Origin of the sequence: Burkholderia sp. AU44665 (assembly GCF_030504405.1) — a bacterium.
Taxonomy (GTDB): domain Bacteria; phylum Pseudomonadota; class Gammaproteobacteria; order Burkholderiales; family Burkholderiaceae; genus Burkholderia; species Burkholderia semiarida.
Window position 1 is genome coordinate 398408 of record NZ_JAUJRI010000001.1, and the last position, 57671, is coordinate 456078.

The 57671-nt window shown below is 67.8% G+C and carries 48 protein-coding genes (2 of these 48 running past the window's edge); 31 read left to right on the forward strand and 17 right to left on the reverse strand.

What is annotated here, in order from left to right:
* Window positions 1–1299 carry the 5' portion of a glycoside hydrolase family 3 C-terminal domain-containing protein gene (locus tag QZM15_RS01790; RefSeq protein WP_302105660.1) on the reverse strand. The gene continues 903 nt to the left of window position 1, outside the view, so the window shows 1299 of its 2202 coding nt (coding positions 1–1299); the start codon lies at window positions 1297–1299; its stop codon lies beyond the left edge, outside the window.
* A gap of 502 nt (window positions 1300–1801) precedes the next feature.
* Window positions 1802–3061 (reverse strand): oligosaccharide flippase family protein, encoded by a 1260-nt coding sequence (locus tag QZM15_RS01795; protein ID WP_059574652.1) that lies wholly within the window; start codon window positions 3059–3061, stop codon window positions 1802–1804.
* A 557-nt stretch (window positions 3062–3618) separates the two neighbouring features.
* Between QZM15_RS01795 and QZM15_RS01800 the strand changes: the two genes are divergently transcribed.
* Window positions 3619–5472, forward strand: coding sequence for an alpha/beta hydrolase (locus QZM15_RS01800; RefSeq protein WP_302105661.1), 1854 nt, complete (start codon window positions 3619–3621; stop codon window positions 5470–5472).
* A 160-nt stretch (window positions 5473–5632) separates the two neighbouring features.
* Here the strand turns inward: QZM15_RS01800 and QZM15_RS01805 are convergent, their stop codons facing one another.
* Window positions 5633–6052, reverse strand: a complete 420-nt coding sequence (locus tag QZM15_RS01805) for a hypothetical protein (protein WP_302105662.1) — start codon at window positions 6050–6052, stop codon at window positions 5633–5635.
* A 128-nt stretch (window positions 6053–6180) separates the two neighbouring features.
* On the opposite strand from QZM15_RS01805, the gene QZM15_RS01810 reads away from it, so the two are divergent.
* The 8 genes from QZM15_RS01810 (at window position 6181) to QZM15_RS01845 (ending at window position 17533) form a co-directional block, all read left to right on the forward strand.
* Window positions 6181–7407 (forward strand): polysaccharide biosynthesis/export family protein, encoded by a 1227-nt coding sequence (locus QZM15_RS01810; protein ID WP_059574648.1) that lies wholly within the window; start codon window positions 6181–6183, stop codon window positions 7405–7407.
* Between the two features lie 59 nt (window positions 7408–7466).
* Window positions 7467–9740 (forward strand): polysaccharide biosynthesis tyrosine autokinase, encoded by a 2274-nt coding sequence (locus QZM15_RS01815; protein WP_302105663.1) that lies wholly within the window; start codon window positions 7467–7469, stop codon window positions 9738–9740.
* The gene (locus tag QZM15_RS01820; RefSeq protein ID WP_302105664.1) at window positions 9737–11182 is read left to right on the forward strand and encodes an oligosaccharide repeat unit polymerase; all 1446 of its coding nucleotides are present in this window, start codon (window positions 9737–9739) and stop codon (window positions 11180–11182) included. The genes QZM15_RS01815 and QZM15_RS01820 overlap by 4 nt, the downstream gene beginning before the upstream one ends.
* Before the next feature lie 77 nt (window positions 11183–11259).
* Entirely contained in the window at window positions 11260–12306 is a 1047-nt protein-coding gene (locus QZM15_RS01825; protein ID WP_302105978.1) for a glycosyltransferase family 2 protein, read from the forward strand.
* 316 nt (window positions 12307–12622) lie between these two features.
* Complete coding sequence (locus QZM15_RS01830; protein ID WP_302105665.1) at window positions 12623–13771, forward strand: glycosyltransferase; 1149 nt, start codon at window positions 12623–12625, stop codon at window positions 13769–13771.
* 21 nt (window positions 13772–13792) lie between these two features.
* Window positions 13793–14875 (forward strand): glycosyltransferase family 1 protein, encoded by a 1083-nt coding sequence (locus QZM15_RS01835; RefSeq protein ID WP_060311063.1) that lies wholly within the window; start codon window positions 13793–13795, stop codon window positions 14873–14875.
* A 130-nt stretch (window positions 14876–15005) separates the two neighbouring features.
* Window positions 15006–16058, forward strand: a complete 1053-nt coding sequence (locus QZM15_RS01840) for an acyltransferase family protein (protein ID WP_302105666.1) — start codon at window positions 15006–15008, stop codon at window positions 16056–16058.
* 188 nt (window positions 16059–16246) lie between these two features.
* On the forward strand, window positions 16247–17533 hold the full coding sequence (locus tag QZM15_RS01845; protein WP_302105667.1) for a nitrous oxide reductase family maturation protein NosD: 1287 nt from the start codon (window positions 16247–16249) through the stop codon (window positions 17531–17533).
* A gap of 95 nt (window positions 17534–17628) precedes the next feature.
* On the opposite strand, the gene QZM15_RS01850 is transcribed toward QZM15_RS01845, so the two are convergent.
* Together QZM15_RS01850 and QZM15_RS01855 are read right to left on the reverse strand one after the other, a co-directional pair.
* Entirely contained in the window at window positions 17629–19206 is a 1578-nt protein-coding gene (locus QZM15_RS01850) for a mannose-1-phosphate guanylyltransferase/mannose-6-phosphate isomerase (RefSeq protein ID WP_226289048.1), read from the reverse strand.
* Entirely contained in the window at window positions 19203–19781 is a 579-nt protein-coding gene (locus tag QZM15_RS01855; protein WP_060311721.1) for a hypothetical protein, read from the reverse strand. The genes QZM15_RS01850 and QZM15_RS01855 overlap by 4 nt, the downstream gene beginning before the upstream one ends.
* A 1328-nt stretch (window positions 19782–21109) precedes the next feature.
* Between QZM15_RS01855 and QZM15_RS01860 the strand changes: the two genes are divergently transcribed.
* Window positions 21110–22501 carry a sigma-54 dependent transcriptional regulator gene (locus QZM15_RS01860; protein WP_059574633.1) on the forward strand — a complete coding sequence of 464 codons (1392 nt, stop codon included), beginning with the start codon at window positions 21110–21112 and terminating at the stop codon, window positions 22499–22501.
* A 40-nt stretch (window positions 22502–22541) separates the two neighbouring features.
* Here the strand turns inward: QZM15_RS01860 and QZM15_RS01865 are convergent, their stop codons facing one another.
* The 6 genes from QZM15_RS01865 to QZM15_RS01890 all read right to left on the reverse strand — a co-directional run bounded on the left by QZM15_RS01865 (window position 22542) and on the right by QZM15_RS01890 (window position 29455).
* Window positions 22542–24995, reverse strand: coding sequence for a glycoside hydrolase family 2 protein (locus QZM15_RS01865; RefSeq protein WP_302105668.1), 2454 nt, complete (start codon window positions 24993–24995; stop codon window positions 22542–22544).
* A 29-nt stretch (window positions 24996–25024) separates the two neighbouring features.
* A complete protein-coding gene (locus QZM15_RS01870) occupies window positions 25025–26080 on the reverse strand; it encodes a DUF1839 family protein (RefSeq protein WP_302105669.1) in 1056 nt (351 codons plus the stop codon).
* A complete protein-coding gene (locus QZM15_RS01875; protein ID WP_059574628.1) occupies window positions 26077–27051 on the reverse strand; it encodes an amino acid--[acyl-carrier-protein] ligase in 975 nt (324 codons plus the stop codon). Before QZM15_RS01875 ends, QZM15_RS01870 begins: the two co-directional genes overlap by 4 nt.
* Entirely contained in the window at window positions 27048–28244 is a 1197-nt protein-coding gene (locus QZM15_RS01880; RefSeq protein ID WP_059639359.1) for an acyl-CoA dehydrogenase family protein, read from the reverse strand. Before QZM15_RS01880 ends, QZM15_RS01875 begins: the two co-directional genes overlap by 4 nt.
* Window positions 28241–28492 (reverse strand): acyl carrier protein, encoded by a 252-nt coding sequence (locus tag QZM15_RS01885; protein ID WP_006490451.1) that lies wholly within the window; start codon window positions 28490–28492, stop codon window positions 28241–28243. Before QZM15_RS01885 ends, QZM15_RS01880 begins: the two co-directional genes overlap by 4 nt.
* Before the next feature lie 180 nt (window positions 28493–28672).
* A complete protein-coding gene (locus tag QZM15_RS01890; protein WP_179231773.1) occupies window positions 28673–29455 on the reverse strand; it encodes a Crp/Fnr family transcriptional regulator in 783 nt (260 codons plus the stop codon).
* A gap of 917 nt (window positions 29456–30372) precedes the next feature.
* Between QZM15_RS01890 and QZM15_RS01895 the strand changes: the two genes are divergently transcribed.
* From QZM15_RS01895 to polX, 4 genes are all read left to right on the forward strand, one after another.
* Complete coding sequence (locus tag QZM15_RS01895) at window positions 30373–31155, forward strand: Crp/Fnr family transcriptional regulator (RefSeq protein WP_302105670.1); 783 nt, start codon at window positions 30373–30375, stop codon at window positions 31153–31155.
* A gap of 11 nt (window positions 31156–31166) precedes the next feature.
* Window positions 31167–32573 carry an undecaprenyl-phosphate glucose phosphotransferase gene (locus tag QZM15_RS01900; protein ID WP_060968526.1) on the forward strand — a complete coding sequence of 469 codons (1407 nt, stop codon included), beginning with the start codon at window positions 31167–31169 and terminating at the stop codon, window positions 32571–32573.
* 383 nt (window positions 32574–32956) lie between these two features.
* Complete coding sequence (locus QZM15_RS01905) at window positions 32957–33349, forward strand: TraR/DksA family transcriptional regulator (RefSeq protein ID WP_059574623.1); 393 nt, start codon at window positions 32957–32959, stop codon at window positions 33347–33349.
* 148 nt (window positions 33350–33497) lie between these two features.
* Window positions 33498–35255: a DNA polymerase/3'-5' exonuclease PolX gene (gene polX, locus QZM15_RS01910; RefSeq protein WP_302105671.1), complete on the forward strand. Its 1758-nt coding sequence runs from the start codon at window positions 33498–33500 to the stop codon at window positions 35253–35255.
* A gap of 45 nt (window positions 35256–35300) precedes the next feature.
* Here polX and ald read toward each other — a convergent pair whose 3' ends face one another.
* The gene (gene ald / locus QZM15_RS01915; RefSeq protein WP_059639362.1) at window positions 35301–36416 is read right to left on the reverse strand and encodes an alanine dehydrogenase; all 1116 of its coding nucleotides are present in this window, start codon (window positions 36414–36416) and stop codon (window positions 35301–35303) included.
* Between the two features lie 286 nt (window positions 36417–36702).
* Here ald and QZM15_RS01920 point away from each other — a divergent pair, with 286 nt between their 5' ends.
* Complete coding sequence (locus QZM15_RS01920) at window positions 36703–37119, forward strand: DUF3995 domain-containing protein (RefSeq protein ID WP_059574619.1); 417 nt, start codon at window positions 36703–36705, stop codon at window positions 37117–37119.
* Window positions 37120–37138: 19 nt separating this feature from the next.
* Here the strand turns inward: QZM15_RS01920 and QZM15_RS01925 are convergent, their stop codons facing one another.
* On the reverse strand, window positions 37139–37321 hold the full coding sequence (locus QZM15_RS01925) for an RNA 2'-phosphotransferase (RefSeq protein ID WP_302105672.1): 183 nt from the start codon (window positions 37319–37321) through the stop codon (window positions 37139–37141).
* Between the two features lie 461 nt (window positions 37322–37782).
* Here QZM15_RS01925 and QZM15_RS01930 point away from each other — a divergent pair, with 461 nt between their 5' ends.
* The 4 genes from QZM15_RS01930 to QZM15_RS01945 all read left to right on the forward strand — a co-directional run bounded on the left by QZM15_RS01930 (window position 37783) and on the right by QZM15_RS01945 (window position 43637).
* A complete protein-coding gene (locus QZM15_RS01930; RefSeq protein WP_059574615.1) occupies window positions 37783–38523 on the forward strand; it encodes a gluconate 2-dehydrogenase subunit 3 family protein in 741 nt (246 codons plus the stop codon).
* Window positions 38523–40301: a GMC family oxidoreductase gene (locus QZM15_RS01935; RefSeq protein ID WP_059574613.1), complete on the forward strand. Its 1779-nt coding sequence runs from the start codon at window positions 38523–38525 to the stop codon at window positions 40299–40301. Before QZM15_RS01930 ends, QZM15_RS01935 begins: the two co-directional genes overlap by 1 nt.
* Window positions 40298–41710: a cytochrome c gene (locus QZM15_RS01940; protein ID WP_302105673.1), complete on the forward strand. Its 1413-nt coding sequence runs from the start codon at window positions 40298–40300 to the stop codon at window positions 41708–41710. The genes QZM15_RS01935 and QZM15_RS01940 overlap by 4 nt, the downstream gene beginning before the upstream one ends.
* Before the next feature lie 211 nt (window positions 41711–41921).
* Window positions 41922–43637 carry a cation:proton antiporter gene (locus QZM15_RS01945; protein WP_104012800.1) on the forward strand — a complete coding sequence of 572 codons (1716 nt, stop codon included), beginning with the start codon at window positions 41922–41924 and terminating at the stop codon, window positions 43635–43637.
* Between the two features lie 27 nt (window positions 43638–43664).
* Here the strand turns inward: QZM15_RS01945 and QZM15_RS01950 are convergent, their stop codons facing one another.
* Entirely contained in the window at window positions 43665–45527 is a 1863-nt protein-coding gene (locus tag QZM15_RS01950; protein ID WP_059574607.1) for a penicillin-binding protein 2, read from the reverse strand.
* Between the two features lie 416 nt (window positions 45528–45943).
* A complete protein-coding gene (locus QZM15_RS01955) occupies window positions 45944–46291 on the reverse strand; it encodes a DUF3564 family protein (RefSeq protein ID WP_059639369.1) in 348 nt (115 codons plus the stop codon).
* 648 nt (window positions 46292–46939) lie between these two features.
* Between QZM15_RS01955 and QZM15_RS01960 the strand changes: the two genes are divergently transcribed.
* Window positions 46940–48151, forward strand: a complete 1212-nt coding sequence (locus QZM15_RS01960; protein ID WP_059574603.1) for an SDR family oxidoreductase — start codon at window positions 46940–46942, stop codon at window positions 48149–48151.
* A 55-nt stretch (window positions 48152–48206) separates the two neighbouring features.
* Here the strand turns inward: QZM15_RS01960 and hpaR are convergent, their stop codons facing one another.
* Entirely contained in the window at window positions 48207–48647 is a 441-nt protein-coding gene (gene hpaR, locus QZM15_RS01965; protein WP_059574601.1) for a homoprotocatechuate degradation operon regulator HpaR, read from the reverse strand.
* Between the two features lie 152 nt (window positions 48648–48799).
* Here hpaR and QZM15_RS01970 point away from each other — a divergent pair, with 152 nt between their 5' ends.
* From QZM15_RS01970 to hpaI, 7 genes are all read left to right on the forward strand, one after another.
* Complete coding sequence (locus QZM15_RS01970) at window positions 48800–49489, forward strand: fumarylacetoacetate hydrolase family protein (RefSeq protein WP_302105674.1); 690 nt, start codon at window positions 48800–48802, stop codon at window positions 49487–49489.
* A complete protein-coding gene (locus QZM15_RS01975; RefSeq protein WP_059574597.1) occupies window positions 49486–50250 on the forward strand; it encodes a fumarylacetoacetate hydrolase family protein in 765 nt (254 codons plus the stop codon). The genes QZM15_RS01970 and QZM15_RS01975 overlap by 4 nt, the downstream gene beginning before the upstream one ends.
* Window positions 50251–50276: 26 nt before the next feature.
* The gene (hpaE, locus tag QZM15_RS01980; RefSeq protein WP_302105675.1) at window positions 50277–51740 is read left to right on the forward strand and encodes a 5-carboxymethyl-2-hydroxymuconate semialdehyde dehydrogenase; all 1464 of its coding nucleotides are present in this window, start codon (window positions 50277–50279) and stop codon (window positions 51738–51740) included.
* Between the two features lie 116 nt (window positions 51741–51856).
* Window positions 51857–52705, forward strand: coding sequence for a 3,4-dihydroxyphenylacetate 2,3-dioxygenase (gene hpaD / locus QZM15_RS01985; protein ID WP_059574594.1), 849 nt, complete (start codon window positions 51857–51859; stop codon window positions 52703–52705).
* A gap of 44 nt (window positions 52706–52749) precedes the next feature.
* Complete coding sequence (locus QZM15_RS01990; protein WP_059574592.1) at window positions 52750–53142, forward strand: 5-carboxymethyl-2-hydroxymuconate Delta-isomerase; 393 nt, start codon at window positions 52750–52752, stop codon at window positions 53140–53142.
* Window positions 53143–53162: 20 nt separating this feature from the next.
* The gene (hpaH, locus tag QZM15_RS01995; RefSeq protein ID WP_059639374.1) at window positions 53163–53966 is read left to right on the forward strand and encodes a 2-oxo-hept-4-ene-1,7-dioate hydratase; all 804 of its coding nucleotides are present in this window, start codon (window positions 53163–53165) and stop codon (window positions 53964–53966) included.
* A gap of 12 nt (window positions 53967–53978) precedes the next feature.
* Window positions 53979–54785 carry a 4-hydroxy-2-oxoheptanedioate aldolase gene (gene hpaI, locus QZM15_RS02000; RefSeq protein WP_059639375.1) on the forward strand — a complete coding sequence of 269 codons (807 nt, stop codon included), beginning with the start codon at window positions 53979–53981 and terminating at the stop codon, window positions 54783–54785.
* Window positions 54786–54860: 75 nt separating this feature from the next.
* On the opposite strand, the gene QZM15_RS02005 is transcribed toward hpaI, so the two are convergent.
* A complete protein-coding gene (locus QZM15_RS02005; RefSeq protein WP_302105980.1) occupies window positions 54861–55652 on the reverse strand; it encodes a helix-turn-helix domain-containing protein in 792 nt (263 codons plus the stop codon).
* 95 nt (window positions 55653–55747) lie between these two features.
* Between QZM15_RS02005 and QZM15_RS02010 the strand changes: the two genes are divergently transcribed.
* The 4 genes from QZM15_RS02010 to QZM15_RS02025 all read left to right on the forward strand — a co-directional run.
* Window positions 55748–55999 (forward strand): hypothetical protein, encoded by a 252-nt coding sequence (locus QZM15_RS02010; protein ID WP_059574583.1) that lies wholly within the window; start codon window positions 55748–55750, stop codon window positions 55997–55999.
* A 30-nt stretch (window positions 56000–56029) separates the two neighbouring features.
* Complete coding sequence (locus tag QZM15_RS02015) at window positions 56030–56992, forward strand: zinc-binding alcohol dehydrogenase family protein (RefSeq protein ID WP_302105676.1); 963 nt, start codon at window positions 56030–56032, stop codon at window positions 56990–56992.
* Between the two features lie 184 nt (window positions 56993–57176).
* Window positions 57177–57644 (forward strand): helix-turn-helix domain-containing protein, encoded by a 468-nt coding sequence (locus QZM15_RS02020; protein ID WP_060967570.1) that lies wholly within the window; start codon window positions 57177–57179, stop codon window positions 57642–57644.
* On the forward strand, window positions 57641–57671 hold the beginning of the coding sequence (locus QZM15_RS02025; protein WP_059574577.1) for a PIN domain-containing protein. 545 nt of this gene lie beyond the right edge of the window; the window shows 31 of its 576 coding nt (coding positions 1–31); the start codon lies at window positions 57641–57643; the stop codon falls past the right edge of the window. The genes QZM15_RS02020 and QZM15_RS02025 overlap by 4 nt, the downstream gene beginning before the upstream one ends.

A 57671-nucleotide genomic window follows, 5' to 3' on the forward strand; every position in this document is an offset into this window, starting at 1 on the left:
CACGTCGACCTTGAGCCACGGATTGCGCCACCAGCTGCACCCGGTCGACGACCCGAACGTCAGGCCGCCGCAACCGGCGAACGAACCCGATACCGGATCGCGCGTATTGCCCGAGCCGCCGCCGGACAGCACGGCCGCATCCGCATGGCCGCCGATCACGGCGATACGCGACAGCGCCGACGCGACGAGCGGCAACTGGTTGCCGTCGTTCTTCAGCAGAACGATCGATTGCTCGGCCGCCGCCTGCGCGAACCGGTTCCCGGCCGCGAAATCGATCGTGCCGCCGCCCTGGGCCGGATCGTCCATCACGCCGACGCGGATCATCACGGCGAGCTTGCGGCGCACCATGTCGTCGAGGCGCGCGGTCGACACCGAGCCGTTCGCGATCGCCTGCTTGACGGCCGCTGGCGTCAGGTACACGCTCGGCCCGACGTCTTCTTCCTCGTCCAGCCCGGCATTGATCGCGGCGGCGGTGCTGTGCGTGGCGCCCCAGTCGGACTGCACCTGGCCCTGGAAGCCCCATTCGTTCTTCAGCACGTCGTTCAGCAGGTGCGGGTTCTCGCACGCATAGGTGCCGTTCAGGCGGTTGTAGCTGCACATCACGCTGCCGGGCCGGCCGCGCTTCGCGGCGATCTCGAACGGCAGCAGGTACAGCTCGCGCAGCGTGCGTTCGTCGATCTGCGTATTGCCGCCCATCCGGCCGTGCTCCTGCTCGTTGCCCGCGTAGTGCTTGATCGTGGCGATGACTTTCTGCCGCTGCGTGGCAAGCGTGCGTTCGGCGAGCAGGTCGCCGGCGAGCAGCGGATCCTCGCCGAGATACTCGAACAGGCGGCCGCCGCGCGGCTCGCGCGCGAGATTGGTGCCGCCGGCGAGGCCCATGCCGAATCCTTGCGCACGCAACTGGATCGCGACCTGCTTGCCGTAGTCGTACGACAGCCGTCGATCCCAGCTCGCGGCGACCGCGATCGTGGCCGGGAACGTCGTGCTGGCCTGCGACGTACTGCCGGAGCCGGTCGCCGAATCGACCATGTTGAGATCGGGAATGCCGAGCCGCGGCACGCCCTGGATGTAGCCGGCGCCACCGCCCGGCACCTTTGACATTTCGTATTGCGAATGAATGAACTGGAGTTTCTCGTCGAGCGTCATCTTGCGCACGAGCAGGTCGGCGCGCCGTTGCGCGGCGACTGACGCGAACGTGTCGGTCGCGTCAGCCTGCGCATTGAAATCGGCGTCGCCGGCGTAGGCGGTGGTGCAGAGGGTCGCTGCCAGCACGACGGCCGGCCAGAGGGTGTCCCGCATGTTGTTCTCCATGATCGTATTGCCGGTTGTTCGGATGATGTCTGGAGCTGCGTACGTCCGGTGGATTCGCACCGGACGCATTCGGCTGGCGAAGCAGGGTGGATGCGCGTCGGCATGCCAGGCCGGGCGGGGAATCGTTACGGCCGGTTGGGCCCCGATCGAACCAGACGGACGGCGACGCGGACCGCCCGGCACTGTCGAATCGGATGTAGCGGTTCTCTGCTGCGGCTAATGGTATGAATGTAGTTTGACTACAGCATCGGTGTTTCTACCGATACGTGTGATCTTTATTTCGTAGGGGCGCGCGGCGGGGTGGAAAGTCGGTCATCGTTCCCGGTCGGCCGCCCGCGGCGGGGTAAGAAGTACCTGCGTGCGAGCATTCCGACGGGCGGGAGGTCGGGAAGCGTGTGCCCGCGCGATACGGTTGGTTGCGCAAGCATCGAATGGAACGTCGGCGGATGCCGGCCGCGTCGGGGCGGAGCCGGGCAGCACCGACGGCGTGCTAGCCGCGTCGCGCGACCGGACTGCCGGGCATCGGAATTCCGGCGCGATAGACGACGGTCGCGAGTGCCGCGGCCACCGCGGCCTCGGCCGTCAGCACGGCGACGGCGGCGCCCAGCTCGGCGAAGTACTTTGCGAGCACGGGTACCAGCACGATGTTCAGAATACCCGATGACATCAGGATTCGCGTGAATGCCGACTTCATCCCGAGCGGCAGCATCGTCTGCACGCCGAACAGGTCCGTCATGCCGGCCATGAACGGAATGAAGGCCATCCAGCGCAGCACCTGGACCGTCGGTTCGTACGAGGGCCCATAGAGGATGCGCACGGCGAGCGGCGCACCGAAGAAGATCGCGAGCGAGATGCCGAGCACCATCGCGACCTGCACGACGAACAGCTTGCGCAGGAACGAGAACGCGTCGTTGCGCGCGTGCCGCATCAGGTAGCTGATGCGCGGATAGGTGGCGGCCTTCAGCGGCTGCAGCATGCTGAGCGCCGCGCGGATCAGCTTGTCGCCGGCGGCGAAGTAGCCGGCCGCGACGTTGCCCGAGACGAAGCCGAGCAGCACGGTGTTGGTCGACGCGTAGAAGGCGATCGACGTCGACGCGAGAAACACCTGCCAGCCGCCTTTCAGCGATTCGGCGATGTCGGCCGCGCCGACGCGCACGAAATCGATTTCGCGGTTGAAATACAGATAGGCCGCCAGCGCGATCGCGGACAGCGTCGGCACCGCCGCGTTGACGATCATCGCACGGTCGATGTCCGCCGGGCTGTGCACGAGCGCGAACATGGCCGGCAGGCTCAGGATGCGCCCGATGAACAGGATCACGCTGAGCGCGCGCAGCTTTTCCATTCCCTGGAAATACCAGCCCGGCGTGAACGCCACGCCGGCGACCATCCCGAAGCCGATCAGCAACAGATCGCGGTCTTCGCCGAAGCGGCCGACCAGCATGATCAGCCCGACCAGCACGATGAAACAGATCACCGCGATGCCGATCTGCGCGTACAGCGTCGCCCAGAAGATGCGCGAGCGTTCGGCGCGGTTGTCGCGCGCGAGCGCGATGCGTGGCGTGGCGGTCAGGTCGAAGCTGTAGCTCGTGCAGTTGGTGAGATACGCAATGACGGCGAGCGAGAACGCGAGCTGCCCGTAGCCTTCGGGCCCGAGTGCGTGCGTCAGCAGCGGTGCGATCAGGAGCGGCACCGCGTACATCGAAATCTGCAACGTCAGCAGCAGCAGGAAATTCTTCTTGAGGTTTGACATTCGCTCGGTCGGCGCCGTGGGTGTCGCAGGGCGGCGGCATGGGGCCGCGGTGCGCGCGTGCATCCGGTCGGCGCTGACCCGGTTGCATGGGTGGGTGGCGCGTCCGGCGTCGCCCGGTATGGCCACATCGTATGGCGGCCATGATACGGGCCGCACGGGACGACTCTGTTCGCGAGCCTACCGTTCGCGGATTCCGTTCGTACGCGCGGCATGCATCCCGACACCGCGCGCCGTCGCCCGTCGTCGTACCGCGATAGCGATGAAGCTATTTGTAAGCTGGCGCACCGAAGGACGCTCGAACCGGGTGCTTTAATCGAGCGCACTGTTTTGGTTCACGGTGCGAGCCGTCCGATGACGCCTCGGGCACGCAACGTCACCTCCCGCGGGCATGGGGAGCAGGACAACACATGGAACCGGACGGGGACCGCGCAGGGGCGCGGCCGGGCCGCTGCCGCGCATTCGTCGAGCAGTCGCACGATCGTGGAATCGCTCGTTCCGGCGGAGCCGCCGGAACGCGTGTCCGCGTCCGATAAAAATACCGATCCGAGGAGTACCGATTGAAGCCCATTACGTTCGGCAGTTGCGTGGGGTGGCTGCACGAAGGACAGACGACACAAGGGGTGATCCTGTGCGAATCGTTGGGACACGAGGCATCGTGGACGCACAAGCTCATGCGGGCGATCGCCGAGCGCCTTGCCCGCGACGGCGTCACGGTGTTGCGATTCAACTATCCGTGCACCGGCGATTCCGCGGGCGACGATCGTGACGCCGATCGGCACGCCGCCACCCTCGGCAGCATTCACGATGCGATCGATCTGCTGCGCGACCAGGTCGGTGTCGCGTCGCTGACGCTCGTCGGCATCCGCGCGGGTGTGCTGTTCGCGATGCTGGCCGCCGCAGGCGACGGGCAGCACCCGTCGCCGCGCGTCGACGCTTTGGTGGCGCTCGCGCCGGTCGTGCGCGGGCGTGCTTATCTTCGCGAGCTGTCGTTCGTGCATCGCCAGTGGCTCGACATCACGTCCCCTGCGATTCGCGCCGCACATCGCGACGAGCCGTGCATGAACGTGCTCGGGCACCGCTTTCCCGACGATTTCGTCGCTGCATTGAAGGCGGTCGATCTGTGCGACGTCGTGCGCGACGCACCGACGCTGCCTCGCGCGATGCTGCTGATTCAGCCCGATCAGGACGAGCCCGCGTTGCGCGATGCGCTGCTCGCGCGGGGCGTGAACGTGGCGACCGAACCGTTCCGCGAATGGCCCACGACGATGCTGGACGGTACACGCTCGCGTCTGCCGCTCGCGGCCATCGACACGCTCGCGAACTGGATCGTCGAACGCGCGCCGCACACGGCCGCCGGCGTCGACCCGACGTGGCGGCCGGATCCGCCATGGAACGGCGAATCGGCCGCGGCGCTCGACATGATCGACATGACCGAGCAGGTCGTCGCGGTCGGGCCGGACCGGTTGGTCGGCGTGCTGTGCCGTCCCGCCGATACGGGGCCGGCGCATCCCGTCGCGCCGGCGCTCGTGATCGCGAACACGTCGACGAATCCGCGAAGCGGCGAAGGGCGCTTCAGCGTGCGCCTCGCGCGGACGCTCGCGCGCGCCGGCGTCACGACGTTGCGGCTCGACGTGAACGGCGTCGGCGACAGCGGGGCCGCCGCGCCCGACGACCAGTCTCCCGTCGTGTATTCGGCGCGGTCGAGTGACGACGTGGCGGCCGCCGCCGACTGGCTGCGTGCGCTCGGTCATCCGGACGTGGTCGCGGCCGGCATCTGTTCCGGCGCCTATGCGGCATTGCATGCGGCCGTGAAGACGCCGTCGCTCGGCGGCGTGATCGCGATCAACCTGGCGCGCTTCGTGTGGCCGGCCGGCCTCTCGCTGGACGCGGTGCAGAAGCAGCGGAACAACTCGGTGCGCGGCTACTGGCTGTCGGTACGCGACTGGCAGAAGTGGAAACGCCTCGTGCGCGAACGGCGCGATTTGCGGCCGATCGTGCGGGCCGTCGCCGCCAATGCGATCGCGCGGGTCAGCGTACCGGTGAAGGAGGCGGCCGCGCGCGTCGGCTGGAAGCCACGCGTGGGCACACCACGCGGCGTGATGCACGTGCTTGCGCAGCGCGATGTCCGGACGACCCTCGTATATGGCGCGCTCGATCCCGGCATCGACGATGTCCGGCGCCATTTCGGCGCGATCGAGCATGCGTTCAGGTGCTCGCGCCACGTACGGCTGCACCTCGAGCCGCAGGTCGATCACGCGGTATACGGCGCGGTCGGCACGGATATCGTGATCGAGCGGTGCTTGCAGGCGCTCGGACGCGACTTGACGAGGCCGGTCGTGCATGCCGTCGACCCTGTCGGGCTCGAAGCGGCTGGGGGATCGTACGCAAACGTGTCGGTCGGCAGGCCGTGATGCACGTCATGCCGCATGCGTCGGCGCCGCGGGGTGCGATCCCGGCTTCGTATGAAGATCGACGTTCGGTGGGGTCGCTCACAGACGCGCGGCTCGCCGTAGTGTCCAATCCCTTATCGATGCATGCACGGTTGTGCTGCGGCCCGACCGGCCGGGTATGTCAGTCCCGATCGCCCGGCTCCGCATAGGGTGATTTCGCGTAGGGCGATGCGTACAACGTGTCGCTGCGCCATACGTCGTCGGTGGGCGCATTGGCCACCTGCGGGCGATGCGGTCTCGCCGGCACGAGCGGCCGGCGCAACGTGATGCGGGCCCGCGTGTCGGGCTGGGCGGCGGTGCTCGCGGCCGAACGAGCGAGCGCGGGCGCCACGGCCGCGGATGCGGTCGCGGCTGGCTCGGCGGTCGCGGCCGCGCCGACGGCTTGCGCCGAGCGTTGTGGCGGCACGGGCGCAACGAGCGTCGACGATGCGAGGCGCGGTGTGTCGGCCGGTGTGCCGGACAGCGTTTGCGCACCGGCGGCACAGACGAAGCCGGCCGACGCGATGTAGAGGAACGGCGCAAGCGACGAAGAGAAGTTCATGACGAATCGCAGGGAGTGACGTGCGGTGAAGAGGGTGGTGCGGCACTGCAATGCAAGCCGCGCTGGGCAAGCGTAATGCCGGAATTCGCCGCGTTCGGCGGGTTACCGCACAGTTTTGGAAGGACACCATGTCAATCACCACGCAACCGGAATCGACGCGCGGCACGCGGCGGCCATGCTGGGCCGGCGCCGGCCGTGCGCCGTGGCTGTCGCGCATGGCGATCGTGGCGGCCGCATGCGCGCTGAGCGCATGTGCGCTGTCGCCCGGCATGACTTACCGCGCGCCGGCGGAGCGCGACGCGAATGCGCGCGTGAGCGCCGACGCATCGGGCTCGGGCGGCCTCGACGGCGTGCAGAACGTGTCGAGCGAGGATCTGATCGAGATCACGCCGGCATTCGTCGCACAGCACCATGCGGGGCGGCCGGCCAACGTCGACGCGGAGATCCGTCAGTTGTTCGGCAAGCCGACGCCATACACGATCGGCCCCGGCGACGTGCTGAGCATCATCGTCTGGGACCACCCCGAATTGAACCTGCCGACGACGCAGACGGTCGGCGGCGGCGACGGCGTCGGCGCCAGCTCGGTCGCGACGGGCTACACGGTCGACGCGGCCGGCAACGTCCAGTTCGCGTATGCGGGCCTCGTGCACGTGGCAGGACTGACCGAGGCACAGGCGCGCGCGCTGCTGATGAAGCGGCTCGGCGAATACGTGCGCAAGCCGCAGCTCGCGCTGCGCGTGCAGAGCTACCGCAGCAAGCGCGTCTATCTCGACGGCGAAGTGCGCACGCCGGGTTTGCAGATCGTCAACGACATGCCGATGACGCTGCCCGAGGCGATCGACCGCGCGGGTGGCTTCACGCCGACGGCGGATCGCTCGCAGGTGTCGGTGACGCGCGGCGACACGACCGTGAACGTGAGCCTGCCCGCACTGATCGCCGCGGGCGTGAATCCGTCGAACATCCTGCTGCGCGACGGCGATCTCGTACGCGTGCGCGCGGCGAGCGACGCGAAGGTATTCGTGCTCGGCGAAGTATCGCGGCCCGCGACGCTGACGTTGACCGACGGCCGGATGAGCCTCGGCGAAGCGCTCGGCGACACGGGCGGCGTGAGCCAGTACACGTCGGACGCGCGCCAGGTGTTCGTCGTGCGCCGCGGCCCCGACAATCGTCCGCGCGTGTACCACCTCGACGGCAGCTCGCCCGCGTCGTTCGCGCTCGCCGACCAGTTTCCGCTCGAGCGGCGCGACGTCGTGTTCGTCGATGCGTCGTCGCTGGTGCGCTGGAGCCGCGTCGTGAACCTGCTGATTCCGTCGTCCGCGCAAGGTGCGCTGACGGCGAAAGCCATTTCGCCGTGATGCCCGAGGCGGATTTCGTGACCGCGACCGTGCGTCGCGCCATACGGGACTGATGCTGCATGAACACTTCGACCTTGCCTGAGCCGCCCAGCGGGCGCATTCCGCGGCCGTCCTATCCGGTGCGCCGCTACTGGAGCATGCTGTATGGCGGCCGGCGCCTGATCGCGTGCACGGCGCTCGCCGGCGCGCTCGCGGGCGGCCTGTATGCGCTGTTCGCGGCCCCCGTCTACCGCTCCGACATCCTGTTCCAGGTCGAGCAAAGCCAGACCGATTCGAAGCAGACGTCGCCGCCCGGCGATCCGTCGTCGGTGTTCGATCTGAAGACCGATGCATCGACCGAGATCGAGGTGCTCAAATCCCGCGCGGTGCTCGATCGCGCGATCGAGAGCACGAACCTCGCCCTCGACGCACGGCCGCATTACCTGCCGCTGATCGGCTGGCGGCTCGTGAACGCGGCCGACGGGCTGTCGTCGCCGTTGCCGGGCGGCTACGTGTATGGCACCGAGCGCATCGACGTGCCGACCTTCGACGTGCCGAAGCGGCTGCTCGGCAAGCGCTTCGCGCTGACCGTCGGCGACGACGGCGCCTACACGCTGCAGCGCACGGGCTTCTTCGGTCGGAAAGGGCCGGTATGGCGGGGCCGCATCGGCCAGCCGCTGCACATCGAGACGCCGCAGGGGCCGATCGACGTGTTCGTGCGCGACGTGGCCGGCCAGCCCGGCGCACGCTTCGATCTGACGCGCTACAGCGACGAGGAGGCGACGACGTGGCTGCAGAAGAACGCGCTGATCTCGGAGCGCGGCAAGCAGTCGAACATGATCGGCGTGACGCTCGACGGCATCGATCCCGTGCACGACAGCCGTGTGCTGAACGCGATCGGAGAGGCGTACCTCGCGCAGAACACGCAACGCAAATCCGAGGCGGCCGACAAGCTGATCCGTTACATGGACGGCCAGTTGCCGCAACTGAAGGCGCAACTGGAAGCGGCGGAGAACCGCTTCAACGCATTCCGTGCATCGCACGGGACGGTCAATACGAGCGACGAGGCACTGGCGTTGCGTCAACAGTCGGTCGACATCGAGACGCGCGTGCAGACGCTGCAGCAGCGTCGCGAGGAGCTGCTCACGCGCTTCATGCCGAAGCATCCGGCCATCGTGGCCGTCGATGCGCAGCTCGCCGATGCGCAGCGCTCGCTCGACACGGCCCGCAAGCAGATCCAGCAACTGCCGACCGTCGAGCAGGGCGTGCTGCAACTGCAGCGCGACGTGGCCGTCGACACCGCGCTGTACACGAACCTGCTCAATACACGCCAGCAGATGGTCCTCGCGCGCGCCAGCAAGACGGGCACGGTGCGGATCGTCGATACGGCGAAGGTCGCCGAGCAGCCGATCGGGCCGCATCGCGGGGTCGCGGTGGTCGGCTTGCTGATGGTCGGCCTGCTGGCGGGCGCGGCGATCGTGATCGCCCGGCAGCGCGTCGTCGGCACGATCGGCGACGCGGAGGAAATCGAATGGGCGACCGGGCTGCCCGTGTTCGCGACGGTCCCGCACAGCGCTGTCGCGGCGGCCGCGGAACCGAGGTCGAAGCGCGGCCGGCTCGGCCCTCGAATGTCGACGGTGCCGGTCGACGTGCAGGACGCCGCGCTCGAAAGCCTGCGCAGTTTCCGCGCGTCGCTGCAATTGTCGATGCCGGCCGCATCGAATCCGGTCGTGCTGATCTCCGGGCCGACGACGGGCGTCGGCAAGTCGTTCGTCGCCGCGAACATCGCATCGCTCGTCGGCGCCGCGAAACGGCGCGTCCTGTTGATCGATGCCGATCTGCGCAAGGGTTCGCTGCACGACCGGTTCCGCTATAGCCGCGCACCGGGGCTGGCGGACGTGGTGGCGGGCACTCACACGCTCGACGAGGCAATCAGGCGCGGCGTCGCACCGGGCCTCGATTTCATCGCGATGGGCCATGTCGTTCCCGATCCGGGCGAGCTGCTGCTGCAACCCGCGCTCGCCGAACTGATCGGGCAGGCCGCGTCCCGCTACGACATGGTCGTGCTCGACGGCCCGCCGTTGCTGCCGGTGGCCGATGCGCTGGTGCTCGGCCGCCTCGCGGGCACCGTGTTCCTCGTCGCGCGTAGCGGCGTGACGACGTTGACGGAGCTCGACGAAAGCGCGCGGCGGCTCGAGCACGCGCATATCGATGTGCGCGGCGTGATCCTGAACGACTACAAGGGCGCGCCGGGACGGTACGACTACGGCTATACGGGCGCGAACACGCATCAGGCCGAGGCAGGGTTGACGGGGATGATCGCACCGCGGCAGCGGGCGGAACGCGCGTCATGAATCGGAGAGCCGACGGTGCCGGGCCTCGACCGGGCGCGGCGACGGCGCGCGGGATGGCGCGCGTGCGCGGTGTCGCGGGCGGTTATGCGGGCTACTGGTGGGAGGATCCGGCACGGCTCGTGCCGATGTTCATCCTGCCGTTGTATGGATTGCTGTCGCTCAGCCTGCTGGGCGACCAGAAGTCGATCGCACGAATCTATTTCGACGGTTACTACGCATTTGCCGGCGCGTTGTTCCTGATGGTGGTGGCGGCGACGGCGTGGCTCGCGACGACCGAAGCGCGGACGCGGCGCGGGCCGGCTGAAACGCCCGTCGAGGTGCCGCCGTGCGTGCTCGATTGCCTGTTCGCGCTCGCGCTGTTCGGCAATCTCGTGATGATGAGCGGGATCATCGCGCGGCCGGCGCTGCTGCTCGAATTCCTGCATGGCCAGGCTACCGCGTACGACATGCTCCAGCAGATCGGCCGCGTCACCGGGTTGAGTTCGTTCACGCAGGCGACGTCGCCGTTCGTCGCACTCTATTTCTACGTGTTCCGAACGCCGGTGAAAGGCCTGAACCGCTACAAGATCTACATGGCCGTGCTCGCGGTGCTGACGGTGCTGCGCAGCTTCCTTTTCGCGGAGCGCCTGGCGTTGATCGAGATGGTGATGCCGCTCGCGCTGATGGTCGTGCGGTTCCGGCTGCACGGCCGGTATGCGCGGCTGCTCACGCTTGGGCCGTACGCGGCGATCCCGCTGTTGTTCGCGCTGTTTATCGCGAACGAGTACAACCGGTCGTGGGAAGCCTATTACGTCAACATCTACGACAACATCTTCGACTTCGCGCTCGAACGGCTCGGCCTGTACTATTCGACGTCGCTGAACAACGGCGCCGGGATGCTTGCCGTGCTCGGCTGGGGGCAGGGCCATCCGATGTTCACGTTCGACTGGTTGATGCGCTTTCCGGTGATCGGCGAGACGTTCCGGCCGTGGATCGATTCGAGCGACAGCTTCAACCTGTTTCTGAACAGCTACGCAGACCCGGAATTCAACAATCCCTCCGGTATCTTCGTCCACTTCTACGAGTGGGGCTGGTTCGGGCTGCTCGACGCGGCCGTGCTCGGCTGGATGGTCGGCCGCAGCTATGCGGGCTGGCGCAGCGGCAACGGGTTCTGGTGCTGCGCGCACGCGGTGCTCTACGTGTCGTTGATGGAGATCATGCGTACGCCGAATCTGTTCAGCGGACGCAATTTCCTGCCGATCGTGCTGCCGATCATCGTGTTCCATTGGTTCGGGAAGCGGTTGACGAGCGTGGCACCTTCCTCCACGCATGCGGTATCCGGACGCGGGGCGCGCGCCGCCGACACCAACGAGCGGGACGGCGGCGCGACGGCATGGCCACTCGCACCCGCACCGCATCGACGACGCACTATTCCACGCGCGACGCGAAATCCGGAACGGTAGGCTCGCGAACTGTGCGCGGCCGCGCGATCCGTATCATGACCAGGATTGTCCGCGCGCTGCTCGTCCGACTTCCGCACATGACCGACCTGACCATCGCAATCTGCAACTTCAACCATGGTGCGTACCTGCGCGAAGCGATCGACTCGGCGCTCGCGCAGACCGTGCGCGACGTCCGCGTGCTGATCGTCGACGACGGGTCGACCGACGATTCGCGCGACATCATTCGCTCGTACGGCGAGCGCGTGACGGCGGTGTTCCAGGAGAATCGCGGCCAGGTAGCCGCGTACAACCGCGCGCTCGAGCATGTCGCGTCGCGCTACGTCATCCTGCTCGACGCGGACGATCTGCTCTATGCCGACGCCGCGGCACGCGTGCTCGCCGCGTTCGCATCCGGCGATTTCGTGAAGGTTCATTTCCGGCTCGACGTGATCGCGCACGATGGCGTGCGGACCGGCGCGAGCGTGCCGCAGTCCGCGGTCGATACGGATTGCGGCCGCCTGTTGCGCGCAGGCTGGCTGTACCCGTCGCCGCCTGCATCGGGCAACGCGTATCGCGTCGCCGCGCTGAAGCGCATCTTTCCGGTACCCGTCACCGCCGACAATCTGCACGGCGCCGATTTCTACGCGATCTACGGCATCGCGCTGCTCGGGGCCGTCCACATGATCGACGCGACGCTCGGCGGCTATCGCGTGCACCAGCAGTCGAATGCAAGCACAACCGACGCCCCGGCCCTTGCGCTCGCCAATTCGGAGGACGCGGCCACCGGTGCGCTGAAGGCCGAACGCCGGTGGTCGATCCTGCGCACGCTCGCCGGCGCGCGGCTGCAGGAAGCGCTACCGATCGCCCCGCTCGACTTCGCGATCGAGAAGGCGCGCTTCGCGAGCACGCTGTATCGCGCGCCGTTGGCGCGGCGCTGGCGCTGGTTCCTGTGCGAATCCGGACGCTACTGGCATACCGTGCTGCGCAATCCGTTCTGGCGTCCTGCCAAGAAGGCAGCGGTCACCGTGCTGTCGCTCGCATGTTTGCTGCCGTCGTCCGCGCTGAGCAATCGCGCGATCCGCTACCTGTCCAATCCGCTTGCGCGCGTGCGCAAGCTGCCCGCCGCACGCACCGACGTGCAATGAGCACCGCGCGCTCGCGGCTGCGCCGGCCGAATCGCCTGTTCGGTTAGCCATCGCACCCAGTGCGTCCGGCATGCGCTGCACAATGGTCCGGACCGTTGAGGAACGCGTAACGACGGATATCGGCGGCCGCGTGGCGCGGCAGCGAGGCCCGCCATGACGGACGCGAAGCAATGTCCGTGACGGCCACGTGTTCATCAATGAGGAATGCGTAATACATCGGGATTCCGATGTGTATGGATCGCTCGCGACTTGACGATGCGCCGCCTCATCGGCGCGCTGGGCAACGAACAGTGCGATCGAATCGACCAATCCAGAGATGACCAAAGAAAAGATCGTTCATATTGCCGAGGCGTTTGGCGGCGGCGTGCTGTCGATGCTGACCTATCTCGCCAACCATGCCGCGGCAGCGGGCGTCGACGTGACGGTACTTCACTCGATCCGGCCGGAAACCCCGCGCGATTTCGCTACGCTGTTCCGGCCCGACGTGAAGCTCGTTTACGTCGACATGGTGCGCGAGGTCGACGTCCGGCGTGATCTGCGGAGCTTGCGCGCGCTGATCCGGAACCTGCGTGACTGCGGGCCGACCGCGGTTCATCTGCACTCGTCGAAGGCAGGCGTGCTGGGACGCATCGCCGCCCGGATCGCCGCGCCGACCGCGACGGTGCTTTACTCGCCGCACGGTCTGTCGTTCCTGCGCTGCGACGTGTCTCGCATGAAGCAGTTCGCGTATCTGAGCTTCGAGCGCATCGCGGCGCGTATCGGCGGCACCATTGTCGCGTGCTCGGGCAGCGAGCTCGGCGAGATCAACCGCAAAGTTCGCGCGAAATCCGCGGTCATGGTGGAAAACGGGGTGAACGTCGCCGAGATTCCGCCTCGCCGAACACGCGACGATCGCAAGGTCGTCATCGGGATGAGCGGTCGCGCGTCGTTCCAGAAGAATCACGAAGCATTCGTACGACTTGCCGACGAGCTGCGCGGCGCTGACGTCGAATTTCTCTGGATCGGCGGCAACGTGGCGGAGATTCCCGATTCGTCGCGGCGCCAGGCCGTCGCCTGCAGCGGCTGGGTGACCCGCGAGCGTGCGCTGACGCTCACGTCGGAACTGGACATCTATGTCCAGACCTCCCGCTGGGAGGGGATGCCGGTCGCGCTGATCGAAGCGCAGGTTGCCGGGATCCCGGCCGTGGTGACGAACGTCGTCGGCAATCGCGACGTGGTGATCCACGGCGTGACCGGCTACGTCGCGTCGACCCCCGCCGAGATGGTTGGCTATCTGAGCACGCTCCGCGACGACCGTCGGCTTCGCGAGCAGATGGGCGAAGCCGCGCGAAAGCGCGCGATTCAGCGGTTTTCGATGAGCGCGATCTTCCGGCAATGGCATGCGCTTTACGGACTGGGTCCCGACGAACCGCGCGTTGCCACGCGCGACTTCGAGCCGGTTGCCGTGGATCACGTCAAAGCCTGATTTCGATATCCCCTTATTGACATGAGCGCTTTCAAGAAACCGAGGCAACTCGTATACAACGGCCGATTCACCACGCAGAAGACAACCGGCGTGCAACGCGTCGCACGCGAGCTGATCGCCGCGTTGATCAAGTTTCAGCCGCAGGATCCGGTAACCGTGCTGGTGCCTCCGCAGCCCGGTATCGAGGTGAGTGGAGCGAGGACGGTCAAGGTCGGCTTTTACAAGGGCGTGGTCTGGGAGCAACTGGTGCTCCCGTTGTTCGCACGCCGCGGCCGCGTCGTCAATCTCAGCAATTCGGCATCCATTTTCATCGGCAACCAGATCATCTACATGCACGACGCGGCGGTATTCGACACGCCCGCGCATTTCTCGCGCCCGTTTCGCGTGTGGTACCGGATCATGTTCTGGATCCTGGCGCGAACTTCCGTCCGCGTGCTGACCAACTCGTATTTCTCGCGGGATCGCCTCGCGCATCACTGCGGGGTTGCCGCGGAGAAGATCAGCGTCGTGCCGCTCGGCGCGGATCATCTCGACACGCTGGAACCGGACACGAGCGTGCTCGACAAGCATGCGCTGACACCGAACCGGTTCGTGCTCGCGGTCAGCAGCATGAATCCCACCAAGAACTTCGGCAGGCTGATCGCGGCGTTCAGGCAGATCGACGATCCGTCGGTCGATCTCGTCATCGTCGGGATGCAGAACGCCACCGTGTTCGGCAAGCAGGACCCGATGGCGGCGGCCGCGGAGCCGAACATCAAGTACGTCGGCTATATCAGCGACGAACAGTTGAAGGCGCTGTATCAGAACGCGGCGTGCTTTCTTTACCCGTCGATCTACGAAGGCTTCGGCATACCGCCTCTCGAGGCGATGCGCTACGGATGCCCGGCCGTGGTCGGCAAATCGGCAGCCCTGCCGGAAGTCTGTGCGGACGCGGCGCTGTACTGCGATCCGTATTCGCAGGACGACATCGCGCGGAAATTGCGGAGCCTGCTCGATTCCGACGAACTCAGGGCCGAGCTCAAACGCAAGGGGCGCCTGCACGCGGACAAGTATCGCTGGAGCAGAAGCGCCGAGATGATGAAGGAGATATTCGAGGGGCTGTAGGACATCCGCCGGGCGGCACGACGACCCACTGTTCCCCACCGCACTGTCCCGCGCGTCGGCCATCCATACAGTGAACGACTATCCGATATCTCGGCCGGTGCGGAACCTGACGGCCGGCCACCGCTTCATCATGACTGCACGCGAAACCCACCTCGATGTCGCCCGCGGCGCGGGAATCATTCTCGTCGTATACGGGCATGTGCTGCGCGGCGCCGTTTCCGCCGACCTCGTGCCGGCAGGCGCGGCCGACACGGCATTCGCGTGGAACGACTACGTGATCTACACGTTCCACATGCCGTTGTTCTTCTTCCTGTCCGGCCTGCACGTCTGCAGCTCGCTGCGCCGCACGCCGCATGGCTTCCTGTGGTCGAAGATCCGGACGATCGTGTATCCGTACCTGCTGTGGTCGATCGCGCAGGGCGCCGTGCAGATTGCAATGGCGTCGCACGGCACCAATCATCCGTTTACGCTGAACGACCTGCTGGCGATCGGCTGGCGACCGTTCGCCCAGTTCTGGTTCCTGTACGCGCTGATGCTCTGCATGCTGGGCATCCGGGCGTTCGCGGCGGCCGTGCCGGATGTCGCGCGTGCACCCATGCCATCGCGGGCGCGCGGCTGGCTCGCCGGATGCGCGGTGCTCGGGCTGGCGCTCGGCGCGGCGACGCAGTGGGGCATCCTGTCGATCACGCTGATGAACGCACCGTTCTTCGTGGCGGGTGTGCTTGCGTCGCAGGCATTGCCCCGGTGGCTCGCGCGCCATGGCGGGCCGACCGCATGCGCCGCCACGGCAACGGCGTTCGTCGCCGCGGTCGTGTTCGCTCACGGCGTCGGTAGCGCGACGAGCATCTGGGCGCTTCCCGCCGCGTTCTCGGGCATCGCACTGGCGCTGCAACTCGCGCATCGGTATGCGTCGCAGCCCGCACGCGCGGGATGGCTGGCGGCGATCGGTTGCGCATCGATGCCGATCTACCTGACCCACATCTTCGCGATGGCGGCCGTACGGATCGTGCTGATGCGCGCCGGCATCACCGGTCTGGCAGTCCACCTCGTGCTCGGCACGCTGGCCGGTGTCGCGATCCCGATCGCCGTCTATCTGGTCGCATTGCGGACGGGGTTCGCGCATATTGCCGGCTTCCCGTCATGGCCGGGACGCGATACGGCGGTACGAACGCGTACCGCTTGAGCTTCGGCATCATCGTCGGGCCCGGACGTTGCGCGCTTGGTCTGATGACGCACCGAAGCCGATCGGCGCCCCTGATCTAATCAACGGCGAAGCGTCGCCGCTTTCGTCGGCCTCGCGGACGGGCCATGCAGTCGGCCGTCGACATGTGCGGTTCAACGCGCGAAAAGCTGCCAGGGAAACGATACGCCATGCATGAATTGCAACGTCTGTCGCGCGGCGTGATCGCCGCGATGTGCATCGCGGGCGGGCTGTCGTGGTCGGAACCCGCGGTATCCGCAACCGCCGCGGGCGAACCGGCCGCGATTCATGCGGCCGTACCGGACGCATACGTGCGTCCGGATCCCGCCGCGGCCGATCAGGGCGACGCGTTGCAGCGCGCGCTCGATGCGTTGCGCCCGGGGCAGCGGCTCGTATTCGCACCGGGGCGCTATGTCGTCGGCCGCTCGCTCGTCGTACGGCAGGCGCGTGTGGTCCTGTCGGGATTCGGCGCGACGCTGATCGCCACCGCGCCGAACGACCAGACGATCGAGCTGCGCGGCGACGGTACGACGCTCGTCGGGTTCCGGCTCACGGGAACCGGCACGACGCGCCTCACGACGCCGGAGTCGACGAAGGTCGAGGTAACGGGGCGAGACGTGCAGGTGCTCGACAACATCGTCGACGGCGGCGCGGGTGCCGGCATCTTCGTATTCGGCGGTGCGGATGTCGCGATCGTCGGCAACGAGGTACTGTCGACGCTGGCGGACGGCATCCACATGACGCACGGCTCGCGCAACGTGCTGGTACAGGGCAACGTCGTGCGCGGCACCGGCGACGACATGATCGCCGTGGTGAGTTACCAGGCGGAGGGCGTGCTGACCCGCAACGTGATGATTACCGGCAACTCGCTGGAAGGCAACCCGTGGGGGCGTGGCATCACCGTCGTCGGCGGTGCGGACGTGACGATTTCGAACAACATCGTGCGCAACGTGCAGGTCAGCGCCGGGATTCTCGTCGCGCAGGAGGACAGCAACCGCACAGCCGGCTCGTCCGACGTCCGGATCGAGCGCAACGTGATTGCCGATATCCAGACTGCGACAGGGCGGACCGATTCGCGCCCGCTCACGCAGCAAGCGGCGATCGAGGTCAGCACGTGGTCCGGTTCCGTGTCGCGGGTGACCGTGATCGGCAATCGCGTGTCGAATGCGAGATTCGACGGCATTCGGTTGTGGGGCAACGTGTCGGACATACGGCTGGCGGACAATCGGCTGTCCGGGATCGGCGGCTTGCCGGTGCGGGTCGGACCTGAACCGGAGTGCTCGGCCGGCGCGCCCGCGGACCCTTCCGCGAACGATCGGTCGAGGAGCGTTCCGTGTGCGCGCGCCCGCCAGTCTGCGCCGGATGCGCCCGACGCGCTCGGCGCGGATACGTCGCTGCTGCCGCGCGTGCGCGAATCCGTCAGACGGCCGCGCTGGTCGCAGCGCGGCACGGATTAGGGTGAACAGGCCCTGATCGAGCGGTGCGCGGCACGCGCGCCGACGCGATTCGCACGCACTTGTCGCACGGCGTCGCGTTCCTCAGCATTCTCCGGTCAGCCCGGTTCGCCGGCGGAGAGCGGTACGACCGGCGTCGGCTGCGCGGACGTCGTCCCCGAGCGCGGCGGAGCGGCGCCGACGATTGCCCGCCCGTACTGATCATCGAACCGCACGATATCGTCTTCGCCGAGATAGTCGCCCGATTGCACTTCGATGATTTCGAGCGGAATCCGGCCGGGATTCTCGAGTCGATGCACTTCACCGACGGCGATGTACGTCGATTCGTTCTCGCACAGCAGGAACGTCTCGGCGCCGCGCGTCACCTTCGCGGTGCCGCGCACGACGATCCAGTGCTCGGCGCGGTGATAGTGCATCTGCAGCGACAGCCGCCTGCCGGGTTCGACGACGATGCGCTTCACCTGGAAGCGCGCGCCGAAATCGATCGAATCGTAATGGCCCCACGGCCGCTGCACCTTGCGGTGCTCGCTCGCCTGCGGGCGCCGGTCGGTCTTCAGGCGGGCGACGACGTTTTTCACGCGCTGCACGTCGTGCTTGTTCGCCACGAGCACGGCATCGGCCGTCTCGATCACGACGACGTCCTTCATCCCGACGCACGCGATCAGGCGGCCTTCCGAGCGCACGAAGCTGTCCTGCGTGTCCTCGAACACGATCGGGCCGCGCGCGACGTTGCCGTGATCGTCCTTTGGCATGATTTCCCAGATCGCGTCCCACGTGCCGACGTCCGACCAGCCGGCCGCGAGCGGCACCACGATGCCTTCAATGCCGAGCTCGCGGTGCTCCGCGAGGCGCTCCATCACCGCATAGTCGATCGAATCCGACGGGCACGCGTCGAAGGCCGCCGCATCGATCCGGAAAAACGGATCGTCCGCGACACCCGCGCGCCACGCGCTTTCGCAAGCGGCGTGGATGTCCGGCGCGAGCGCGCCGATCGCCTTCAGCCAGACCGATGCCCGCGTGACGAAGATCCCGCTGTTCCACCAGTAATCGCCCGATTGCAGATAGCGTTCGGCGAGCGTCGCATCGGGTTTTTCGACGAAACGCCCGATCGCGTAGCCGCCTTCGCTGCCATGGCGGCCCGCGCGCGGCTCGCCCACCTGGATGTAGCCGTAACCCGTCTCGGCACGGCGCGGCAGCACGCCGAGCGTGACGATCGCGCCTTCCTGCGCATAGCGTGCCGCGCGGGCGATCGCGTCCTGGAATGCGCCGACATCGACGATCACGTGGTCGGCCGGCATCACGGCGAGCACGGGATCGTCCACGAGCGCGCTCGCGTCGAGCGCGGCAAGCGTCAGCGCGGGCGCGGTGTTACGCGCGACCGGCTCCAGCAGGATGCGGGCGGGCGCCGACCGGCCTTGCACCTGCTCGGCGCTCATGAAGCGATGCTGTTCGCCGCATACGAGGAGCAGCGTGTCGCCGAGCGACGCGTTCGCGATGCCGTTCAGGCGGCGTGCCGTCGCCGACAGCGGCGATTCGTCCGAAACCAGTTCGATCAGCTGCTTCGGATACTGCTCGCGCGACAACGGCCACAGCCGCGTGCCGGAGCCGCCGGCGAGAATCACCGGCAGGATGCTCGGCAGATCGGGTTCGGGAACCGGGCGAAGGGTGGGGGTCATCGGTTCGCTCCGGTATCGACGGGCAGCCGGGTGCGAGCGCGGCCGTCGGCGCGCGCGTCGTCGTTGCGCGAGACGGAAACGGCCCGCGACAGCAGGTAACGCAGCGCGCCGGCCGCACGGTCGGCCGAGCGTACCAGGCCGACGAACGGCGCACCCTGTTCGAGATACGGGCCGTAGGCCTTGCGGAATCCGAACTGTTTGTAGAACGCCTGACGCGGCGCGGGGACGTGCGTGCGCACGGCGGTGTCCGGCCATGCGGCCTGCGCGGCGGTGAGCGCGCGTCCGATCAGGCGTTCGAGCGTGTCGTCGTCCCGACAGCTTTCGCTCGTCAGCACCTTGTCGATCACGACGTCCGGATCGATGTCGTCGCCGGGCAGGATGCGGGCGTAGGCCACGACTTCCGTGGCGTCGCCGTTGCGCATGCTCGCATAGACGTGCAGCGCGCCGGCGTCCTTGCCGTCGATGTCGAGATGCGTGTGCGCGTCCTCGACCACCAGCACGGCGTTGCGCGCGCGCAGGATTGCATAGAGATCGACGGCGCTCAGATGTTCGAATTCACAACAATGCCATTCCATGATGCTGTCCTCGCGTGATGCCTTCGGCACGCCGCACCCTACGGACGCGATCGATCCGTGCGGCGCGGCGATCTTCATCATCCTGATGCGCGATGTGGCGGTCTGTTCGAAAGCGCACTCACGCTCCGGATTCGCAGGCACGGCGCGGGATACGAGGCGACGCGCGCGTCGCGGGAGCGTCGCAATGTGCGGTAGCACACACCGTCGGGGCCGGTGCTTTTTCATAATTGATTGATCGTGGCGGCCGGCAATGAAGCGCGGCCGGCCGACATCGCACGCAAACGACGCGCTGCGCGTGCGGGGCCGGGAATGGCGGCGATCGTTCGCGGCGGCGTGGTCGCATGCGGCCGGGTCGGGCCGGGCCGGGCACGGGGGCGCCGTCGATCGCGTGGTGCCGACCGGGGGATGCGCTCTCGCCGCGTCCCGTCGAAATCCCGCGCGCCCGCGCGGCGTGCACGCCTGAGCCGGTACGCTGCCGGTCGCGCGTTTGCACCGCCGTGGTGATCTTCCGGCGTGCCGGCTTCCGGTCCAGACGTGCGGGTTGGCGGGTCGCGATGGCCATCGTGCTGCACTGCACGACGCGCGTGCCGGCGTCCTGAAATCCAGGTCGCCCGGCGGGAATGCGTCGAAAAGGCCCGCGCGGCGGGATGCCGGTGATTACGGCGTGTAACGACCGGGCGGCCGGCACACCGGGGCAACGCGATGCGGTTACGCGGCGGCCGGCGCGATTATGCGGTCCGTGGAGCACGGTTCCACGTACTTTTGGGAGATTTCGGCGGAAATCGCCGGTAATCGACAGGATCAATATTGCGGAAAAGTAGTATTTGCCACTGATTGACGGCAATGGTCGTAGATAATCAAATCTCGGTGGTCAAACGCGCATGGCGCGCAACCCGGGGCAGCGTAACCGCCTGATTCAGGTTTATCTTTTGGTAACAAGGTCAACTTGAAACGGGGTGTAAATTCGGGTGCGGATGAAATGGGGCGGCCAATCCGGCGACGGTTTGGCCGCCGTCCGGTTCCGCAGCGGGCGCGACTGTCGTGTACGACGCCCCGTACATGCGGACGGAGTCCCCGTTTGCCGACGTGCCCCGCCTGACGGCGGGTCGCTTCAAAGCCGGAATGTCATGGCTCCCGAAGCCGGGCATTCCGTTCGAGTTCGATGACAACGAGGCCGGATGACATTCGGCTCGACCTCCGGGGGTGTTCGCCGTGTGCAGTTTCGATCTTCGCCAACGCTGCGCAAGCGCAGCGCGGAAAGGCGGCCATGCGCCGCCGGTCGCAGCGCACGCGAACGGTTCGCGGAGTGCGGAAAGTGACGGTTCGTTATGAATATGCCAATAACGCGCGATAAGAGCGCCGGCGTGGGGAGCGGTAACGGGCAGCGTCCGCTGATTTACTGGACGCAGTCGCCGTCCGTGATGCTGCGAAAGGAATTGTCGCGCCGCGACTGGAAAGTGACGGTGGTCGCGCATGCGAACGAACTGCGCGACACGTCGGGCGAAATTACCTGCGGCATTCTCGACCTGAGCGGCGGCCACGCCGATGCGATCGGCAGCATCGCGTCGACCTGCGCGTCGATGCGCGACGTCGTCTGGGTGGCGCTCGTGGACGTCGGCCAGACCGCGTCGCCGAACGTGCGCGCGCTGTTGCGCGACTACTGCTTCGACTATGTCACGTTGCCGGCGTCGCACCAGCGGATCGCCGATACGGTCGGCCATGCGTACGGCATGGAATGCCTGTTCGCGCGCGATCGCGAACAGCTCGAATCGGAGGAAAAGGGCATCGTCGGCACCTGCAGCGCGATGCTGCGGCTGTTCGACACGGTGCGGCGTTTCGCGCGCACCGACGCACCCGTGTTCGTGTTCGGCGAAACCGGCACCGGCAAGGAACTCACGGCCGTCGCGATCCATCGTCATTCGGAGCGGCGCAACGGCCCGTTCGTCGCGGTCAACTGCGGTGCGATTCCGCCGCATCTGCTGCAATCGGAGCTGTTCGGCTATGAGCGCGGCGCGTTTACCGGCGCGAACGCGCGCAAGATCGGCTACGTCGAAGCCGCGAACGGCGGCACGCTGCTGCTCGACGAAATCGGCGATCTGCCGCACGAGAGCCAGGCAAGCCTGCTGCGGTTTCTGCAGGAGCGTTCGATTCATCGTCTCGGCGGCAGCGATCCGGTGCCGGTCGATGTCAGGATCGTGTCGGCGACGCACGTCGATCTGCGCGATGCGATGGAGGAAGGGCGTTTTCGCGCCGACCTGTTCCACCGGCTGTGCGTGATGCGCATCGACCAGCCGCCGCTGCGCGCGCGTGGCAAGGACATCGAGCTGCTCGCGCATCACATGCTCGAGCGCTTTCGCGGCGATGCGCGCCATCGCGTGCGCGGGTTCTCGACGGATGCGATCACGGCGCTCTACAAGCACGACTGGCCGGGCAATGTCCGCGAACTGATCAACCGCGTGCGCCGTGCGGTCGTGATGACGGAGGGGCGCCTGATCACCGCGCAGGACCTCGAGCTCGAATATTGCCTCGATGCGGCATCGCCGTCGGTCGCCGACATCCGCAAGTCGATCGAGCGCGAGGCGATCGAAACCGCGTTGCTGCGGACGCGCGGGCGCGTCGCGGCTTCCGCGCGCGAGCTCGGCGTGTCGCGCGCGACGCTGTATCGCTGGATGGAGGCGTACGGGATCGAGCGACCGCGCGGGACGGGCTCGTCCGACTGATACGGGAAGCATGACGCTCGCGGCGGCCGCGAGCGTCGCATCATCCGGCCGGCGTGGCCCGCACGGCGCGCGCGGCGTTGACGGCCCGGATTTCCACCGCAGGCGGTGCGTTATCGTCGGCGGCCGCAGGCTTCCCGTCGATTCTCGACGGAATGAGCGCGATGCGCGCCGGCGTGCCGGGCGCGAGATGGAACCAGTCGTCGCTCGGCATGAAGCCGGGCGCGTCGATCTGCACGTGGCGGGCGACGTGTCGCGTGTCGATGTCGACGTGCCAGGTCTCGCCGGTGCGCGACACGCACGCCTCGATCCCGGGCTCGCGCCGCGCCAGCACGGCCGGATGCGTGCGGGACGGGAAATGGAACGCCTGCGACAGCGGCGTGCCGTCGTCGGCGCGCAGCGTGGCGACCACCGTATCGTGTTCGCACGGGCCGAAGCGGTACGCGTAGGTCCAGTCGAAGAAGCGGCCGAGCAGTTCGGCCGAGCCGAGCCGCACCGTGTCGTGCGCGGCGATCCGCACCGCGCAGCCGGCCCGGGCCACCGGCGTGCGGCCGTCGCGCAGCGCGACCAGCTCGATCGCGGCCGACAGCGGCGCCGGGCGCTCGTTGACCACATGCACGTCGAGCCCGTTCAGCCCTTCGTCGACGAGCAGCACCTGGACCGGCTGCAGCACCTGGCGCAGCGCATACCATGCCGATTTCGGCCGGTGCGCGGCGTCGATCACGCCCCATCCGGCGCCCGGCATCACGTCCTGGAATTGCCACACGAGCGCGCCGGCGCACCGCGAACCGGTGCGTCGCCACTCGGAAAACGTCTCGCGCATCACGTCCGCGATCACCGCGCGCGACAGCTCGACATAGCGCGCAGGATCCTCGCGCCGCAGCCGGTCGGGAGCAACGTCGTACAGCGTCTGCAGATAGTGGTCGCGGATATCGTCGAAATCCCACGACGTGCCGGGGTCGCGCGGCACGGCCGCCTTCCAGCGCGGTTCGTGCACGCCGGGCCAGCCGAGTTCGGCGAGCGTCGCATCGCATGGCAGGTTCGCGAATGCGAGGCATTCGCTCGCGAAGCGCACGTCCGCGCGGCGCGCGTCGTCGAGCGGGCGCAGGTACGCGCCGACGCCGTAGTAGTGCGACACGCGTTCGCGCGGCGTGAACGGCAGCACGCCGCCGTCGGGCGAATCGGGCACGTACGGGACGTCGGGGCGGCGCGCGGCCGCGTGGGCGGCCAGCCGGTCGGCCGTCAGGTCGAGAAAGCGCTGCTTCGGCCCGAGCCCCGACATCGCGGCCTGTTGCGCGATCTCGCTGCCGCCACACAGCACCGCAAGCGACGGCGAAGCGCCGTGACGCGAGAGGAACTGGCTCGCTTCGCGGTCGACGTTGGCCGCGAACGCGGGGTCATCGAGCGCGTAATCGAAGTTCGCGAAGCCGAAGTCCTGCCAGACCAGCAGCCCGAGCCGGTCGCACCATGCGTGGAAGGCGTCGGCCTCGTAGGCCATCGTGCCGCCTACCCGGATCATGTTGAAGCCGGCGTCGCGCGCGAGCCCGAGCAGGCGGCCGTAGGTCGCGTCGTCCGCGTGCAGCGCGAGCGGCGCGGCGCTGCTCCAGCATGCGCCGCGCGCGAATACGGGCACGCCGTTGACGCGCAGCCCGAAACCCTTGCCGTCCGCGCCGGAATCGACGTCGATCGTGCGGAAACCCGTCGAGCCGAGCGGCCGGCGCGCATCGCCGATATGCAGCGCGATCTCGTAGAGCGCCGGCTCGCCGTGCGTATGCGGCCACCAGCGACGCACGTTCGGTACCGGAACGCTTGCGCGCAGTTGAGCGGCGCCGGCACGTTCGAGCGTCGCGTGATGGTCGCCGCACGACAGCCGCGCCGCGAACGTGTCGGGCAGCGCCACGGCGAACGTGAGTTCCGCGTCGAGCCAGCCCGTGTCGCCCTCGACACGCGCCTGCAGTGTGCAATCGGCCAGAACGGGCCCGTCGGCCGGATCGAGCACGTCGACGGGCCGCCACGGGCCGGTGGGCACATACGGCGGGAACCAGCCCGGCATGTGTCCGAACAGCGACGTGCGGATCGTGCGCAGCGCGGCCGGCTCGGCGAGCCGCGTGCGCCAGCGCGCACGGCGCGGCGCGCGCGCGTCGCGCAGGTGCGGCGCGAGGGCGCGGAAACAGACGGTCAGCCGGTGCGTGCCGTCGAGCGACACGGGCACGTCGTGCGCGACGAACATGCTGTCCGAGCTGTGGATCGGCGTGTCGTCGAGCCACGCCTGTGCAAGCGTCGCGAGGCCGTGAAAGCGCAGGATGCGCGGCCCGCGCCCGCGCAGCGCGAGCCGGTACCAGTGGTCGCGCTCGTCGAGCGACGCGGCTTCGTCGAGCCGGCCGGCCAGCGCGAGCGCCTGCGCGACCGTGCCCGGCACCGGCGCCGCGATCCAGCCGCCTGGCTCGGCCGGGAGGTCGCGCGGGTGCCGCACGGCGCCCGCGGGCGTCGCCAGCATCGACCACGCGGGCAGGGGGCGTGCGCGCGTCACCGCATGGCCGACACGGGCTCCGTGTCGCAGCGCACCGGCGTCACGTGCCGCAGCGGCGCGCCGATCTGCCGCGCGCACCCGACGAGGTCGCCATACGCGGCCTCGATCGCGTCGAGCGTCGAATCGCCGCGCTCTTCCTTGCCGCGTGCGCACGCGCGCGCGAGCCGGAATTCGAGCACCATTGCTTCCGACGCGATGCGATCGCACGCGGCGCGGATTTCGGCGAACGGCCCGGTGCAGCCGCTTGCCTGCAGCCAGCGCGCATAGTGGCCGAACAGTTCGAAATTCGCGCCGAGCTGCCGCACCGAATTGAACGAGTACGCATGGAAGCGTTCGAGCGGCGCTTCCGCGAGAATCGGTGCGTCGGTCTGCAACTGCCGGCGAAATGCCGCGACCGGATCGACGACCGGCAGGCGCCGCAGGTGGCGCTGCAACGCGGCGAGGGAGGCATCGCAGAGCGCGCGCTCGTCGAGCGGCGCAAAGCGTCGCTTCGCGCATTCGACGTACGGTGGCAGTGCCATCGGCGAACTGCCGCCGACGAGCCCGCTGTAATCGACATCCTCGGCGACGTAATAGCCGCTGTTGTGGAAATAGCCGATCTGGTGCTTCGCGCGGTCGATCGCGTCGATGCCGATCGTCGTCTTCGTGTGCTGCGTGCGGTAACTGCTGCCGCGCGTATCGGGCAGGAACCACGCATCGACCTCGACGATCATCAGGTGTCCGCGCGCGACCTGCGTCTCGATGTGCTGGTCGAGCGGCTCGTAGATCGAATGTTCCTGCACGACGATCCCGTAGAGTCGCTCCAGCTCGTCGTGCGGAAACTTGAAGAACGTGAACTGGTCGCCCTCGAAATCGAGCGCGATCGTAAACGGCAGCGCCGCGTACGGATTGAGACCCCACCACCGGAGCACCTCGAGCCACATGTCGACGTAGCAGTTGGTCTGTTTCCAGACCATCTCCTGACTGTGCAGCGGATGCGGCCGGTAGTGGCGCGCGCGATGGCGCACGCTCTCGAACGACGTGTCTTCGCCGTCGCGGGAAACGAACCTCATCGCGTACCCCACAGCACGTCGCGCACGTCGCGCGGCCACGCGTCGATATCGAAGCCGTGGTGGCGGAACAGCGCGAGCGTGAGCCGCTCGAGGCCGAAACCGACGCAGCCCGTGTGCGCGACGTCCCCCGTCGCGGTACGGATGTCCCACAGCAGCCCGAAATGATCCATGTGGTAGTTGAAGCTCAGGCACGCGGTCTGGCGGTCGTCGTGCTCGATCGGGATCAGCAGCTCGAACTTCAGGTTCTGCTCGCGCTGGCTGTCCGCGACGATCTTGCCGCCGCGCCCGAAGAACGGGTCGTTCGCGAGATCGATCGCGTTCGGCAGGCGCAGCGCTTCGATCATCCGCGTGCCGCGTTCGATCCACGTCTCGCGGAACGAGACGATCTGCTCGGGCGTGCCGATCCGCACGTATTCGCGCATCCGGAACAACTGCATGCGGGTCGGGTCGAGCGACGGTTCGTGACGGAAGCAGTACGAGAACACGTCGACGATGCGGCCGTCCGGGTGCAGCGCGCCCGCGCGCGCGACGACGGGATACACGGGGTAGCACGCGGCCGGCGTCATCACGACGTAGGTCGGCTTCTGGTTCTCGGTCCAGTCGTCGCCGCGATCGAGGCATTGCAGCACGCGCTGGTGCTGGCGCTCGTCGCCGCAGAACGCGTGCACGCTGCCCGCCAGTTGCGGGAAGCTCTTCATGTATTCGCTGCGCTCGAACTCGGTGCGGCTCATCGCCGGCGGGAAGCGCAGCACTTCGGCCTGCTGGTCGGCGCCGATGCGCGTGACGAACGCGTCGAGCGCTTCGACGACGCGCTCGAATCGCTCGCTGCGGCCGAACAGGCCCTGGATGCCGGTCGAGACCAGCAGGCCCGCGTCGATCAGCGCGTCGCGCAGCGGGTTGACGCCCGCACGGTCGAGCGGCGCGTCGGCGGGAACGGAGGCGGCGGAGGGCACGGCGAGGCGATCGTTCACGTATGTTTCTCCAGCGTCGCGGGACGCAGCGCGAGCAACAGGCTCGCAGTGTTGGCGGCAATGCGGTCGTTGCTGATCATCAGCGGCGCCGCGTGCAGGTCGCGAATGTGGCGGCCGATGCTGAACGGCGTGCCTTGCTTGTAGCCGGCCATCCCGCAGATCATCATCGCCTGATGCGCGACTTCGAGCGCAGTCGCCGACACGTAGGTCTTCAGCGTATTGATCTCGGCGGCCCAGGCCATGCCGGCCGACCACGAGCGGGCCTGCGCGTTCGCGTGGAGGCGCAGCACGTTGTCGACGCGGGCCTGCATCGCCTGCATCAGCGCCAGCGATTCGGCGATGCGCCGCGCGGCGGGCGACGGCGCGCCGTCGGTCTGGCGCGCCTGCGCGCGGAAGAACTGGTGCGCGCGATGGAACGCGTCGCCGGCCACGCCGATCCACACCGCGGCCCACAGGATGTGCGAGACGGGCACCATCGTTTCCTCGGCGATCTTCGCGAACGGCACCGGCAGGCATTGCACGGCGGCGCCCTGCGCGTCGAGCACGAAGCCGTTGCTGCACGTGCCGCGCATGCCGAGCGTGTCCCATTCGCCGCGGCGCGTGAGCGTATAGCCGTCGCGCAGCAGCGTGACGAGCACCTGCTCGGAAGCCGGCGCATCCGCATCGCGTCGCGCGGTGGCGAGAATGCCGTCCGCGTAGTCGCCGTACGAGATCGTCGGCGCGGCCTTGTGCAGCCGGAATCCGCCGCCGTCGATTTCGAGCGCGCACTGGCTCGCGCGCAGGTTGCCGCCGACGCCGTCTTCCGACGTGGCCGACGCCAGCAGCCACTGGTGACGCACGAGCTGCTGCAGGAACAGCTTGTGCCAGCCCTGGTCGGCGGCGTGGTCGACGATGCACGCGACCTGGATCTGGTGCATCGCGAACACCATCGCCGACGACGCGCAGGCCTGGCCGAGGATCGAGCAGGCCGACGCGATGTCTTCCAGCGACGCGCCCGCGCCGCCGAGATGGGTCGGCACCATCGCGCCGAGCAGGCGGCGCGCGCGCATCGCCTCGATCGCCTCGACGGGGCAGCGCGCGTCGCGATCGACCGCATCGGCATGCTGGGCGGCGATTTGCGCGACGGCATGCGCGGCCTCGTCGAGGCGATGCGAATCGCTGTCGGGCGCGAGTTCGGGAAGCAGCGCGCTCATGCGGAGTGCTCGGTGCGTTGCAGCGTGGCGATCGTGTCCGCGAGCGCGTCGATGCTGCGGAACAGGTTGCGGTTCAGCATCTCGTCGGGAATCTCGATGTTGAACTGCTTTTCGATCGCGAGCATCAACTGGATCGTATCGAGGGAGGAGAGGCCCGCTTCGTAGAGGTCGTCCCCGTCGCCGATCGAATCGATCGCGGCTTCGAGATGGGCGACGTGCTTCAGGATGGTTCTGATTTCGTTTTTCACGTGCTGCTCCGGCGTGCGTGGTGTCGTCCGCTCGGGCGAACGCGCGATATGCGCTGACATCCCCCCGGCAGTCCGGCATCAGTAGACCACTGGCAGACACGGCGTTCTGTTCGCCACCCTACAAACAGCTGAACCGGTACGCGTGCGGCGCCGAAGCGCCGTCCCGGTCCGGCACGCCGGTCACGCGCGCGATGCTGCTGGCACGCCCGAGTCGGCCGACAGGATGCGCTTCATCTCGTCGCGCACGATCGCGCGGCAGCCGCACGACATTTTTTCTAGGCCGCCGAGGTCGGCGAGCTCGATCGAGCTGCGGTATTGCCGGATCAGGCCGAGCTTCTGGATTTCGCCGGCGGCGTCCGTGACCGTTTCGCGCCGCACGCCGAGCATTTGCGCGAGCATGCTGTGCGTCACCTGGATCTCGATACTGCGGGTGCGGTCGAACGCGAGCAGAAACCATCTGCATAACTGATGTTTGAGCACGTGATGACGACTGCAGAACGTGATCTGAGAGACCTGCGCCATCAGCAGCCGCACGCAGACGAACACGAGATGGCGGATCACCGGCGACGCATCGAACGCGGCCGCGAAGACGCGCCGGTCGAGCCGGTAGACGAAGCCGTCGCGGCACGCGAGCGCACGGCACGGCATCTGGCCGCTGCCGCCGATCACGTCGTCGCAGACCACGCTTTCGCTGCCGATCTCCGCGACTTCCAGCGTCATGCCGCCAGACGACACGTACTGCAGCGAGATCGCGGTCGTGACCGGCAGGTAGACGGCGGCGAGCATTTCGCCCGGTTCGCAGAGCACCTGCCCGGATTTCAGGTGAACGAGTTGAAGGTGGGGCGTCAGCGTGGCGAGTTCGTCGCGGTCGATGGCCGCGAGAAAACGGTTGGCATCGAAGCTGTGGGAAAGCTCGATCATGCCGTTCGCATACGCGACGGCGTCGGGAGCCTGATGAGTCACGGCGCATCCTCGCAGAATGACGGTCGCGCGTCGTCCGCGCGAACTCCGGAACGGAAATTTCGCACGACCGTGCGGACTTTTGTTGATCAAAAACCGAATGACGATACTCGCAAAAAAGGCTAGCACGCAATTGAATTCGCACAATTGCGCATTCTGCCATTTCACAAAGTTTGACGGTTGCGATTGCACGCAAACGTTATGTCGATTTAATGATTCGTTTCCCTGAAATTAATCATCCGGAAATGGAATCGTGTGCTTTCTTGTCATTCAATGCCGACAGGGAATCAATCGAACGACGTTGCGCATCGTACCGCGAAGTGCCGGAAAGTCATTGAACATTGTTTGACAAAAAAATGGGGATCGCCTGATTTTTCAATTGGATCAATGGTTTGTAAGCGATATGTGCGCTAACCGACAGAGGTCTGAATTAGTGTGCCGATTCAAATTTGAGACAGTTTGAAACGAACGTGTGCGGCGCGCCGACGTTGGGGAATGCTGCGCTGCACATCATGGAAACAATTGAAAATCGGCCGTAAGTGTTTGAACGGTAAGCATCGTGGTCCCACGCGACCATGCCGGCCCGATGCGCGGGGATTGATCGATCGAATGGCTGCTGTGTCCGTTGCGCGGGCGAGTGTCCGGAAATGAGACGTTTTTTTGCTTTTGGGGCCGGTTATTCGCGGGCTCTAAATCGAATGTGATTCATATATTAAGGATGGACGGGTATTGGCACGTAAATCGCTTATTCGGGCTGGCGTGTCGAAACGTGGCAGTGGACTCAATCCGGCGATGACAAGCCGATGGTCAGTCGGATTCGGGGTTGTGGGCCGCAACCGCATCAATGTCCGGACGCGCATCGCGATAACGAGTTCCGTGCACGCGGCTGCAGGCGGCGCGGACGATAAAGGGATACAGACATGCTTCATCTTCACTCGAGCTACTCGGCGAACGCCATCCTTGCTGCCCTCCCGGAGGACAGCATCCGCACCATCGCACCGCATCTCGAACTGGTCCGGATCAAGGCCGGGATGCTCGACCGGGTCGGCGAACCGATGCGTCATCTGCACTTTCCGACGACGGCGATGATGTCGGTGCAGCACCTGATGGAGGACGGTGCGATGGTCGAGGTGGCGGTGGTCGGCCGCGAGGGGGTGGTCGGGCTGGGGACGCTGGTGGGCGGCATCGCGGCGTCGAGCCGGGTCGAGGTGCGCATCGGCGGAACGGCCTATCGCGTGCCGAGTTGCGTGATGCGCGCCGAGTTCGAGCGGTCGCCGCAGACCTACCGCCTGCTGCTGAACACCTGCCAGGCGACGATGGCGCAAATCTCGCGCAGCGCGCTGTGCAACCGGCACCACTCGGTCAGCGAGCAACTCAGCCGCTGGCTGCTGCTCGCGCATGACCGGATCGACGGCGACGAGCTGACCGTCACGCAGCAGACGATCGCGAACATGCTCGGCGTGCGGCGCGAGGGTGTGACGGAGGCGGCCGGCAACCTGCAGGAAGCCGGGCTGATCCGGCAGCGCCGCGGCCGCATCACGGTGCTCGACCGCGACGGCCTCGAACATCACGCGTGCGAATGCTACGACCTGATTCGCGCGGACTATCGCCGGCTGCTCGGCACGCGCGGGAATACGAGGCCGGCGACGGTCCACCCGCGCATGCTGGAGAGCCGTCGCGGATTCCCGGCACACGGTGCGTGACGATGCAGCCGATGTCCGGTGGAACGAATGCGATGCGGCGTGCCGCGATCGCGGCAGCCGACGTCGTGCTCGTGCTGGCGGGGGCGCTCGCCGCACAGGCGGCGTCGGGCCTCGGCTGGCATGCGCTGTCCGACGCGCAGCGCGGCGCGATCGCGCTGCTGTGCGTGTTGACGGTGGCGCTGCTGCCGCGCTACCTGCGCACCGTGCGCGGCGGCGTGGCGGTGCAGGGCGGCGCGCACGTGCTGACGCACACGCTGGTGGCGGTGATGTGCGCGAGCGTGCTGACGGTGGCCGGCACGGTATGGATGATGAATCGCGGCGGCACGGTCACGACGCGCTGGATCGTGCAAACGGTGCTGGCTGGCGACGCGACGCTGCTGCTCGGCCGCGCGGCGCTGCTGGCGCTCGCGCTGACGCGCGGCGACCCGCGCGCACGGCAACGCCGCGTCGCCGTCGTCGGCGCAACGGCCTACGGGCGCGTGGCGATCGAGCGGATGCAGCTTGCGCCGAACGGCCCGTTCGTGGCCGCGTGCGTATTCGACGACGATGCGGCGGCCGCCGCGAGCGGCATCGGCGGCGTGCCGGTGATCGACGACTGGAACGCGTTGCGCGACCGGATTCGCGGCGGTGACATCGACGAGGTCTGGCTCACGCTGCCGATGTCGCACGAGTGGCGGATCCAGCGCATCGTGCGCGAACTGCGCGACGAGTTCGTCGAGTTGCGGCTGTTGCCCGACGTGCGGCAGATGGCGGTCGTCGATCGCTCCGCGACCGACGTGCTGGGCATGCCGGCGATCAATCTCGCGACCACGCCGCGCTCCGCGCCGGAGCTGTGGGCGAAGTTCGCGTTCGACCGGCTGTTCGCGTTCGCCGTGCTGATTCCATTGCTGCCGCTGCTGACGATGCTCGCGATCGCGGTCAAGCTGTCTTCGCCCGGGCCCGTGCTGTTCAGGCAGCGCCGCAAGGGCGTCGACGGCCGCGAGTTCGACATCCTGAAGTTCCGGACGATGCGCGTGCATCGCGCGCAGCCGGGCGTCCTGCGGCAGGCGTCGCGCAACGATGCGCGCATCACGCGCGTCGGCGCGTTCCTGCGGCGCACCTCGCTCGACGAGTTGCCGCAGTTCTTCAACGTGCTGTTCGGGCAGATGTCGGTGGTCGGCCCGCGTCCGCATGCGATCGAACACGACGACTTCTATCGCCAACTGGTCGACTGCTACATGTACCGCTACCGTGTGCGGCCCGGCATCACCGGATGGGCCCAGGTGAACGGCTATCGCGGCGAGACGCGCAAGGTCGAGGCGATGGCGGCGCGCGTGAAGTTCGATCTGTTCTACATGCAGAACTGGAGCTTCTGGTTCGACATCAAGATCATCCTGCTGACGGTGGTGCGCGGCTTCATCGGGCGCAACGCATTCTGAGGAAAACGAATGATCGAGTCGGCGCCGCGCGAGCGATCGTACCGACCGCCTGATGCCGGTTCGCGGGCACGGGAAGACGCGCGCGGCCGCGCGGAAAATTGCTGCACCGCGGTTGCGCCGACGGGCCGCGCGGCGCGCGCCGCACGTCGGGATTGCGCGTCCGTCCCCGGTTTCCTCACCGCTGACGCTGCGTGACCGGCACGCTGATTCGGGTCAACACACGCGTGTTCAATGGGTTTATCCTGCGTCGAATGCGTCCGGCGTTCTGCACGTCCGGCCGCGTATCCGGATGCGGCGGCGCAGGTCATGCCTGCGCGCCGCGTACCGGCGCGATACCGCGCGCCTCACTTTTTCGCGCGGAACCCGGAACAGGAGAGACGGCCATGTCGCTCGACCAACAACAACGGCAGACGCTGAAACAGCGGCTGAACGAGAGCGAGCAGGCGCTGCGTGCGGAGATCCGCGCGAGCGAGGACCAGCGCGCGCTGGAATCCTATGCGGACCTTGCCGGCGCGGCGCCGGACGAGGGCGACGAGGCGAACGCCGATCTGTTCGTCGACGTCGATCACGCGTTGATCGGCATGAAGCTGACCGAACTGCGCGCGATCGGCCGCGCGCAGCGGCGGATGCGCGACGGCAGCTACGGCGAATGCATCGACTGCGACGGCTCGGTCGGCTACGAGCGCCTGCTGGCGCGCCCGACCGCCGAACGCTGCACGCATTGCCAGTCGCTCTACGAGCGCCGCTACGCGACGACGCCGCGCGCGTCGCTCTGACGTCGCGGTTTCCACCGCGCTGCACGCGCCGGGCGGCCGGCGCAGGATGACCAACGGGCGCCCGGCGCCGTCGACACGCGGCGCCGGGCGGGCAGACGCCGTCGCGCCGGCGCGCGGCGCCATCCACGTGGAAGGGGGCACGCCGATCATGCCGATCCACAATGCGGAGTGCGCGGCCGTGTTCGCCGAAATCGGCGACATGCTCGAGATCCAGGGCGCCAACCCGTTTCGCGTGCGGGCATACCGCAACGCCGCCCGCACGATCGCCGACTACGGCCGCGATATCCCGACGATGATCGCGAACGGCGACGATCTCGGGAAGATTCCGTCGATCGGGGCCGATCTCGCGTCGAAGCTGCGCGAGATCGCCGCGACCGGCACCTGCGACCTGCAGCAAACCTTGCGTCATGCGTTGCCGGGCGCGATCGTCGCGCTGCTCGACGTGCCCGGGCTCGGCGCGAAACGCGTGAAGGCGCTGCACGACGCGCTGCACGTCGATTCGCTCGAGCAGTTGCGCGCCGAAGCGAAGAGCGGGCACGTGCGCGAACTGCCGGGCTTCGGTGCGAAAACCGAAGCCCATCTGATCGAGGCGATCGACGATCGCCTGCAGCGTGAGCCGCAACGCTTCCTGCTGCCCGACGCCGCGCATGCGCTGACGCCGTTGCTCGAACGCCTGCGTGCGGTGGCCGGTGTCGGCAAGGCCGTGCCGGCCGGCAGCTTCCGCCGCCGCCGCGAGACGGTCGGCGATCTCGACATCCTCGTCACCGCACGCGATGCTGCCGCGGTCGCCGACGCGTTCGTCGGCTACGGCGACGTGGCGCGCGTGCTCGCACACGGCAAGACCCGGTCGAGCGCGATGCTCGCCAACGGGTTGCAGGTCGACCTGCGCGTCGTCGATGCCGATGCGTTCGGCGCGGCGCTCGTCTACTTCACCGGATCGAAGGCGCACAACATCGCGCTGCGCAGGATCGCGCAGGCCGGCGGCCTGAAGATCAACGAATACGGCGTGTTTCGCGGCGGCGAGCGGATTGCCGGCGCGACGGAGGCATCGGTCTACGCGGCCATCGGGCTGCACGAGGTGCCGCCCGAGTTGCGCGAGGATCGCGGCGAGGTCGATGCGTGCCGTGCCGGCACGCTGCCGGCGCTGGTGGAGCGCAAGCATCTGCATGGCGACCTGCACGCGCATACCGACGTGTCGGCCGGCCGCGACGGCTTGCGCGCGATGGCCGCGGCCGCGCGTGCGCGCGGGCTCGCGTATCTGGCCGTCACCGATCGCGTCCCGCCTGGCGACGGCGCTCGCGGCGGCTTCGACTGGCTCGCGCGGCAACTCGACGACATCGATCGCGTCAACGCGACGTTCGACGATTTCGTGTTGCTCAAGGGCGTGGAAGCGGGCATTCGCGAGGATGGCAGCCTGGACGTGCCCGACGCGATGCTCGGCCGGCTCGATCTCGTCGTGGGCGCGGTACGCGACGGTTTCGACCTGCCGCGCGGCGTGCAGACCGATCGCATGCTGCGCGCGATGGACCATCCGTATTTCACGATTCTCGCGCATCCGACCGGTCGCATGCTCGGCGAGCGCGACGCCTGCGAACTCGATGTGCCGCGCGTGCTCGCGCAGGCTGCCGCGCGCGGCTGTTTCGTCGAACTCGATGCTCAGCCGCGGCGCCTGGACCTGCCGGACGTCTGGTGCCGCGAGGCCGCGAAGGCCGGCGTGCCGGTCGCGATCGGTTCGGATGCATGCAGCGCGGACGAACTCGACAATCTCGCGTTCGGCGTCGACCAGGCGCGGCGCGGCTGGCTGACGCGGCACGACGTGCTGAACACGCGCACGCTCGCGCAACTGCGGCCGCTGCTGGCGCGCACGATGGGCGGCGGCAAGCGGAGCCGGTCGAAGGGCGCGTGAACGCAACGCGGCCGGCCGCGTTGCGTTCCGTTCATGCCGGCACGGTCATGCCAGCACGCCGGTGGCCGGGACGTACGGCAGCCCAAGCGCCTGCGCGACGGCTTCGTACGTGATGTGGCCGTCGCACACGTTTAGGCCCGCGCGCAGGTGCGGATCGTCGAGCATCGCCTGTTTCCAGCCCTTGTCGGCGAGCGCGAGCGCATGGCCGAGCGTCGCATTGTTCAGCGCAAAGGTGGACGTGCGCGCGACCGCGCCGGGCATGTTCGCGACGCAGTAGTGGACCACGCCGTCGACGACGAAGGTCGGCGCCGCGTGCGTGGTCGCATGCGAGGTCTCGAAGCATCCGCCCTGGTCGATCGCGACGTCGACGACGACCGCCCCCTTGCGCATCGTCGCGATCATGTCGCGCGTGACGAGCCGCGGCGCCGACGCCCCCGGAACGAGCACGGCGCCGATCACGACGTCGGCATCGCGCACGGCTTCGTCGACCGTATGCGCATTCGAGCAGACAGTCGCGATCCGGTTGGCGAACACGAGATCGAGCTGGCGCAACCGGTTCACGTTGTTGTCGAGCACGGTGACGCGCGCGCCGAGGCCCACCGCCATCTGCAGCGCGCCGGTGCCCACGACGCCCGCGCCGAGCACGACGACGTGCGCGGCCGGCACGCCCGGCACGCCGGCCATCAGCAGGCCGCGGCCGCCGCGCGGGCTTTCGAGGTGGGTCGCCGCGACCTGGATCGACATGCGGCCGGCGACTTCGCTCATCGGCGCGAGCAGCGGCAGGCCGCCGCCGGGGCCCGTCACGGTTTCGTACGCGATGCACACCGCGCCGGATTTCACGAGCGCGGCGGCCTGATCGGGATCGGGCGCGAGATGCAGGTACGTGTAGAGAATCTGGCCGCGCCGCAGCATCGCGCATTCGGCGGGCTGCGGCTCCTTCACCTTGATGATCATGTCGGCCCGCGCGAAGATTTCGTCGGCGCCGTCGCTGAGCGATGCGCCGGCGGCCGTGTAGTCGTCGTCGAGCAGGCCGATCGCCGTGCCCGCGCCGCGCTGCACGAGCACGCGATGGCCGTGCCGCGTGAGTTCGCGCGCGCCGGCCGGCGTGAGGCCGACGCGGTATTCGTGGTTCTTGATCTCTTTCGGCACACCGACCAGCATGAGTCGCCTCCATGGCCTTCGTTATCGTCGTCGTGCGGGCGCGCAGCCGGTTGCACGGCGGCGTGCCGACCGCAGTACTGGAATAACAGCGTAGTAGCGCGCGGAGGGAAGTCAAGCGTGCGGCATGCGCGCAATGCATGCGCACTGCGACGCAGCATGCGCGGCCGCCGGTTGCGACCGGACGTCGCAATGCGCGCGTGATCGGGTTTCGGTATCGTCATGCGTGTCGCGGGCCGAACGTTTTTCGGCAAGACGACGAGACAACGACACGAGGACATCGATCGACATGACCGGTGCGTATTTCAGCGTGCCGACGCTTTGCGCCCTCGCGCTCGTGCACGTCTACTGGGCGTTCGGCGGGCGGCTGGGCAAGCGTGCGGCCATTCCAGAGCAGGACGGCGTACCGCTGTTGCGGCCGACCGCCGTCGGCACGCTTGCCGTCGCGGCCGCCCTGCTGGGCGGCGCGTGCGTGGTCGCCGTGCGTGCCGGCTGGCTCGGGCGCAACGCGTATCCATGCACGATCGCGTTCGCGACCGTTGCACTCGCATTGATCTTCGCGGTGCGGGCCGTCGGCGATTTCCGCTACGTCGGCTTCTCCAAGCGGATCCGCGGGTCGCGTTTCGCGCGGATGGACACGCTGTATTACTCGCCGCTGTGCGCGGCGCTGGCGCTGTCGATCGCGTCGATGTTCTGGCCATGGTGAGGGAAGCGCCGCACGCGCTTCAGCCCGCGTGCGTCCCGACCAGGGTAAGGTATTCGGCCGGCACGGCATCGGTCAGCCAGACACCGTTTTCGGCGACGAAGAACGCATGGCCCTGCCGGTGCATGCGCCGCGCATCGACTTCGAGGATCACGGGCACGCCGTAGCACGCGCCGACGGCCAGCGCCGTCCGCCGTCTTCCCATCCTTGCACATTACGGCTTCTCAATTTCCCATTATTGCTGATTTCGATGCACTGAATTGCATCGATCCCTCTAGTAATGGAACCGGTTCCATATATAATTCGCCGCACTCGTCGCCGGACCCGAAAGAGGGTCGTGCACGTTGCGCTTGCCGTGGGCACACGTGACGTCTAAGTTGAACAAGGGTCATGGGCGATAACGGAGAGATGCAGGCTGATGCCGGTATTTGTCCGACGATAGGGCCCGCGAAGAGGTCGATCCGCACAGCGCCGCCGGTACCGGAGCGGGGTGCGGCTGCAATGACGGCGCCACCGCGGAGCGCGGCCGGGCGCCTGCAATCGAGGTTGTGCGCAACACACGAAAGAACAGGGCGACCGGCCGCGTGCGGCACGGCTGCCTGCCGGGCACGTGGCATGCGGAATGCGCGCGTCCGAACCCCGATCCCCAACGATCAACATCCGACCATGTCCACGCCACCTGACAAACCCAATTCGCGTCGCCGTTTCCTGCGCACGTCGGTCGCGCTCGTGCCGATCGCGTCGGTCGCCGGCTGCGACCTGCGCTCGTCGTCGCCGTCCGCGACGACGGCCGGCAATGCATCCGCCGCGTCGGCCGGCGCCGAGCGCGCACCGTACAAGCCGACCTTTTTCGATGCGAAGGAATGGGCGTTCGTCCAGGCCGCCGTCGACCGGCTGATTCCGGCCGATGCCGAAGGCCCCGGCGCGCTCGAAGCCGGCGTGCCCGAATTCATCGATCGCCAGATGGAGACGCCGTATGCGCACGGCGCGACGTGGTACATGCAGGGGCCGTTCCAGCAGGGCGTGCCCGAGCTCGGCTACCAGTTGAAGCTGGTGCCGCGCGACATCTACCGGCTCGGCATCGCGGCCGTCAACCGCTATTGCGAAAAGGCGCACGGCAAGGCGTTCGCGGATCTCGACGCACCGACGCGCGACACGGTGCTCGGCGCGCTGGAGAAGGGCGGCGCGCAGATCGACGACGTGCCGCCCGGCGTGTTTCTCGGCCAGTTGCTGCAGAACACGCGCGAGGGCTACTTCTGCGATCCGGTGCATGGCGGCAATCGCGACATGGCCGCGTGGAAGATGATCGGTTTCCCGGGCGCGCGCGCGGACTTCATGGATTTCGTCAACCAGAGCGGCAAGCCCTATCCGTACGGCCCCGTCTCGATCAACGGGGAGCGCAGCTGATGGCCGCAGACAAGAAGCCGCATGTCGACGCGGTGATCGTCGGGTTCGGCTGGACCGGCGCGATTCTCGCGAAGGAACTGACCGAAGCCGGTTTGAACGTCGTCGCGCTCGAGCGCGGCGAATATCGCGACACCTACCCGGACGGCGCGTACCCGAACACGATCGACGAGCTGACCTACAACATCCGCAAGAAGCTGTTTCTCGACCTGTCGAAGACGACCGTGTCGATTCGCCACGGGCTGCAGGACACCGCGCTGCCGTACCGGCAGCTCGCCGCGTTCCTGCCGGGCGAAGGCGTGGGCGGCGCGGGGCTGCACTGGTCGGGCGTGCACTTCCGGATCACGCCGGAAGAGCTGCGCCTGCGCAGCCACTACGAAGAGCGCTACGGCAAGAAGTTCATCCCCGAAGGGATGACGATCCAGGACACGGGCGTGACCTACGAGGAGCTCGAGCCGCATTTCGATTTCGCCGAGAAGGTGTTCGGCACGTCGGGGCAGGCGTACAAGGTCGGCGGCAAGGTGGTCGGCGACGGCAACGTGTTCGAGGCCAACCGCAGCGACCACTTCCCGCTGCCCGCGCAGCTCAATACGTATTCGGCGCAGCGCTTCTTCGATGCGGCCCGCTCGCTCGGCCTGCATCCGTACCGGCTGCCGTCCGCGAACACGTCGGGCCCGTACACGAACCCGTACGGCGTGCAGATGGGCCCGTGCAACTTCTGTGGATATTGCAGCGGCTACGCGTGCTACATGTATTCGAAGGCGTCGCCGAACCTGAACATCCTGCCGGCGCTGAAGCAGGCGCCGAACTTCGAGCTGCGCTCGAAGTGCCACGTGCTGCGCGTCGATCTCGACGACACGAAGAAGCGCGCGACCGGCGTGACCTACGTCGATCCGGCCGGGCGTGAAGTGCACCAGCCGGCCGATCTCGTGATCGTGGCCGCGTTCCAGTATCACAACGTGCACCTGCTGCTGCTGTCGGGCATCGGCAAGCCGTACGATCCGATCTCGGGCGAAGGTGTGGTCGGCCGCAATTTCGCGTACCAGAACCTGTCGACGATCAAGGCGTTCTTCGACAAGGACACCTACACGAATCCGTTCATCGGCGCGGGCGGCAACGGCGTCGCGGTGGACGATTTCAACGCGGACAACTTCGACCACGGCCCGCTCGGCTTCGTCGGCGGCTCGCCGCTGTGGGTGAACCAGGCCGGCGTGAAGCCGATCAGCGGCATCGCGACGCCGCCCGGCACGCCGCAATGGGGCTCGGCATGGAAGAAGGCCGTTAAGGACAACTACGCGCACACGATCTCGATGGACGCGCATGGCACCAACATGTCGTACCGCGACGTGTATCTCGACCTCGATCCGACCTATCGCGATTCGTACGGCCAGCCGCTGTTGCGGATGACGTTCGACTGGAAGGACAACGACATCAGGATGGCGCAGTACGTGACCGGGCAGATGAAGAAGATCGCGGAGGCGATGGGGCCGAAGGCGATCGGCGTGTCGACGCGCGAGTTCGGCAAGCACTTCGACTCGCGCCAGTACCAGACCACCCATCTCGTCGGCGGCGCGATCATGGGCACCGACCCGAAGACGAGCGTGCTGAACCGCTACCTGCAGTGCTGGGACGTGCACAACGTGTTCGTGATGGGCGCGTCCGCGCTGCCGCAGGGCATCGGCTACAACCCGACCGGGATCATCGCGGCGCTGGCCTACTGGTCGGCACGTGCGATCCGCGAGCAGTACCTGAAAAATCCCGCTCCGCTGGTGACCGCATGAAGAGGACGATGAACCACAACGTCGCGCGCCGGATGTCGCGCGCGCTGGCGGCCGGTGCGGCCTGGGCCGCGTTCGGCTTCGCGGGCTCGGCGGCGCTTGCGCAACCGGCGGCCCCCGCGGCAGCCTCCGGCCCGGCGGCCGCACCGGCCGCCCAATCCGCCGACGCGGCCCTGATCAAGCGCGGCGAATACCTCGCCCGCGCCGGCGACTGCATCGCATGCCACACCGCGAGCGGCGGCAAGCCGTTCGCGGGCGGCCTGAAGTTCGACACGCCGATCGGCGCGATCTACTCGACGAACATCACGCCGGATCGGAAGACGGGCCTCGGCGGCTGGACTTACGAGGACTTCACCCGCGCGGTGCGCGAAGGCGTGCGCAAGAACGGCGACACGATGTATCCGGCGATGCCGTTCCCGTCGTATTCGCGGCTGACCGACGACGACATGAAGGCGCTGTACGCATACTTCATGCACGGCGTCGCGCCGGTCGAGCACGAGAACCGCGCGGTCGACATCGTGTGGCCGCTGTCGATGCGCTGGCCGCTCGGCATCTGGCGCAAGATGTTCGCGCCGTCGCCGAAGCCGTTCGACGCGGCGTCGTACAGCGACCCGGCGGTCGCACGCGGCGCGTATCTCGTGCAGGGCCTCGGCCACTGCGGCGCGTGCCACACGCCGCGCGCGCCGACGATGCAGGAGCGCGGGCTGACCGACGCGGACGGCCTCGACTTCCTGGCCGGCGGCGCGGCGATCGACGGCTGGGTGCCGACGAGCCTGCGCGGCGAGCCGCGCACGGGCCTCGGCGCGTGGAGCGAAACCGAGATCGTGCAGTTCCTGAAGACGGGCCGCACGCTGCGCACGGCCGCGTTCGGCGGGATGACGGACGTGGTCGGCCACAGCATGCAGCACATGACCGACGACGACCTGAACGCGATCGCGCGCTACCTGAAGACGTTACCGCCGCGCGTGCAGGGCGAGCAGCCGCACGTGTACGACGCGGCCGCGGCGAAGGCGCTGCAGACGGGCGACGCGAGCAAGCCGGGCGCGGCCGTCTATCGCGACAACTGCATGGCCTGTCACCGCAGCGACGGCCACGGCTACACGCGCGTGTTCCCGGCGCTCGCCGGCAACCCGGTGGTGCAGGGCGACGATCCGACGTCGCTGATTCACGTCGTGCTGGAAGGCAGCGCGCTGCAGGGCACGCGCACCGCGCCGTCGACCTTCACGATGCCGCCGTTCGGCTGGCGCCTGTCGGACCAGGAAGTCGCGGACGTGTCGAACTTCGTGCGCACGAGCTGGGGCAACACGGGCACGCCGGTGACGGCCGCGCAGGTCGCGAAGGTGCGCAAGAGCGTGCCGTCGACGCGGCCCGAGCCGCCGCCGGGCGCGCGATTCCCGCAAGCGTCGCGCTGACGGCGGGGCGGCGGGGCGCCGGCCCCGCCTGTCACCTGGTCCGCGTCGATGCGTGACCGGGCCCGCGACGCATCAGTCTTCGCCGGGGTCGCGCCCCGCCAACCCGCGCCGCCGCGCGAAATTTTCGCGGCCGCGCGCCATTCTTCCGCCTCATCCCGTATCCTTTCACTCTTGAACCTTACTAAATCGTTACAAGAGCTTGGGAGGGGGGATGCCTCATGACGTCAGCCTGATTGCGTTGCTCGCGGCCGGTTTCGGTCTCGCGATGATTTTCGGTTACCTCGCGTCGCTGCTGAAAATGCCGCCGCTCGTCGGCTATCTGCTCGCCGGGATCGTGATCGGCCCCGGCACGCCCGGCTTCGTCGGCGACCTGTCGCTCGCGCAGCAACTCGCCGAAGTCGGCGTGATGCTGTTGATGTTCGGCGTCGGCCTGCATTTCTCGCTCGGCGATCTGCTCGCGGTGCGCAAGATCGCGCTACCGGGCGCCATCGTGCAGATCACCGTCGCGACGCTGCTCGGCGGCGGGCTCGCGCTCACCTGGGGCTGGAGCCTCGGTGCGGCGCTCGTGTTCGGGCTGGCGCTGTCGGTCGCGAGCACCGTCGTGCTGCTGCGCGCGCTCGAGGGGCGCGGGCTCGTCGAGACGGTCAACGGGCGCATCGCGGTCGGCTGGCTGGTCGTCGAGGATCTCGTGATGGTGCTCGTGCTGGTGCTGCTGCCGCCGGTGGCGGGGCTGCTCGGCGGCACGCCGCCCGGCGACGCGCAGGCGGCCGGCGGCAGCGTGTGGGGCACGCTCGGCGTCACGATGCTGAAGGTCGCCGCGTTCATCGCGCTGATGCTGGTGGTCGGCAAGCGCGTGTTCCCGCGCATTCTGTGGCTCGTCGCGCGCACGGGCTCGCGCGAGCTGTTCACGCTGTGCATGATCGCGGCCGCGGTCGGCATCGCGTTCGGCGCCGCGAAGCTGTTCGACGTGTCGTTCGCGCTTGGCGCCTTCTTCGCCGGGATGATGATGCGCGAATCGGAATTCAGCCGGCGCGCGGCCGACGAGACGCTGCCGCTGCGCGATGCGTTCTCGGTGCTGTTCTTCATCTCGGTCGGCATGCTGTTCGACCCGAAGGTGCTGCTCGACGAGCCGCTGCACGTGATCGAGGTCGCGGGCATCGTGCTGATCGGCAAGACGCTCGCGGCCGTCGCGCTCGTGATCGCGTTCCGCTATCCGCTGAACACCGCGCTGACGGTGGGGGCCGGCCTCGCGCAGATCGGCGAATTCTCGTTCATCCTCGCGGGGCTCGGCCGCGCGCTCGGGCTGCTGTCCGCCGAGGGGCAGAGCCTGATTCTCGCGGTCGCGCTGATCTCGATCGCGATGAACACGCTGCTGTTCGCGATGATCGATCCGGCGCTCGCGTGGATCCGCAAGCATTCGGCGTTCGCGCGCAAGCTCGAGGCGCGCGACGATCCGCTCGCCGCGCTGCCGATGTCGACCCCGCAGACGCACCTGACCGGGCAGGTCGTGATCGTCGGCTATGGCAAGGTCGGCACGCGAATCGCGCATGCGCTGGACGAGCGCTCGATTGCGTATGTCGTCGTCGAGCAGAATCGCGAGCTCGTCGAGAAGCTGCGCGCGGACGGCATCGCGGCCGTGTCGGGCGACGCGATCGAGCCGATCGTGCTCGTGCAGGCGCATATCGCCCGCGCCGGGATGCTGGTCGTCACGCTGCCCGACGTATTCGACGTGCGGCAGATCGTCGAGATCTCGCGCACGCTCAACCCGACGCTCGAGGTCGTGCTCTGCACGAACAGCGGCGACGAGGCCGCGCTGCTGTCGAACGAGGGCATCGGCACCGTGTTCATGGGCGAGACCGAACTCGCGCGCGGGATGACCGAGCACGTGCTCGGCCGGATGGTGAAGCCGGTCGCGGCCGCGCATTGACGGCGCGCGGCGGCGCGCCTGGCTTCGTCAGCCTGCGGCGGCCACTTTCGCGGGCGCGGGGCGGGTGGACTGCGCGGCCGTCGTTGCCGGCGCCGCCGGTTTCGGCGCCGCGACCGTCTTCTGCGGCGCGCCGGCCTTCGCCGGCGCATTCTCTTCCGGTTCGACCGGTGCATCGGGCGGCACGCCGAGCAACTGCAGCGCGCCGCTCGTGACCGACGCGAACACCGGGCCGGCCACCGTGCCGCCGTAGTAGCCCTTGCCGCGCGGCTCGTCGATCATCACCGCGACGATCAGGCGCGGGTTGCTCATCGGCGCCATCCCCGCGAACAGCGCGCGGTACTTGCCCTTCGCGTAGCTCGCGCCAACCTGCTTGCGCGCGGTACCCGTCTTGCCGCCGATCCGGTAGCCGTCGACGCGCGCGCGGCGCCCCGTGCCGCCTTCACCCACCGCCATCTCGAGCATCGAGCGGATCGCGGCGGCCGTTTGCGGCGACGTCACGCGGTGGCCGCGGTGCGCGTCGATCGTCTGCTGGTCGGTGCCGTTCTTCAGCAGCGACACCGGGTGCAGCGTGCCGTCGCCCGCGTAGGCGGTGTAGGTCTGCGCGATCTGCAGCAGCGACATCGACAGCCCGTAGCCGTACGCCATCGTCGCCTGCTCGATCGGCCGCCAGCGCTTGTAGCCGCGCAGGCGGCCCGACGCGACGCCGGGGAACGTCAGTTCCGGCGCGCGGCCGATCCCGTATTCCTGGTATTTGTTCCAGATGGTTTCGGCGGGCAGGTTCAGCGCGAGTTTCGCGAGCGCGACGTTGCTCGACTTCTGCAGCGCCTGCGACACCGTCAGCGACCCGTGGTTCGACGTGTCGTGGATCACGGCCGGGCCGATCTTGTAGGTGCCCGGCGACGTGTTGATGATCGTGTTCGGCGTGACCTTGCGCTCGTCGATCGACAGCGCGACGACGAGCGGCTTGATCGTCGAGCCCGGTTCGAACGTGTCCACCACCGCGCGGTTGCGCAATTGCTGGCCGGTGAGGCGGGCGCGATCGTTCGGGTCGAAGGTCGGATAGTTCGCGAGCGCGAGAATCTCGCCGTTCTGCGCGTCGAGCACGACGACGCTGCCGGCCACCGCGTTGTTTTCGATCACGGCCGCCTTGAGCTGGCTGAAGGCGAGCTGCTGGATGCGGCGGTCGATCGTCAGTTCGATCGTCGCGCCGTGCTGCGCGGGCACGAGCGGGCGCGTGTCCGACACGATGCGGCCGAGCCGGTCGCGTATCACCTCGCGCTGGCCGGACGTGCCTTGCAGGCGCGCATTCGCCGCGAGCTCGACGCCTTCCTGGCCCTTGTCCTCGACGTTCGTGAAGCCGACCACGTGCGCGGCCGATTCGCCTTCCGGGTAGAAACGCTTCGAATCGGCGATCTGCGTGATGCCGTCGATCGCGAGCTTGTCGAGCCGGCTCGCGGTATCCGCATCGACCTGCCGCTTGAGCAGCACGAACGTCTTGTCGTTGCCGAGACGCCGCTTCACCTCGACGAGCGGCATGTCGAGCAGCTTCGCGATCTGCGGATAATCGGTGTCGGCGACCTGTTTCGGGTTCGCCCAGATTTCATAGGTCGACAGGCTGACCGCGAGCATCGCGCCGTTGCGGTCAACGATGCGCCCGCGCATCGCGTCGAGCTCGATCGTGCGCTGGTAACGCTTCTGGCCCTGGCCGACGTAGAAATCCTGGTTCGCGACCTGCACCCAGAAAGCGCGGGCGATCAACGCGGCGAACGCGAGGAACACGACGACCACGATCAGCCGGGAGCGCCACATCGGCAGCCGTGACGCGAGCATCGGATTCTTGGTCGCCGCTGCGTACGGATCGGCGGGGTGGGTCTTTTTTTTCACGCTCATGCAAAGGCCGGGTCGGGCCGCCGGACGGCGGCGGGTCAGTCTGAATAATGCGATTGTAATAAATGAGTAAACAACGTGTGGGGAAAGTATGTTCCGGCCCCGCAAAAAGGCGAATGGTAGGTGATCCCGAGAATGGAGCGAAAGGGGGCGGGGCGGCGCCGTAACGGAATGCGGCGGCGGCTGCGGCGGGGGAAACACGGACGATTCGCCGTGCGCCGAGGCGGGGCACGGGGTGACCGGCATCGATCGATCGCGATTGCCCCGCACGCGATCAGTTGCCCGTGCTCCGGTTATTTCTTTAATCTCGAAAATGAAAAGCGCCTCGAGCCGAGGCGCCATTCATGCTGAATATCGAAATTAATATCGTGGATGTCGGAATAAACCCGAAAACCGCAGACGATTCAGGTCAATAATACCTATCGGGCCACGGAAATAAATTCGCGGTATTCCGGCTGGGTCGTGCAGGTATCGACCGCCTGCAGCCGCCACGCGCCTGCGGGATGCTCGCCGGCGAGCACCGCGGGGCCGTGTTCGCGCCGCATCGCGTCGAACGACAGCCCCTTCAATTGACAGACGGCATTGCCGCTGTCGGCCGCGCAGAGCGCCATCGCGCCCTCCACGTCGCGGACCTTGCCCCAGGTCGGAAGGTCGATGCCCTGATGTGCCTCGCGCGACCACAGTCCCTCGTCGGTATCGACCCACAAGACCGCGAAGGAATGCCGGGTTGCCGATTCGCTGCCATTAATCCGAATGGTGAGGCGCATTGGATCCTCTCCTGAAAAGTTGAAACGTTCGACCGATTTGACTTGAACAGTCTAGATAGACTGGTGTGAAACGCAAGTGATAAACCGCAATAAATCCGTATTGCGTCCATTTCAGTTTCAGATGAAAGGACGTCTGATGATGCATGGTCATTCCCAATGCGTCAGCACACACGGGCGATAGCGGCGATCGCGGCGCCTGACCGGACGCCCGCGGCGGTCAAGAGATGGGATGACGGGGCGGACACCCGCGTCGATCTGTCGCGCGCCGGCCGCCGTCGAATCGGGCCGCCCGACGCCATCGGGCACCGCCCGAACACGGCCGCACCCAACGTTTCAGCGTTCCGACGCGGCGGCCGGCACGACACACTCCGACAATCGCGTACAAATCGGCACACTTTCACGAAACTTTCGGGACAGACTTGCACGCGTTCGAGCCCCACACTGGGAACTTCCCGATCCTGTGCGCGGACGCCCGTCCGCGCCGGCTGCCGCCGCCTCGTGCCAGCGCGCGATCGACGCGATCGCAGGGCGTCCGCCCGATCGGGAGCCGCCGGGGCGCGCGTCAGCCCCGGCCCGGCCGCTGAGCCGTGCGCCGGCCCGCAACCGCGGGCGCCGCGCCGCCCGGCCGATTCTTCGAAGGAGACTATCGTGCTGATCTGGAAAACCGCGTTGTCGCTCAACTGGCGCACGAGCCTCGTGTCGCCGGCCAGCGCGCCGGTCGCGGCGGCGAACGTCGGCCGGCTCGTGCTGACCGGCGCCACCGGCTTCATCGGCAGTACCGTGCTGACCGCGCTCGTCAATGCCGGGCTGCTCGAACGCGTCGTGTGCGTCGTGCGCGCGCAGGACCGCGGCCATGCGGTCGCGCGGCTGCGTGAAGCCGCGCTGCGCGCGGGGCTCGCGCCGTACTGGGCGTCGCGCCTGACCGAAGCGAACGTGATCGTCGGCGCGCTCGGCGACGTGTGGCACGGCGCCGACGCGCCGCGCCTGGCCGGCGCGACGCACGTGATTCACTGCGCGGGCCACGCATCGCCGGCCGACGGCGCGCACCTGCAGGCCGACATCGCCGATGCGGTGCGCTTCGCCGAACGCTTTGCGCGCGCGCCGCGCCTGCAGCGCTTCGTGTACGTCGGCACGGCCTACGCGCACGCGGGCCGCGGCGGGATCGTGCAGGAGGAAGCGGAACGCGCCGCGGGCAACGATGCCGCGCCGGGCGCTGAAGGCCTGCCGGGTGCGGTGCTCGCGGCCGACTACCTGCACGCGAAGGCGCAAACGGAGCAGCGCCTGCGCGCGCTCGGGCTGCCGCTCGTCGTCGTGCGGCCGTCGCACGTGGTCGGCCACACGGTGCTCGGCACGCGGCCCGCGCCGAATTCGTTCTGGATGTTCCGGCTCGCGCATGCGGCGCGCCGCTTCACCGCGCGGCCGATGACGCGCATCGACATCGTGTCGGTGGACGACGTGGCGCGCGCGACGATGCTGCTGGCCGTCAAGCCGACGCTCGCGCATGACGTCTATCACGTGTCGGCCGGCGACGAGGCGCCGCAGGTCGCGCAGATCGTGCGCGCGATGGACGAGGCGGCGGGAATGACCGGGGCGCCGCGCTACGCGGCATGCGCGCCGGCCGAACTGCCGCTCGTCGTGCGCGACGTGCTCGGGCGCCGCGATCCGGCCCTGGAGCGCGTGATCGGCCGGGCGCTGCAGCGCTGCGGGGAATTCGCGACGGTCGATCGCGTATTCGACAATCGCCGCGTGCGCGATGAAATCGATTTCGAACCGTTGCCGTTCATCGATTACGTCGAGGAGTGCATGCGCACGTCGCGCGGCGTGGCCGTGACCGAACTGATGCGCGGCGCGTTCCACTGATCGTCCGCGCCGCACCGGCGCCCGTTCCCGCAGGCCGCGGAAGCGGGCGCCGCCGTCACGCGTCGCTGCCGAGCTCGATGAGCCGGTCGAGCGCGCGGTAGATGTCCTCGAGGCCGTCCTCGCCGAACCGCGACTCGAGTTGCCGGTATTGCTCGTCGATGCGCGGACCGATTTCCGTCACCAGTTTCCTGCTTTGCGGCGTCAGGCTGACCAGCAGCCGGCGCTGATCCTCCTGCGCGCGCGTGCGCGTGATCAGGCCGTCGCGCTCCATCCGTTCCAGCACGCCGGTCAGGCTCGGGCTCAGGATGCAGCAGCGTTTCGCGATCTGCCCGGCTTCGAGCGCCTGCGCCGGTTCGCCGTCGAGCACGCGGATGATCCGCCATTGCTGTTCGGTCAGCGAGAATTCCTTGAGAATGGGGCGAAACAGACCCATCAGCGTTTCGCGGGCCTCGAGCAGCAGCATGGCCAGGTTGCGATGGTCGAGCGTACGGTTCATCGGGGTGGGCAGAGGTCGGGGACGCATCAATCTTAACAGCCGAAGCTGATGAATTTCGCGTATCAGGGTAATCGAGGTTGCCAGCGCACGATTGTTTACTTAAGATATTAACTATTGACGATGCGCCGCGACGCGCGGCAGGGGAACGACGCATGGAGCTGTCTTGCACGAACGCCGCGGCGCCGCCGTTGCCGGTCGCCATCGGTACCGTCTACGGCGCGTTGCTCAACGAGCGCGCGGCGCTCGACGCGCTCGGCGACGCCGTGAACGCGCCGCCTTACGGCCGCCCGCCGCAGGCGCCGATCCTGTACATCAAATCCGCCAACACGCATGCGGCCGACGGCGCCGCCGTCGTCGTGCCGGCCGGCGTCGACGCGCTGGAGATCGGTGCGTCGGTGGCCGTCGTGTTCGCGCGGCGTGCGACGCGCGTGCCGGCCGCGCAGGCGCTCGACTACGTGCACGGCTTCACGCTCGCGAGCGACGTGTCGGTGCCGCATCCCGACTACTACCGCCCGGCCGTGCGCTTCAAGTGCCGCGACGGCTTCTGCCCGCTCGGCCCGGCGATCGTGCCGGCCGCCGCGCTCGCCGATGTCGACGCGATCGGCCTGACGGTGCGGATCGACGGCGCGCTGGCCGCGTCCGCGTCGACCGCGACGCTGATTCGCCCGGTGCGCGCGCTGATCGCCGACGTGACGGCCTTCATGTCGTTCGACGCGGGCGACGTGCTGCTGCTCGGCGTCGCGGGCGGCGCACCGCGTGCCCGCGCGGGCAGCACGATCGAGATCGCCGCGGCCGGCATCGGCACGTTGCGGCATACGCTGATGGCGGAGGAAGCACGATGAAGACGGCGCGCGTGATCTACAACGGCGCACTCCACGCGGCCGAACCGGCCGGCGACGGCGCGATCCGCCTCGATACGGGGCGCGTGGTGGCCGAGGACGCGGTGGCATGGCTGCCGCCCGTCGCGCCCCGCACGACGTTCGCGCTCGGGCTGAACTATGCGGACCACGCGAAGGAACTCGCGTTCAACGCACCGAGCGAACCGCTGATTTTCCTGAAGGGGCCGAACACGTTCATCGGCCACCGGTCGCTGACCGTACGCCCGGCGGACGCCACGCACATGCACTACGAGTGCGAACTGGCCGTCGTGATCGGCCGGCCCGCGCGCCACGTGAGCCGCGCGCAGGCGATCGACTACGTGGCCGGCTATACGGTCGCGAACGACTACGCGATTCGCGACTATCTCGAGAACTACTACCGGCCTAACCTGCGCGTGAAGAACCGCGACACCTGCACGCCGCTCGGGCCGTGGTTCGTCAGCCGCGACGAGATCGGCGACGCGGGCGACCTCACGCTGCGCACGACGGTGAACGGCCGCGAGACGCAGCGCGGCAGCACGCGCGACATGGTGTTCGACGTGCCGGCGCTGATCGAGCACATCAGCAGCTTCATGACGCTCTCGCCGGGCGACCTGATCCTGACCGGCACGCCCGAGGGGCTGGCCGACACGAAGCCGGGCGACGAGGTCGTGACCGAAATCGAAGGGATCGGCCGGCTCGTGAACACGATCGTCGGCGAAGCGGACTACTATCGCGCCGGCTGAAGCCGTCGCCCAAGGAAGGAGAGCACATGACCATCAAGCACTGGATCGGCGGCCGCGAAGTGGAGAGCCGCGACACCTTCACGACGCTGAACCCGGCGACGGGTGAAGTCATCACCGACGTCGCGTCGGGCGGCGAGGCCGAGGTCGACGCGGCCGTGCGCGCGGCGAAGGAAGCGTTCCCGAAATGGGCGAACACGCCGGCGAAGGAGCGCGCGAAGCTGATGCGCAGGCTCGGCGAGCTCATCGAGAAGAACGTGCCGAGGCTCGCCGCGCTGGAGACGCAGGACACCGGCCTGCCGATCGCGCAGACGAGCAAGCAGCTGATTCCGCGCGCGTCGGAGAACTTCAACTTTTTCGCGGAAGTGTGCGTGCAGATGAACGGCCGCACCTATCCGGTCGACGACCAGATGCTGAACTACACGCTGTACCAGCCGGTCGGCGTATGCGCGCTGGTGTCGCCGTGGAACGTGCCGTTCATGACGGCCACGTGGAAGACGGCGCCGTGCCTCGCGCTCGGCAACACGGCCGTGCTGAAGATGTCGGAGCTGTCGCCGCTGACGGCCGACCAGCTCGGCCGGCTCGCGCTCGAAGCCGGCATCCCGCCAGGCGTGCTGAACGTCGTGCAGGGTTACGGCGCGACGGCCGGCGACGCGCTCGTGCGCCATCCGGACGTGCGCGCGGTGTCGTTTACCGGCGGTACCGTCACCGGCAAGCGGATCATGGAGCGCGCGGGCCTCAAGAAATATTCGATGGAGCTTGGCGGCAAGTCGCCGGTGCTGATCTTCGACGACGCCGATTTCGACCGCGCGCTCGACGCGTCGCTGTTCACGATCTTCTCGATCAACGGCGAACGCTGCACCGCCGGCTCGCGGATCTTCGTGCAGCGAACGATCTACGACCGCTTCGTGCAGGAATTCGCGCGCCGCGCGAACAACCTGGTGGTCGGCGACCCGACCGATCCGGGCACCAACCTCGGCGCGATGATCACGCGCCAGCACTGGGAAAAGGTGACGGGCTACATCCGCATCGGCGAGCAGGAAGGCGCGCGCGTGGTCGCGGGCGGCGCCGACAAGCCGGCCGGGTTGCCCGACCGTCTGCGCAACGGCAACTTCGTGCGGCCGACCGTATTCGCCGACGTCGACAACCGGATGCGCATCGCGCAGGAGGAGATCTTCGGGCCGGTCGCGTGCATCATCCCGTTCGAGGACGAAGACGAAGGGCTGCGGCTCGCGAACGACACGTCGTACGGCCTCGCGTCGTACATCTGGACGCAGGACGTCGGCAAGGTGCATCGGCTCGCGCGCGGCATCGAGGCCGGGATGGTGTTCGTGAACAGCCAGAACGTGCGCGACCTGCGCCAGCCGTTCGGCGGCGTGAAGGAATCGGGCACCGGGCGCGAGGGCGGCGAGTACAGTTTCGAGGTGTTCGCGGAGATCAAGAACGTGTGCATTTCGATGGGTTCGCATCACATTCCGCGCTGGGGCGTGTGACGGAAGCGGGTGGTGTCGCCGCAAGAACGAACGATTCCTTGGCCGGCACGCCGGCCAAGCATGGGGCCGGAGTAACCGCTAAAGCGCTAAGCCCGGCCGACTGGGAGACTTGAACGATGGGCAAACTGTCCCTCGCCGCGAAGATCACGCACGTGCCGTCGATGTACCTGTCGGAACTGCCCGGCAAGCATCACGGCTGCCGTGATGCGGCGATCCGCGGCCACCGGCTGATCGGTGAGCGCTGCCGTGCGCTCGGCGTCGATACGATCGTCGTGTCGGACGTGCACTGGCTCGTCAACGCGGGCTATCACGTGAACTGCAATGCAAGCTTCGCGGGCACCTATACGAGCAACGAGTTGCCGCATTTCATCCGCGACATGCAGTACGCGTACCCGGGCAACCCGGCGCTCGGCCGGCTGATCGCCGAAACGGCCACCGAGCGCGGCATCGCGACGCGCGCGCACGAGATCGACAGCCTCGAGCTTGAGTACGGCACGCTCGTGCCGATGCGCTACATGAACGGCGACCAGCACTTCAAGGTCGTGTCGATCGCCGGCTGGTGCATGTGGCATCAACTCGACGAGAGCCGGCGCTTCGGTGAGGCGCTGCTCGAAGCGATCGAGAAGAGCGATTCGAACGTCGCGTTCCTCGCGAGCGGTTCGCTGTCGCACCGCTTCAACGACAACGGCAGCCCCGAGGAATCGATCCACCAGATCAGCCGCGAATTCTTCCGGCAGGTCGACCTGCGCGTGGTCGAACTGTGGAAGCAGGGCGATTTCAGGACGTTTTGCGCGATGCTGCCCGAGTACAACGTGCATTGCCACGGCGAAGGCGGCATGCACGATACCGCGATGCTGCTCGGGCTGCTCGGCTGGGATCGCTACGACAAGCCCGTCGAAATCGTCACCGACTATTTCGCGAGCTCGGGCACCGGGCAGATCAACGCGATCTTCCCGCTGCCCTGAGCATTGCCGCGCACCACGACTTCGAATCCGACCGGAGACTTGCCATGCCACACATCGTCGTCGAATACACCGCGAACATCCGAGACGACGCACGCATTCCCGCACTGCTGCGCACGATCAACGCGACGCTCATCGCGCAGGGCGGCGTGTTCCCGACCGGCGGCATCCGTTCGCGCGCGATCGAGCTGCACGACTACTGCATCGCCGACGGCGCGGAGGACGACGCGTTCGTCCACGTGACACTGAAGATCGGCGCGGGCCGCAGCGACGAAACGAAGCAAGCCGCATGCGACGCGCTGTTCGATGCGATCAAGGCCCATTTCGCCGAGCTGTACGCGAAGCGTTATCTCGCCCTGTCGATGGAATTGATCGAGTTCAGCGAAAGCGGCTCGTACAAGCACAACAACATTCACGCCCGCTACAAGCGGGCCGGCTGAACCCCATTTTCGATCCGACCATGCTCGAACCCGCCATCATCGACCAGCTCGCGCACCGTCTGCACGACGCCGAGCGCGCGCGCACGCAGATCCGCCAGATCTCGCTCGACCATCCCGACATCACGATCGACGACGCGTATGCGATCCAGCGCGCGTGGGTGACGCTCAAGCTCGCGGAAGGCCGCACGCTGAAGGGGCACAAGATCGGCCTCACGTCGAAGGCGATGCAGAACACGTCGCAGATCGACGAGCCCGACTACGGCGCGCTGCTCGACGACATGTTCTTCGAGGACGGCGGCACGATCCCGACCGGCCGCTTCATCGTGCCGCGTGTGGAAGTCGAACTCGCGTTCGTGCTCGGCAAGCGGCTCACCGGCCCGAACTGCACGATCTTCGACGTGTACGACGCGGTCGATTACGTCGTGCCGGCGCTCGAGATCATCGACGCGCGCAGCCAGTCGATCGACCCCGATACGAAACGGCCGCGCAAGGTGTTCGACACGATCGCCGACAACGCGGCGAACGCGGGCGTCGTGATCGGCGGCCGGCCGGTGCGCCCACGGGACGTCGATTTGCGCTGGGTCGCGGCGATCATGTCGCGCAACGGCGTGGTCGAGGAAACCGGTGTCGCGGCCGGCGTGCTGAACCATCCGGCGAACGGCGTCGCGTGGCTCGCGAATCGGCTGTCGCGTTTCGACGTCGCGCTGGAGCCTGGGCAGATCGTGCTCGGCGGATCGTTTACGCGGCCCTGCGCGGCGCGTTCGGGCGATACGTTCAGCGTCGACTACGGCCCGCTCGGGACGATCCAGTGCTACTTCGAGTGAGGTGAGCGAACGATGCGGATTCCGTCGAATGTCTTCAAGGCCGCGCTCGCGCGCGGCGACGCGCAGATCGGCCTGTGGCTCGGCCTCGCGAATCCCTACAGCGCGGAAGTGGTCGCGGGCGCCGGTTTCGACTGGCTGCTGATCGACGGCGAGCATGCACCGAACACGGTGCCGACGATCCTCGCGCAACTGCAGGCGATCGCGCCGTATCCGTCGCATCCGGTCGTGCGCGTGCCGTGGAACGATCCGGTGATCGTCAAGCAGGTGCTCGATCTCGGCGCGCAAACGCTGCTCGTGCCGATGGTGCAGAGCGCGGACGAGGCGCGTGCGGCGGTGGCCGCGACCCGTTATCCGCCGCACGGAATCCGCGGCGTCGGCAGCGCGCTCGCGCGCGCATCGCGGTGGAATCGCGTCGGCGAGTACCTGCATCGCGCGAACGACGAGATGGCCGTGCTCGTGCAGGTCGAGACGCGGGCCGGGCTCGACGCGATCGATGCGATTGCGCGGGTCGACGGTGTCGATGGCGTGTTCATTGGCCCGGCCGATCTGGCCGCCGATCTCGGGCACCTCGGCAATCCAGGCCACCCCGATGTGCAGGCCGCGATCGACGGCGCGATCCGCGCGATCAAGGCGGCCGGCAAGGCGCCGGGCATCCTGAGCGCGGATGAAGCGGCCGCGCGGCGCTATCTGGAAGCGGGCGCGTTGTTCGTCGCGGTCGGTGTCGATACGACGCTGCTGGCACGGAGCGCGGAGCGGCTTGCGGCGCAGTTCAAGAAGGGCGGTGACGCCGCCGCGAAGAAGGGCGACGGCACGTATTGACACGGCGGCGGGCGGTTGTTGTCTGCCGCCCGCCGGATCTTCGTCGTGCGGCTGCATGCGCGCGCATCGCCGCAGCTATCCCTGCGCCTGACTTCCTCCCGCCAAATATCTCCCCGGCGTCGTCCCCAGCGCGCGCCGGAACATGTCGATGAACGCGCTCACGTTGTCGTATCCAAGATCGAGCGCGATCGTCGTTACCGGCACGCCGTCGGCGATGCGTTCCAGCGCCCGCAGCAGCCTCGCCTGCTGACGCCATTGCGCGAACGTCAGCCCGGTTTCGGCGACGAAGCGGCGGCTCATCGTCCGTGCGCCGATGCCGGCCCATTCGGCCCATTCCTCCAGCCGCCGGTCGTTCGCGAGATCCGCGGCCAGCGCATCGGTGATCTTCACGAGCCGCGGGTCCCGCGGTCGCACCAGCCCCAGCGCTTCGGCTTCCGATGCCGCGATTTCATCGAGGATCACGTCGGCGATCCGTGTCTGCGCGGTATCCAGTTCGGAATCGCCCCAGCTTGCCGCGCGCTGCACGGCTTCGCGCAGCAGCGGCGTCGTGCGGATCGCACGCGGCGTGGCCGGCAGCGCCGCGCAGCGCGCTTCGGCGACGAACGCCGACCAGCCGGAAATCGGCCCGAACGAGCGCAGCGAATGCCGGCAGTGCGGCGGAATCCAGATCGCGTGGATCGCGGGCACGACCCACTCCTGATCGTCGAGGCCGATCGTCACGAGCCCGCTCAGCGCGCCGACGAGCTGGCCGCGCGCATGCGAATGGGGCGCGGTGATACGGGGGGCGCGTTGCGACAGGGCGGCGGCGACCACGAACGGGCCGTCGTCGGACGTGACGAAGCGGGCGGACAGAAGCGGATCGGACATGGCCGGATATCGGTATCGAATGGCCGTTATACCGGAGAACGGCCGGATTTGCACGCCTACACTGCGTCCATCGATGACAACCGGAGTACGACGCGATGCGAGCCGAACAAATGCTTCCCGACCATGCCAACCAGATCGATGCCGGCGGAACGACGATCCGCAAGGGCACGGTTGGCGCTTTTCTGGTCAATGCCCGTGTGTTGACCGATCCGAATGCCGCGCCGGCGGACAGGGCGCGCGCGGAGGCCGATGCGATCGATGCGCTGCCGGCGCTGCGCGCGCTCGGCCTGTTCGACGTGCTGGAAGTGCGCGATCCCGCGCTGCGCGCGTGGCTCGATGCCCGGTAAAGATCCACCGTCCAGATTGAAGGAACCACCATGAAAGCAGCAGTTGTTGAAGGCGCTGGACAGCGCCCGGTTTATACCGAATTCGAACCGCCGCGCGCGATGCCGGGCCACAGCCTGATCGACGTGACGGCGTCCGCGCTGAGCCGCATCGCACAGGGACGCGCGGCCGGCACGCATTACTCGTCGGACCGACGCTATCCGTTCGTCGTCGGTGTCGACGGCGTGGGGCGTCTCGACGACGGTCGGCGCGTCTACTTCTTCGGCGCCCCCGTGCCGTTCGGCGCGATGGCCGAACGCACGGTCGTGCCCGATACGCAGTGCGTGCCGCTGCCGGACACGCTTGACGATGTCACCGCCGCGGCGATCGCGATTCCGGGGATGTCGTCGTGGGCGGCGCTGACCGAACGCGCGCGGTTCGTCGCGGGCGAGACGGTGCTCGTCAACGGTGCAACGGGTACGTCCGGGCGGCTCGCGGTGCGAATCGCGAAGCATCTCGGTGCGGCGAAGGTGATCGCGACGGGCCGCAACGCGGCCGCGTTGCAGGCGTTGCTGAAGGCCGGCGCGGACGCCGTCGTGTCGCTGCAGCAGGACGACGCCGATCTGGCGCGGGCGCTCGAACCGCATTTCCGTGAAGGCGTCGACGTCGTGCTCGATTATCTGTGGGGCGCCAGCGCGCAGACGCTGCTGGCGGCTGCCGCGAAGGCGACTCCCGGCGGCCGGCGGCTGCGTTTCGTGCAGATCGGCTCGATCGGCGGCGCGGACTTGCTGGTGCCCGGCGCCGTGCTGCGGGCGACCGCGATCGAATTGATGGGCAGCGGTCTGGGCAGCGTGCCGTTGCCGGGCTTGCTGGGTGCTATCCGTGGTGTGTTTGATGCCGCCGCGCCGGCGGGCCTGACGATCGACACGCGCACGGTGCCGCTGTCGGCTGTCGGCGAGCACTGGGGCGATACGAGCAGCGCCGTGCGTTTGGTGTTCACGATGCGTGGTGACTGAACGGCGACGAGCGGGCCGCGGTCGTCACTCTGCACGCGGAAGGACCAGAAGCCGGGTGACGGCGCGTATTGACTGATATCGAGGTTCGGCGGTCTTATAAGGGCTCTATCGATTTTCGTTTATTGCGATTTTCGTTTATTTCGAATAAGATGGCGCATTTGAGAACCCTGCTTGGGAGCGCGCGATGGCCCATACCTCGATGTCCGATACGATCTTGCCGGTGGAGCGCGAGGTGCAGGCGGCGGTCGAAGGACAGCGTGCGCTGGCGGCTTATCTGGCCACGCGAACGGAAATACAGCGCATCCAGATTTTCGATGACGAAAATCGCGCCCATCAGGTCGAGCTTCCGACTTCTGCACTGCGTCTGCTGGTCGACATCCTCGCGGAGCTTGCAGATGGCAATGCGGTCAAGGTCGTGCCCGTTCACGCGGAACTGACCACGCAGGAAGCAGCCGACCTGCTCAATGTGTCCCGTCCACACCTGATCAAGCTGCTCGAATCGAAGGCGCTGCCGTATCACAAGACCGGCAAGCATCGTCGTGTGCGCTTTTCCGATCTGATGCGTTACAAGACCGAACGCGATCAGGCGAGCGCCAATGCGATGGAAGAGTTGGGGCGGCAAGCGCAGGAATTCGGGATGGGCTACGAATGACGAGTTCGCCATTCACGGCGGTCTATG

Coding starts and splice junctions, on each gene's coding strand:
- QZM15_RS01795 (WP_059574652.1), bottom strand. CDS start 3,061: ATGTCAAACCTCAAGAAGAATTTCCTGCTGCTGCTGACGTTGCAGATT.
- QZM15_RS01805 (WP_302105662.1), bottom strand. CDS start 6,052: ATGAACTTCTCTTCGTCGCTTGCGCCGTTCCTCTACATCGCGTCGGCC.
- QZM15_RS01810 (WP_059574648.1), top strand. CDS start 6,181: ATGTCAATCACCACGCAACCGGAATCGACGCGCGGCACGCGGCGGCCA.
- QZM15_RS01815 (WP_302105663.1), top strand. CDS start 7,467: ATGAACACTTCGACCTTGCCTGAGCCGCCCAGCGGGCGCATTCCGCGG.
- QZM15_RS01820 (WP_302105664.1), top strand. CDS start 9,737: ATGAATCGGAGAGCCGACGGTGCCGGGCCTCGACCGGGCGCGGCGACG.
- QZM15_RS01825 (WP_302105978.1), top strand. CDS start 11,260: ATGACCGACCTGACCATCGCAATCTGCAACTTCAACCATGGTGCGTAC.
- QZM15_RS01830 (WP_302105665.1), top strand. CDS start 12,623: ATGACCAAAGAAAAGATCGTTCATATTGCCGAGGCGTTTGGCGGCGGC.
- QZM15_RS01835 (WP_060311063.1), top strand. CDS start 13,793: ATGAGCGCTTTCAAGAAACCGAGGCAACTCGTATACAACGGCCGATTC.
- QZM15_RS01840 (WP_302105666.1), top strand. CDS start 15,006: ATGACTGCACGCGAAACCCACCTCGATGTCGCCCGCGGCGCGGGAATC.
- QZM15_RS01845 (WP_302105667.1), top strand. CDS start 16,247: ATGCATGAATTGCAACGTCTGTCGCGCGGCGTGATCGCCGCGATGTGC.
- QZM15_RS01850 (WP_226289048.1), bottom strand. CDS start 19,206: ATGACCCCCACCCTTCGCCCGGTTCCCGAACCCGATCTGCCGAGCATC.
- QZM15_RS01855 (WP_060311721.1), bottom strand. CDS start 19,781: ATGGAATGGCATTGTTGTGAATTCGAACATCTGAGCGCCGTCGATCTC.
- QZM15_RS01860 (WP_059574633.1), top strand. CDS start 21,110: ATGAATATGCCAATAACGCGCGATAAGAGCGCCGGCGTGGGGAGCGGT.
- QZM15_RS01865 (WP_302105668.1), bottom strand. CDS start 24,995: ATGCTGGCGACGCCCGCGGGCGCCGTGCGGCACCCGCGCGACCTCCCG.
- QZM15_RS01870 (WP_302105669.1), bottom strand. CDS start 26,080: ATGAGGTTCGTTTCCCGCGACGGCGAAGACACGTCGTTCGAGAGCGTG.
- QZM15_RS01880 (WP_059639359.1), bottom strand. CDS start 28,244: ATGAGCGCGCTGCTTCCCGAACTCGCGCCCGACAGCGATTCGCATCGC.
- QZM15_RS01895 (WP_302105670.1), top strand. CDS start 30,373: ATGCTTCATCTTCACTCGAGCTACTCGGCGAACGCCATCCTTGCTGCC.
- QZM15_RS01900 (WP_060968526.1), top strand. CDS start 31,167: ATGTCCGGTGGAACGAATGCGATGCGGCGTGCCGCGATCGCGGCAGCC.
- QZM15_RS01905 (WP_059574623.1), top strand. CDS start 32,957: ATGTCGCTCGACCAACAACAACGGCAGACGCTGAAACAGCGGCTGAAC.
- polX (WP_302105671.1), top strand. CDS start 33,498: ATGCCGATCCACAATGCGGAGTGCGCGGCCGTGTTCGCCGAAATCGGC.
- ald (WP_059639362.1), bottom strand. CDS start 36,416: ATGCTGGTCGGTGTGCCGAAAGAGATCAAGAACCACGAATACCGCGTC.
- QZM15_RS01920 (WP_059574619.1), top strand. CDS start 36,703: ATGACCGGTGCGTATTTCAGCGTGCCGACGCTTTGCGCCCTCGCGCTC.
- QZM15_RS01925 (WP_302105672.1), bottom strand. CDS start 37,321: ATGGGAAGACGGCGGACGGCGCTGGCCGTCGGCGCGTGCTACGGCGTG.
- QZM15_RS01930 (WP_059574615.1), top strand. CDS start 37,783: ATGTCCACGCCACCTGACAAACCCAATTCGCGTCGCCGTTTCCTGCGC.
- QZM15_RS01935 (WP_059574613.1), top strand. CDS start 38,523: ATGGCCGCAGACAAGAAGCCGCATGTCGACGCGGTGATCGTCGGGTTC.
- QZM15_RS01940 (WP_302105673.1), top strand. CDS start 40,298: ATGAAGAGGACGATGAACCACAACGTCGCGCGCCGGATGTCGCGCGCG.
- QZM15_RS01945 (WP_104012800.1), top strand. CDS start 41,922: ATGCCTCATGACGTCAGCCTGATTGCGTTGCTCGCGGCCGGTTTCGGT.
- QZM15_RS01950 (WP_059574607.1), bottom strand. CDS start 45,527: ATGAGCGTGAAAAAAAAGACCCACCCCGCCGATCCGTACGCAGCGGCG.
- QZM15_RS01955 (WP_059639369.1), bottom strand. CDS start 46,291: ATGCGCCTCACCATTCGGATTAATGGCAGCGAATCGGCAACCCGGCAT.
- hpaR (WP_059574601.1), bottom strand. CDS start 48,647: ATGAACCGTACGCTCGACCATCGCAACCTGGCCATGCTGCTGCTCGAG.
- QZM15_RS01970 (WP_302105674.1), top strand. CDS start 48,800: ATGGAGCTGTCTTGCACGAACGCCGCGGCGCCGCCGTTGCCGGTCGCC.
- QZM15_RS01975 (WP_059574597.1), top strand. CDS start 49,486: ATGAAGACGGCGCGCGTGATCTACAACGGCGCACTCCACGCGGCCGAA.
- hpaE (WP_302105675.1), top strand. CDS start 50,277: ATGACCATCAAGCACTGGATCGGCGGCCGCGAAGTGGAGAGCCGCGAC.
- hpaD (WP_059574594.1), top strand. CDS start 51,857: ATGGGCAAACTGTCCCTCGCCGCGAAGATCACGCACGTGCCGTCGATG.
- QZM15_RS01990 (WP_059574592.1), top strand. CDS start 52,750: ATGCCACACATCGTCGTCGAATACACCGCGAACATCCGAGACGACGCA.
- hpaH (WP_059639374.1), top strand. CDS start 53,163: ATGCTCGAACCCGCCATCATCGACCAGCTCGCGCACCGTCTGCACGAC.
- hpaI (WP_059639375.1), top strand. CDS start 53,979: ATGCGGATTCCGTCGAATGTCTTCAAGGCCGCGCTCGCGCGCGGCGAC.
- QZM15_RS02005 (WP_302105980.1), bottom strand. CDS start 55,652: ATGTCCGATCCGCTTCTGTCCGCCCGCTTCGTCACGTCCGACGACGGC.
- QZM15_RS02010 (WP_059574583.1), top strand. CDS start 55,748: ATGCGAGCCGAACAAATGCTTCCCGACCATGCCAACCAGATCGATGCC.
- QZM15_RS02015 (WP_302105676.1), top strand. CDS start 56,030: ATGAAAGCAGCAGTTGTTGAAGGCGCTGGACAGCGCCCGGTTTATACC.
- QZM15_RS02020 (WP_060967570.1), top strand. CDS start 57,177: ATGGCCCATACCTCGATGTCCGATACGATCTTGCCGGTGGAGCGCGAG.